A 57,671-nucleotide genomic window follows, 5' to 3' on the forward strand; every position below is an offset into this window, starting at 1 on the left:
GACGGCAGCGAGACCGCGCCTTGCGTGCTCGCCGGCCCGACCTGCGATTCGGCCGACGTGATGTACGAAAAGACGCCGTACCCGCTGCCCTTGTCGCTGACCATCGGCGACGAGGTGCTGATCGAGGGCACCGGCGCTTACACCACGACCTACGCCTCGGTCGCCTTCAACGGCTTCGAGCCTCTCCGATCCTACGTGATCTGACGGTTCGAAAGAACCGATCAGATCATCCCGAGGTGGCGCCTGTCGCCCGCCCGGGCTCGCCTGTGGAACAATCCGCTCGTGAAGGATCGCGGAAATGGACGTTTTGGATTTCATTGTTGAAGGCGCCGCGGGAATCTCCCTCTCGAGGGGGGAGATTGCTGGCGCTTTTGTCATCACTGCCGAAACCGCCGCCGACGCCGGCGCGCGCGAGGCTTTGCTCGATCGCGCCATGGGGCCGAAGCGCCGGAAAAAGTCGTCGGAAAAGCTGCGGCGCGGCCGCCGGCCTTCGGAGGGCCTGGCCTTTGTCGCGCGCGATGCGTCGGGCACTGTTGCCGGCACCGTGCGGTTGTGGGACGTGGCGCTGGGCGAGGGCGGCAAGGCAGCGCTGCTGCTCGGCCCGCTTGCGGTCGACCCGGCGCTGAAAAATGCCGGCATCGGCTCGGCGCTGATGCGCCACGCGGTCACTGAGGCCGAGCGGCTTGGCCATGCGGCGATCCTGCTGGTCGGCGACGCGCCCTATTACGAGCGCTTCGGGTTTTCGGCCGCAAAGACCGGCTCGCTGGCTATGCCGGGGCCTTACGAGCGGCACCGCCTGCTGGCGCGGGAACTGGTTGTCGGCGCGCTCGACGGCGCGCAAGGCACGCTGAAGGCGGCCGGGCGCAAGCTGAAGGCGCAGAGACTGCCGCTCGCTGCCTGATGGTTCGAAACAAGCCGCCGATCGCGGCGGCTTGTTTCACCTTAACTGGATCAGCCGATCAGCTGGCTGAGCGCCATGGCGACTGTCATGTCGCCTTCGACCTTTATCTTGCCGGACATGAAGGCCATGGTCGGGTTGAGATCGCCTGATATCAGCGAATCCAAATCGTCGAGCGACAGCTTTATGGTGCAATCGGCCGGCGCATCGGTAGTCGAGACATCGGCACCGTCGATGACGATGACGCCGTCGCCGCCGGTGTCGAATTTCACCGAGCGATCGAACCCGGCACTCGCCACGCGCGACCTGATCTTGTCGGCAATCTCCTGAACGCTCATGGCGGTTCTCCTCGTCTGGTTGCGTTTGTCGCGCGCCGGCGCTTCGACCTGGCCGAAGCCGCTTGCCCGGTTTCACAGCCACGGCCGCCGGCGCATATAGCTTCGGGTTGACGTTTACGTCAACGCAGTTCCCGAGCTGAAGATGAGCTTTATCGCCGCAGCATCACGCGGGCATGACACCTCGGCGGCCGGCATTGTTGCCATGCGATGTTGCCGGGGGTATCAGGCACCCACGAATATCGGCGAGCCGCTCCGGTGCTTTCCAGAAACGAACCGCAAGTTTACGCCCGCCGGCTGCGCGCGGTGCTGATCCGATCGATCCCGCTGCTCGAGGCGCGCGGTATCGCCGTCGTTATCCTGGCCGCTCTGGTCGGGGTGATGGCGGGCGCGCTGGTCACCGGCATGAGCGAACTGGTGCAGGTCCTGCATGGGCTTATGTTCGGCGTTCAGCCCGGCGGCCGGCTTTCAGCGATGTTTTCGCTGCAAAGGCCGGAGCAGGCGCTGATACCGGCGATCGGCGGCATTCTGCTCGGGCTGACGGTGATCTGGCTGAGAAAGCGGAAGTTCCGCACGCCGGTCGATCCGATCGAAGCCAACGCACTTTATGGCGGCCGCATGTCGCTGACCGATACTTTCATCATCGCCGGGCAGACGATGATCTCGAGCGGCTTCGGCGCTTCGGTCGGGCTCGAGGCCGGCTATACGCAGGTAGGTTCGGGCCTGGCGTCGCGGCTGGCGCGCTTGTTCAGGCTGCGCCGCAACGATGTCCGCATCCTCGTCGGCTGCGGTGCCGCCGGCGCGATCGCCGCCGCCTTCGACGCGCCGCTGACCGGCGCCTTCTACGGTTTCGAGCTGGTCATCGGCATCTATTCGGTCGCCAATGTCGCGCCGGTGATGGCCGCCGCGATCTCGGCCTCGCTGACCGCCGAGGTGTTTGGCGGCGTGCCGTTTCCGCTGGAGCTCGCCGGCCTGCCGCAGCTCACCGTCAGCCAGTATTTGCCGTTCATGCTGCTCGGGCTTCTGGGCGGTGGTGCTTCCATCGCCATCATGCATCTGGTGAGCCTGATCGAGCGCCTCTTTGCCAGGCTGTCGATCGACGCCTCGCTGCGCCCCGCCATCGGCGGCGTGATGGTCGGGCTGCTGGGGCTGGTCACGCCGCAGGTCCTGTCCAGCGGCCATGGCGCGCTGCACCGCGAATTCGCGATGAATTACGGGCTGGCCGTAGTGGCCAGCGTCTTCGTGCTGAAGCTGGCGGCGTCGGCGATCTCGCTCGGCTCCGGCTTCCGTGGCGGCCTGTTCTTTGCCTCGCTGTTCCTCGGCGCGCTGCTCGGCAAGATGTTTGCCGGCGCGATGGCATTCGTCTCGCCGGCGACCGGCATCGATCCCGCCGTCGCCGCCGTCGTCGGCATGACCTCGCTCGCCGTCGGCGTCGTCGGCGGCCCGTTGACGATGACCTTCCTGGCGCTGGAATCGACCCGCGACCTGACGCTGACCGGCGTGGTGCTGGCCGCCTCGCTCATGGCGGCGATCCTGGTGCGCGAAACGTTTGGCTATTCCTTCTCGACATGGCGTTTTCATCTACGCGGCGAAACCATCCGCAGCGCTCATGATGTTGGCTGGATGCGCAGCCTGACTGTCGGCTCGATGATGCGAAAGGATGTCCGCACCATCGACGCCTCGACGACGCTTGCGGAATTCCGCAAACAGGTGCCGCTCGGTGCCTCGCAGCGCGTCATCGCCGTGGATGCCGAACTGCACTATGTCGGCGTGCTGATCGTCGCCGAATTGCACAGCCATTTGTCGGATGACGAGATGCCGGTGCTGTCCTTCGCCAAATTCAGGGATGCGGTGCTGGTGCCGAGCATGAACGTGCAATCGGCGGCCGAGACCTTCCAGCGCGCCGGCGCCGAGGAATTGGCGGTGGTCGAGGATTTCACCGATCGCAAGGTGGTCGGGCTGCTGACCGAAGGCCATCTGATGCGGCGCTATGCCGAAGAACTCGACAAGGCGCGGCGCGATCTGTCGGGCGAAGGGTAGCCGAGAGGGGATGGCGATCCCGTTGCATTTAGCTGGACACCGCCGGCGAATGATCGCTACCATCGCGGTGGCTTTGAACCAGATTTCATCTGGAGCCAGATTCCGCCTGGAGATGGCGTGCTCGAAGAACCGAACAGAAATCCCGGATCCCATCGCTATGGGAAGCCGAGCTTGTGGTGGCCACCACCGTTGGGTTGATGGCCTGCGGGCCTGATCCAAGCTGAAAATCAAATTCTGTGTTCAGAGAGACATCATCATGAATACCCTGCTTTCCGTGGAGGCCCGGGAGACCGCGCTTGCCGTGACTTTCGTGTCGGGCGAAACAGTCTGCTATCCCTGGCTTTGGCTAAAGGACAATGCGCCATCGGCGTTTCACCCGCAGACCGAAGAACGAACTTTCGACCTGACCAGCGTAGACCCTTCGCTCAGACCCATCAGCGTGCGGGACAGGGGCAGCGCTGTGGGCATTGTCTGGCAGAACGACCAGGCTGAGGAGGAATTCCCGAGCCAGTTCTTTGAGTCCTACCGTCCCGGCAGAAAGCGGGACGATCCGGCCGACATCGCTCCGAAACTCTGGGACGCCTCGGTCGATCTTGAAACCATACCGCGTCACTCCGCCGGGGACATCTTGCAAAGCGATGTCGATCTGCTCGCCTGGCTGAAGGCAACGGCTGCATACGGGCTCTCCATCGTCGATGGGCTTGACGATGATCCCGACGCTGGGCGGCGTGCGGCCGAGCGGATTGGTTTCCTGCGCCAGACAAATTTCGGCACGATGTTCGAAGTCGTGTCGATGCCGAACCCGAACAATCTGGCCTATACGCCGGTCGCCCTGCCACTACACACCGATCTCGCCAACCAGGAGGTGCCGCCCGGCTACCAGTTCCTGCATTGTATCGCCAACGACGCTGAGGGTGGTGGATCGATCTTGGCCGACGGGTTTGCGGTCGTCGCCGCGCTACAGGCGGAAGATCCGGAAGCCTACCGCCTGTTGTGCGAGGTCGAGATCCCCTATCGTTTTCACGATGAAAACTACGATTTGCGGGGCAGGTTTCCCATGATTGTAACTCGACGCAACGGGGAAGTGACGGAGTTGCGGTTCAACGCCCATCTTGTCGATGTCATCGACCTTCCCTCCGAGCTATGCGCGCCCTTTTATGGGGCTTATCGCAAGCTGATGATGATGATCCGCGGGCCGCGTTTCCAGATAGCCTACCGCCTGAAGGCCGGCGAAATGGCGGTCTTCGACAATCGCCGGGTGTTGCATGGCCGCCAATCGTTCAACCCGAACACCGGGCGGCGACATCTGCGCGGATGCTATGTCGATCGTGGTGAGTTCCAGAGCCGGATTCGCGTCCTCTCGCGATAGCGGCATGCACCGAAAGAGCATCGACTTGCCGAAGATCGCATTCGGCAGGGTTCGTTAGTAGGTCAGTCAAGACATAGCCCTTATTAGCCGGAGGCACTTTGGCGCAATCGGCGGTGCTGTCGTTCGCCAATTTGAACGAATCGCTGCTGGTGCCGAACGTGCAATCGGCGGCAGAGACCTTCCAGCGCGCCGGCGCCGAGGAATTGGCAGTGGTCGAGGATTTCACCGACCGCAAGGTGGTCGGTCTGCTGACCGAAGGCCATCTGATGCGGCGCTATGCCGAAGAACTCGACAAGGCGCGGCGCGATCTGTCGGGCGAGGGGTAGGGCGGGGGAGAGCCAACGTTTGGATACAAGCCCGACGTTGACCTTCGCACACCGAATCCTGAATGGCTGCTTTGCGCCTCATGCACGAACCCGCTTCGCGGGAGGGGCACGTCGTTCTGAGATGGTGCGACAGGGATTGGTCTTGAGCGGGTAGTAGCTGCGATCCGACCATGGAGTTCCTTCAACGAGAGGAACTTGCCATGGATACTCTGTCGACCGATGCACCGATTACGCCGCTTCGCCAGCGCATGCAGCAAGATATGCTCATGCGGGGCCTGGGGCCCCATACCCAGCAGGACTACGTTCGTCACGTCCGGCGCTTCGCAGCCTTCCTCCGACGCTCTCCCGATACTGCGACGCCCGAGGACATCCGTCGCTTCCAGCTGTATCAGCATGAGAACGGCGTCGGGCCTGCGACCATCAACGGCGCGGTCTCAGCGTTGCGGTTCCTGTTCCTGATGACGCTGAAGCGGCGGGATCTGGCCCGTGTGCTGGTGATCATGCGCTATCCACGAAAGCTGCCAGACGTGCTGAGCGTGGAGGAAGCGGCGCGGCTGCTCGAAGCAGCACCTGGCATCAAGTACAAGGCCGCGCTCGGTGTTGCCTATGGCGCGGGCCTGCGCGTATCGGAGGTCGCGCACCTCAAGGTCGATGATATCGACAGCACACGCATGCTGATCCGGGTCGAACAGGGCAAGGGACGCAGGGACCGCAACGCCATGCTCTCGCCGCAACTCTTGGAACTGCTGCGGCTGTGGTGGCGCGAAGGCAAGCGTCGCGGGGTGATGCTTCCGCATGGCTGGCTGTTCCCGGGGCGCAGTTGCACCGATCCGATCTCGTCACGGCAACTACATCGCGCGGTTCAGGAAGCCGCCGAAGTCGCCGGTATCCGCAAGCGCGTCAGCCCGCATACGCTGCGGCACAGCTTCGCCACCCATCTGCTCGAGCAGGATATCGACATCCGCGTCATCCAAGTGCTGCTCGGGCACAGCAAGCTCGAAACGACAGCGCTCTACACCAAGGTCTCGACCCGGACGATCCACGCGGTCGCAGGGCCGCTCGACCGGCTGATGGCGCTGATGGAAGGCAAGACGCCTCCCGGCTGAACCGGTGCGGGGGGACCTGGAGGTCGCCGATATCTTCCGTGCTGCGGGTCCCGGATACCGGGTCGCCCATGCAGGGCACCTGAGCCAGCAGCATCTCAAGGTGATGTCGGCGATCGAGAACTGCCGCACCGCAGCCCTTGGCGGTCACGTCGAGGCCTGCGAGGACTGCGGCCAGTGGCGCATCGCCTACAACTCCTGCCGCAACCGGCACTGTCCCAGGTGCCAGGGCGCGGCCGCGCGGACATGGCTCGCCGAGCGCGAAGCCGACCTGCTGCCAGTGGGCTACTTCCATGTCGTGTTCACGCTGCCGGCCGAGGTCGCCGTCATAGCCTTCCACAACAAGGCGCTGGTCTATGACCTGCTGTTCCGCGCGGCATCGGAGACGATGCTGACGATAGCAGCGGACCCCCAGCATCTCGGCGCGCGCATCGGCATCACCGCCGTGCTCCACACGTGGGGCTCGGCAATGACGCACCATCCTCATGTCCACATGATCGTGCCGGGCGGCGGCATCGCGCTCGACGGGACCCGCTGGATCTCCTCGCGCCCGGCCTTCCTCCTTCCGGTGCGCGTGCTCGGCAAATTGTTCCGCCGCCTGTTCCTCGCCCGGCTGATCGCACTGCACGATGCTGGACGGCTCGCCTTCTTCGGATCGATGGCGCACCTCGCCGAGCGACGGGCCTTCCTACGCCACCTGGCTCCCCTCAAGAAGAAGCGCTGGGTGGTCTACGCCAAGCCGCCCTTCGCCGGTCCCGAGGCGGTGCTCGCCTATCTGTCGCGCTATACCCACCGGGCCGCGATCTCGAACCGCCGCCTGATCGCCTTCGAAGAGGCTGGCGTCACCTTCCGCTATAAGGATTACCGCCGCGACGGCACCGACCGGCAGCAGGTCATGACGCTCGCCACAGACGAGTTCATTCGCCGCTTCCTGCTCCATGTCCTCCCGCGCGGCTTCCATCGCATCCGCCACTATGGCTTGCTTGCAGGCGGCTCTCGCAAGGACTGCCTCGCGCGCGCCCGCCAACTGCTGGCGGTCGCGCCTGCCGTCACGAACGATCCTCCGGCGGAACCGGACGACTTCCGCCGGCCGTGCCCATGCTGCGGCGGGCGTATGATCGTCATCGAGGTGTTCGAACGGTGCAGCCAGCCGCGCGGACCGCCGGGCGCACGGATGACGAACCGGGAGACCGCCCCATGACCCGGCATGGCCGGTCTGGCCACACACCCGCGCTACGCCGGCGCGGGTCAACGGAAACGCCTGTGCGCTTCGCTGTGGCGCCAGTCTCCCGGGACCCAAACCACACCGTCCTCATCGCGACAGGCTACCCGACCAGGCCGGAAGGCTACTTCCTCGACGCCCTGACAGCACCGCGCGCGGACGTTCGCGACAGGCGCCGGCACACCTCGAAACACAAATCCCCATAGCTCGCCGCCTGCTGCCCGCGGGTTCCTGCATGAGAGGCTTTCGTACGCCTGACGGCACCCGAAACCCTTCGCAATTTCGGTCATAGAGATCACCTTCGCCGCGTCCTGAAAGCAGACATCGCAAGCGAGGACTCCGGAGGCCGGGGTTGTCGCGCAGATCGTGGCCGTTACGCGCCGCCGATTTTCTGGAGTGATAAGCCGCGCCCGACGCGGCGAATTCGTTACCCTACTCGGCGGCCGTCTCCGATGGCGCCTCTGCCGTCTCCGAAGGCTCGGCCTCGGCACGGGGCTTGCGCCGTGAAAACAGCGACCTGAGCGTGACGTAGAACACCGGCGTCAGGAACAGGCCGACGAAGGTGACGCCGAGCATGCCGGAGAACACCGCGGTGCCGAGCGACTGGCGCATTTCTGCGCCCGGGCCAGTTGCGATCACCAGCGGCACGACGCCGAGGATGAACGAGAAAGCGGTCATCAGGATCGGCCGCAGCCTGAGCCGGCAGGCTTCGACGGCAGCCTCGGCGGCCGACAGGCCGCGTTCCTGCGCCTGGCGCGCGAATTCGACGATCAGGATCGCGTTCTTGGCGGCAAGCCCGATCAGCACGATGAGGCCGATCTGCACGAGGATGTTGTTGTCCAGCCCTCGGAAAGACACGCCGAGCAACGCCGCGAGCACGCCGAGCGGCACCACCAGCACAATGGCGAACGGCAGCACCCAGCTTTCATATTGCGCCGCCAGCGCCAGGAACACGAACAGCACCGACAGTCCGAAGATATAGACAGCGGCATTGCCGGTGTTGCGCTCCTGATAGGCGAGCTCGGTCCATTCATAGGAGGTACCGGCCGGCAGCGTCTTTGCCGTGATCCCTTCCATCAATGCCAGCGCGTCGCCCGTGGAAACGCCGGGCGCGGCGTTGCCCTGCAGCGGCACCGAGACGTACATGTTGTAGCGCTGGACCAGCGCCGGGCCGGTGACGTCGCGGATCTCGATCAACGTGCCGAGCGGAACCAGCGCGCCGGTCGCCGAGCGCACCTTCAGTTTCAAGATGTCGGCGCGATCGAGGCGGAACGCCTGGTCGGCCTGCGCACGCACCTGGTAGACGCGCCCGAAAGCGTTGAAGTCGTTGACGTAGGCGGTGCCCAAATTGATCGACAGCGTCTCGAAGATGTTGGGGATCGGCACGTTCAGGATGCGCGCCTTGTCGCGATCGATCGCCAGGAAGAATTGCGGGCTCGACGCGGAGAACGTGGTGAACACGCCCGTCAGCCCCGGCGTCTTGTTGGCCTTGCCGGCGATTTCGTTGGCAAGCGCCAGGATCTGCCGCATGTCGGCGCTGTTGCGCTCCTGGATCTGCAGCTTGAAGCCGCCGGCATTGCCGACGCCGCGGATCGGCGGCGGCGGCAGTGCGATAATGAAGGCTTCCTTGATGCTTTGCAGGCTGCCGAACAGATTGCCGATGACCTGGGCCGCCGACTGGCCGGCTTTCAGTCGCTCGTCAAAGGGCTTGAACCTGGCGAAGATCACGCCCGCGTTGCTGGCGTTGGTGAAGGTCGCGCCGGAGAAGCCGGCGAAGGCGACTGCGTAGTCGACGCCTGGCGTTTTCTGGATGATCTGCGACGCCTGCTGGATGACCGCATCGGTCCTCGACAGCGAGGCGCCGTCCGGCAACTGGACGACGATGATCGCATAGCCCTGGTCGAGCGACGGAATGAAACCGCGCGGCACCGCCTGCACCATGTAGACCGTGGCGTAGATGAGGGCCGCGAAAACGGCCAGCATGGCGGCGATCGTTATCCACGAGCCGACCAGCACGCGGATGATGCTCGAATACCAGTGGGCGACCCTGTCGAAGCCGCGATTGAAGCCGTCGGCGAGCGCCCGTCCGAACCGCGCCAGGAAAAAGCGAGGCGGCGCCGCCGCGGCGTGGTGCGGCTTGAACAGCAGTGCGGCCAGCGCCGGAGAAAGCGTCAGCGAATTGAATGCCGAGATCGCCGTCGACACCGCGATGGTGATCGCAAACTGCAGGTAGAACTGCCCAGAAATGCCGGGGATGAAGGCTGTCGGTACGAACACGGCTATCAGCACCAGCGAGATCGCGATGACCGCCGTTCCGACTTGGTCCATGGTCAGGTGCGACGCCGGATTGGGCGCCAGCCCTCTGGCGATATTGCGCTCGACGTTCTCGACCACGACGATCGCATCGTCGACGACGATGCCGATCGCCAGAACGAGGCCGAACAGCGTCAGCATGTTGAGCGAGAAGCCGGCGGCGTAAAGCACCGCCAGCGTGCCGATCAGCGACACGGGGATCGCGACGATCGGCACGATCGCCATGCGCCACGATTGCAGGAAGACGATGATGACGATGATGACCAGCAGCATCGCCTCGAGGATTGTCTTGTAGACCTCCTGGATCGACTCGGCGACGAACTCGGTCGGATTGTAGACGATGTCGTAGCTCAACCCCTTCGGGAAGTCGCGGGAAAGCTCCTTCATCTTGTCCTGGATCTCCGCGGCTGCGGCGAGCGCATTGGTGCCCGGCCGCTGGAAGATGGCGAGCGCCACCGCCGGTTTGCCGTTGAGATAGGAGTTGGTGACGTAATCCTTGGCGCCGAGCTCGATGCGCGCCACGTCCTGCAGCGAGATCAGGCGGCCGTCGTCGGTCGATTTGACGATCACGTATCGGAAGTCGCGTGCGTCGTTGAAGCGGCCTTGCGTGGTGACCGTGTACTGGAACGCCATGCCAGTGCTGGTCGGCGGCGCGCCGATCGAGCCACCCGACACCTGGACGTTTTGGTCGCGCAGCGCCTGCACCACATCGCCCGAGGTCATCCCCAGGGCGGACAGTTTTTCCGGATCGAGCCAGATGCGCAGCGAATATTCGCGTTCGCCGAAGATGATGAGGTCGCCGACGCCGTCGAGTCTGAGCAGTATGTCGCGCACCCGCGAGCGGGCGTAGTTCGAGACGTAGAGCTGGTCGTAGGTATTGTCGGGCGACAGCATGTGCACGACCATCATCAGGTCGGGCGAGCTCTTGGTGGTGGTGATGCCGAGGCGGCGGACTTCTTCGGGCAGGCGCGGCTCGGCGACCGACACGCGGTTCTGCACCAGCACCTGCGCCTGGTCGAGATCGGTGCCCAGCTTGAAGGTGATGGTCAGCGCCATCGCCCCGTCGCCCGACGAATAGGACGACATGTAGAGCATGCCCTCGACGCCGTTGATCTCCTGCTCGATCGGCGTTGCCACCGTCGCTGCAACCGTCTCGGCGTCGGCGCCCGGATACTGCGCGCGAACGACGATGGTCGGCGGCGCGATCTCGGGATATTGCGCGACCGGCAGCTGGGTATAAGCAATCCCGCCGAGGACCAGCAGGACGATCGAAACGACCGATGCGAAGATCGGACGGTCGACGAAGAAATGTGCGAACCTCATTGCTGCAACTCGGCGGTCTCGGCCTTGGGCGGCAACGTCACCATCTCGACCTTCACCTTGGTGCCGGGCCTGGCGTGCATCAGCCCGTTGACGATGATCGTCTCGTCGCCGGTCAGGCCCCCGCGGATCACCCGGTAGCCGTCGAGAAGCGGGCCGGTGCGCACGGGCTTCGCCGACACCATCCCGGCCTCATCCACCAGGAACACGATGCGGCGATCCTGATCGGCGCCGATCGCCTCGTCGGGCACCAGCACGCCGCTATGCGGCAGCGACCCCGGCACGTTGATGCGCCCGAACATGCCTGGCTGGAGAATGCCGTCGGCGTTGGGAAACCTTGCACGCACCCGCATGGTGCCGGTCGCGTTGTCGATCCGGTTCTCGGCAAAATCGAGCTTGCCTTTGAATACCGCCTCCGCGCGGTCGGCGACGCGAACCACCACCTCGAGCCCGCCGGCGCCTTCCTGCATGCTGCCGCCACGCTCCTTCGCGTCGCGGGCGTAGCTGAAATACAGGCGCTCATCGACGTCGAAATAGAAGTCGATCGGATCGCGCGTAACGATGGTCGTCAGCAAGGTGGTATCCGGCTGCACGAGGTTGCCGACCGACACCAGCCGGCGGTCGATGCGGCCGGACAAGGGCGCCTTGATCTCGGTGAATTCCATGTTCAGGCTGGCCGTCGTCAGCGCAGCCGTCGCGCCCTGCATCTGCGCCTGCGCCGAAAGGTATTCCCGCCGGCGGTCGTCGACCGTCGCGGTTGAGATATTGCCGGTCTTGGCGAGTTCGTCGGCGCGATCCAGCTGCATCTTGGAGAATTCGAGCAGACTCTTGGCGACGTCCACTTGCGATTTGGCGGCATCATAAGCCGCCTGGTACGGACGCTGGTCGATGGTGAAGAGCAGGTCGCCCTTGTTGACCAGTGCGCCGTCCTGGAAGCTGACCTTGTCCAGATAGCCGCTGACGCGCGAACGGATGGCGACCTGGTCGACGGATTCGAAGCGCCCGACGAACTCGTCGTCTTCGACGATTTCACGGACCACCGGCTTGGCCGCCGTCACCTCGGGAAGCTGCTGGTCCTGCGCAAACGCAGTGCTGCTGAAAGCCATGCCGAGCAGGAATGCCGCCGACATGGCGGCGCGGGCAAGCCAGCCGGCCGATCGACGGGGTCGCCCGCCCGCGTCGCGATGCAATTGCCCATTCTCTGGGGTGTCCATTTGCGTCCTCGCTCGCTGGACCGGAGGTCGGTTGATCCGCTTCTACGCTCAGGCTTCTCGTCGAGATCAGAGCATTGCAGTGTTGTGCATGGCAACATGATCATTTTCCATGTGGGCTGAAATGTCCACCCTGTGGCGGCTGCCCCGGCGGACTGAAGCACCGCAGCATTTTCCACTTTGAGGCGAAATAATTCTCAACTATGGTTAGCCAGGCTTTATGCATGGGGGAATATTGCCGATGGTTTTGTCACGCAGGGGTGTCGTGCTTGGCGGCCTGGCGCTGGTCGCGGCGGGTGCACCCAGCAATATTGCTCAAGCCGCGGCGGCAAAATCCTTTTTCGCCGGTACCGCCAGCGACAACAATTTTGTCTATCGCAAGACCAACTTCGCCAAGATCGACAAGAGATGGCATCGCCAGATCGTCAAGTATTTCAGCAGCGAGCCGGTCGGCACCGTCGTGGTCGATACCCGCCACCATTTCCTCTACATCATCATGGAAAACAAGACTGCCATCCGCTACGGCGTCGGCGTCGGCAAGGACGGCTTCAAATGGTACGGCCGCGCGACGATCGACCGCCGCGCGCTGTGGCCGGATTGGGTCCCGCCCCCCGAAATGCGTAAGCGCAGGCCGGACCTACCGCCCATGATCGCAGGCGGCGCGTCCAACAATCCGCTCGGCCCGCGCGCGCTTTATCTGCACCGCGACGGCGCCGACACCGGCTACCGCCTGCATGGCACGCTGGAGCCATGGAGCATCGGCACCGACGCTTCCAGCGGCTGCATCCGCATGTTCCCGGAAGACATCATCGACCTCTACCAGCGCTGCCCGATCGGCACCGCGGTGCAGGTCCTGCCGCACATCGCCGACCAGGCGCCCGCTTCCACCACTGTCGAATGATTGGCGCCTCATGAACCGCATGATTGAAAACACGCGCCGGCTGCTGGCCGCCGGCCTGCTGGTGTTGGTCGCATCCTGCTCGACCAGCAACACGCTGGCCCCTTCCACGCCCGACGTCACCAACACCGAGGTTGCCGGCTTCCAGAACGTGCAGCCGGGCAGCGAGGAGGATTTTATCCTCAATGTCGGCCGCCGCACCTATTTCACGCAAGGTTCGGCCGCGCTCGATTCTGTCGCCAAGGCCACCCTCGACACCCAGATCGCCTGGTTAGCAAAGCATCCGCGCTGGCTGCTCAAGCTGCAGGGTTTCGCCGACGATCCCGGCGCAAGTGAAACGGCGCTGTCGCAGCGGCGCGCGGATGCGGTGATGGACTACCTCGCTGCCGGCGGCATAGACCGCAACCGCATGTGGGCCAAGGGCTACGGCAAGGACAGGCTCGTCCGCGAGTGCCCCGACACCGCCTGCAGGTCGCAGAATCGCCGCGTTGTGTCTAATTTGCGCGATGTGAGGGACGAGCCGTAGGGGGCTGCTGTTTTCCTTGTCACCACATCAGAGTCTCGCACGCGACGGCGGCATGGCTGGTTTGCGCCTCATGCACGAACCCGCTTCGCGGGAGGGGCACGTCGTTCTGAGATGGTGCGACAGGGATTGGTCTTGAGCGGGTAGTAGCTGCGATCCGACCATGGAGTTCCTTCAACGAGAGGAACTTGCCATGGATACTCTGTCGACCGATGCACCGATTACGCCGCTTCGCCAGCGCATGCAGCAAGATATGCTCATGCGGGGCCTGGGGCCCCATACCCAGCAGGACTACGTTCGTCACGTCCGGCGCTTCGCAGCCTTCCTCCGACGCTCTCCCGATACTGCGACGCCCGAGGACATCCGTCGCTTCCAGCTGTATCAGCATGAGAACGGCGTCGGGCCTGCGACCATCAACGGCGCGGTCTCAGCGTTGCGGTTCCTGTTCCTGATGACGCTGAAGCGGCGGGATCTGGCCCGTGTGCTGGTGATCATGCGCTATCCACGAAAGCTGCCAGACGTGCTGAGCGTGGAGGAAGCGGCGCGGCTGCTCGAAGCAGCACCTGGCATCAAGTACAAGGCCGCGCTCGGTGTTGCCTATGGCGCGGGCCTGCGCGTATCGGAGGTCGCGCACCTCAAGGTCGATGATATCGACAGCACACGCATGCTGATCCGGGTCGAACAGGGCAAGGGACGCAGGGACCGCAACGCCATGCTCTCGCCGCAACTCTTGGAACTGCTGCGGCTGTGGTGGCGCGAAGGCAAGCGTCGCGGGGTGATGCTTCCGCATGGCTGGCTGTTCCCGGGGCGCAGTTGCACCGATCCGATCTCGTCACGGCAACTACATCGCGCGGTTCAGGAAGCCGCCGAAGTCGCCGGTATCCGCAAGCGCGTCAGCCCGCATACGCTGCGGCACAGCTTCGCCACCCATCTGCTCGAGCAGGATATCGACATCCGCGTCATCCAAGTGCTGCTCGGGCACAGCAAGCTCGAAACGACAGCGCTCTACACCAAGGTCTCGACCCGGACGATCCACGCGGTCGCAGGGCCGCTCGACCGGCTGATGGCGCTGATGGAAGGCAAGACGCCTCCCGGCTGAACCGGTGCGGGGGGACCTGGAGGTCGCCGATATCTTCCGTGCTGCGGGTCCCGGATACCGGGTCGCCCATGCAGGGCACCTGAGCCAGCAGCATCTCAAGGTGATGTCGGCGATCGAGAACTGCCGCACCGCAGCCCTTGGCGGTCACGTCGAGGCCTGCGAGGACTGCGGCCAGTGGCGCATCGCCTACAACTCCTGCCGCAACCGGCACTGTCCCAGGTGCCAGGGCGCGGCCGCGCGGACATGGCTCGCCGAGCGCGAAGCCGACCTGCTGCCAGTGGGCTACTTCCATGTCGTGTTCACGCTGCCGGCCGAGGTCGCCGTCATAGCCTTCCACAACAAGGCGCTGGTCTATGACCTGCTGTTCCGCGCGGCATCGGAGACGATGCTGACGATAGCAGCGGACCCCCAGCATCTCGGCGCGCGCATCGGCATCACCGCCGTGCTCCACACGTGGGGCTCGGCAATGACGCACCATCCTCATGTCCACATGATCGTGCCGGGCGGCGGCATCGCGCTCGACGGGACCCGCTGGATCTCCTCGCGCCCGGCCTTCCTCCTTCCGGTGCGCGTGCTCGGCAAATTGTTCCGCCGCCTGTTCCTCGCCCGGCTGATCGCACTGCACGATGCTGGACGGCTCGCCTTCTTCGGATCGATGGCGCACCTCGCCGAGCGACGGGCCTTCCTACGCCACCTGGCTCCCCTCAAGAAGAAGCGCTGGGTGGTCTACGCCAAGCCGCCCTTCGCCGGTCCCGAGGCGGTGCTCGCCTATCTGTCGCGCTATACCCACCGGGCCGCGATCTCGAACCGCCGCCTGATCGCCTTCGAAGAGGCTGGCGTCACCTTCCGCTATAAGGATTACCGCCGCGACGGCACCGACCGGCAGCAGGTCATGACGCTCGCCACAGACGAGTTCATTCGCCGCTTCCTGCTCCATGTCCTCCCGCGCGGCTTCCATCGCATCCGCCACTATGGCTTGCTTGCAGGCGGCTCTCGCAAGGACTGCCTCGCGCGCGCCCGCCAACTGCTGGCGGTCGCGCCTGCCGTCACGAACGATCCTCCGGCGGAACCGGACGACTTCCGCCGGCCGTGCCCATGCTGCGGCGGGCGTATGATCGTCATCGAGGTGTTCGAACGGTGCAGCCAGCCGCGCGGACCGCCGGGCGCACGGATGACGAACCGGGAGACCGCCCCATGACCCGGCATGGCCGGTCTGGCCACACACCCGCGCTACGCCGGCGCGGGTCAACGGAAACGCCTGTGCGCTTCGCTGTGGCGCCAGTCTCCCGGGACCCAAACCACACCGTCCTCATCGCGACAGGCTACCCGACCAGGCCGGAAGGCTACTTCCTCGACGCCCTGACAGCACCGCGCGCGGACGTTCGCGACAGGCGCCGGCACACCTCGAAACACAAATCCCCATAGCTCGCCGCCTGCTGCCCGCGGGTTCCTGCATGAGAGGCTTTCGTACGCCTGACGGCACCCGAAACCCTTCGCAATCTCGGACATTGAGACCAGCATCGCTGTGCGCTCAGAACGGACCCTCGCGATCCAGAAGCGGAACTCGATGGACCACCAAGCCGACGAGCAAGCGCGCCGAGCCGCAGACGCGCTCGGCCGAAATGCCTAGCACCTGGTCTGAGATCGGTTGGGTCCAATGGGGCGGCATCGACAAGGCTGAATTGCTGATGAAGCAAAGTCTCTACGAAAATAAGAAGTCCAGCACCGCGCCGACCCATCCGTAAGTCATCCGTAAGTGCGCTCCCTCTACGTCCTGTTCTGAACCAGGCGACATGTCTGCGCCATACAGAGAGGGAAACGACTATGAGCACGCTCCTTGCACCAATTGTGATTGGCCCCGTATCGGTCTTGAGTACCTCGGTACGCATCGATGGGCCGCTTCCCGGGTCGAGCATTTCCCTCCTGGTAAATGGCGTACCTGTCCCTGCGGTAGATGCCGGCGCCACAACCACTACCTTTGTACCGGTCGCCGCAGGCTCCCTCAACGTGGGGGATGCGTTGACCGCACGCTGGACACTCGGCGCCGAAACCAGCGATCCAAGCCCGGTCCCGATAACCGTGCTCGGGCTTCCCTCGACGCTAAGCCCATTGGTGTATTTGAGCCAGGTGCACGAGTGCGTTGACTGGGTGCTGATAGGCGCAGCCTATCCTGGCGCCACGGTCGAGATTTTCAACGGCGCCGCATTGATCGGCAGCGATACTGCACTCGGAAATGTCGTACCGGTGCGCATACGTGGGGCGATCCAGGCCAACGACGTGCTTAGCGCGGTGCAGTCCGTTCAGACGCCTGCCGGACAGGTGAAGAGCAGTCCGACCCCGAGCTTGCCCGCCGAACAGACGCCGTATCGGGAAAATACCATGCCGGCACCGGCAGTCGGCCCAGTTCCAGGGTGCGCGCAAGCAATACCTGTCAGGGGATTGGCTCAAGGCGCCACCACGAAGGTCCACTTCAATGGCGACGTGCTGGAATATCCTTTCGTTGGTGCCAACCTCCTGGCGCTGCTCGGCCGTACCGCGCACAATCCGGATGTCTTCAGCGCCACGCAGCACTTCGAGCGCTGCAATGCATCAAGTCCGTCATCTGCTCCTCCGGTGATCGTCGACGAAACCTTGCCGATTCGAAAGCCCGTAATAGGGACCTCACAGTACTCCTGCCCGGCAGCCCGCGCTTTGCCGATCTCCAATCTCGAGCCCGGCGCGACATTGACGATCCAACTTGTCGATCCGACTTCGGGTGCAGCTACCGTGCTCGGGAGAATCGGAGTCGGCGAGGATGTGAGTTCCGGCCAATACTGGATTCCCGACGTGTCGGCCCTGATCCCGGCATCGCCGCCGTTTCCATCGCTCGTCGTCATCCAGGAGCTATGCGGCAAGACAGCCACATCGGATAAGTTGCTGGTGGTAGGGTCTTACCAGGGCAGCGTATTTCCGCCGACCGTCATGGAGCCTGCATTTGAATGTGTAAGCGGCGCTTTCGTCAACAGCGTCGACAATGCGGTCGTGCGTTTGTACTCGGATGCGCCGGATTCTCCTGTGATCAGCAAGCCCGTGTTCAATTTTGGCGGCGCCGTCTGGGTCGAGACATTTCGGCCGTTGCGCGCCGGCGAGCACATTCACGCCGAGCTGGAGCTTACTTGTCAGCCCCCCGCGCTTCGGGTCGGGACCCCTGTCAAAGTATCCGACCTGACCCCACTCAAGACCCCGGATATTCAACAGCCCGTCCGGGTCTTCCAGCGGTTCATTTACTTATCAGGCACAATTCCCGGCGCGCGCGTGCATGTATTCGTGAACGGGAAGTGGCGCGCCAGCGATACGCCAATTGGTTCGACGACGCTCTTCTTCGGGATTTACGTGGGCGAGCTCAAGGCAGAAGACCAAATTACGGTGATGCAGACATTGTGCACGAAGATGTCTCCGCTCACCAGAGTTCCCGTCAATGTTTTCCCCGGGGAAATGGTGCTCTCTGCGGCTCCCCCGTCCCTGACAGCGGGCCAGCCGGCGACGATAACCATCAAAGCAGTCGATGCCGACGACAAGTTCAAATCGGTTGGAGGGACCGTATCGCAAGGGGGCGTGGTGGTCGGGGCCACCAACACAGCGTTCACCCTGTCACCGCCGACCGGCCAAGTATCGGTCAGCTTGCAAGTTGCAGCCGTTGGTTACAACACCGAGACCATCAGTATTCCCCTTACTGCGCCGCCGGTCGTCAAGCCGGCGATGCTGACCATAGCAACAGGTCTCTGGTTCAACGCCTCCAAGAAAGAAATCACTGAAATCACGTGGCACCTGCAGGGGCCATCCGGCAGCTTTTCAAAGACCGAAAAGCCGAACGCAGAGCCGGCGTTGGTTCAGTTCGCGTTGCCCAAGCCAGCCGGCGGCGGGTTCACGCCGTTCACTCTCAGCTGCGAGGTCACATTCCAGTTCCAGGACTTCAATTTCATCTCAGGCGTATCCGGTACGAGGTCGAGTAACTTTATCGAGGGAGGCCTCATAAAGCCGTCTCCATCGACCGTCGAGATGCATTGGAGCGGTACCGACCTGACAATCAACTTCCTGGTAAAGTGGATACAGCAGGGCGATTATTTCGTTATAGAGCTCATGTAATCGAACCCCCGGCGGAAGGGGCGTTAGGTTGACTGGGGCGGTTCATCGTTTCACGGAAACGGCGAACCGCTCTATCTCTGCGTTTTGACGCAATTCCGGACGGAAAACCGTTTCACACTTTTCTTGATTGCTTCGACCAGTCGTCGAAAGCTAAGATCCATCCTTCGCCTCTACGCCCGTCATGGCGCTGCCGTTTGCGAAAGCTTGCGGCTCGATCCTAGGTCCGTGGGCACAGCAGCAGACTAGAGACAATCAACCGATCACGTCCGCCAACACGGTCGCGGGGTCCACGACGACCAATAAGTCCATATACGCATCAACATCGCTTGGGAATTGAGAACTTTTCCTCCATTTTGCCATAGAGAAACCTACGGATTCTTCTCCCGTCTCTTTATTTTTCCTCAGGGTTGCGAACTTTGGCACATTCTCAAGGGCCCAAGATGTAAAATCTGGCCACAATTCCTTCGCCTCCGCCAATACAATAGGCAAAAAATCGGAGGCACCATCGCGGGATCGCCTCAATCGAAGAGCTCGGACAAAAACTGAGAACGCCAAGTCGCTCACAATCTTGTCAGCTGCCTGACCGCGGTACGAGTTAGACACTTCCTTGTATATTTCATACAGATCAGAAAATACTTCAACGGCTTTGTCATCTTTAATTTCCGGTATAATACCTCCGGTATTTCGCATCATTTTCCTTTCCACCGCCGTTGCGTACTTCCCGCACGCAATATACATTAGTCTTGTAAACAGCGATCTTTCGACTATATAATCTCTATCTATATAATTGTTATGCAAAGCGTCAGAATACTCACCGCGTTTTGGTTCATATAGTAGACCAGTTTTCTTAAAAACCAGTTCGGCAACTTCACGGTTGGAGTCGTTGCTGGCAGATCGATCGATGGTAGAAACGGCCGTTTGCGAATTAGTTGCCGATGATATACTAAGTATTAGGTGCTTCTTAGAAATTTCGTCGACCTGAGGGAGAGTTATAATTCTTAGAACTACTTCCTTGCCAGAAAATATCCGATCTCTAATTGCCACTGAGTTCTCTTCATATATTCTGGAAAGAGTAAACGCCGTCTGACCGCCATTTATAATCTGCGGATTTACGATTTCAACCTGCGCCTTATTTTTGGCGCCAACCCGCTCGTTGACATAAGTTTCGTCGGAAACAATGGTGATCCCATTGTTAAGAATTGCGAATTCTCCCGTTTCTACATCAACAATGCTACTGCGAATTCCCTCGTTAGTCCTTTGCTCTTTGAATTCAAGGTACGATCGCGGATTGTATCGCAATATCGAATTCTTATACCGAAACATAATCTTCGCGATTTCAAGCGTGGGCACAAGCACCACCGTAACTTCACTAGGTCCATGCGCCGTCATAATCTCGGCGCTTAGTTTTGAATTTCCAGACTTGTTGCTTAGATCAATCTGAAGTCGCATGCTTGATACGTAATGCTGCTCGCCTCTAATGGTCGGAAGCACCAGTTCTCCGTAGCAGCGATCGAAATTCACGATGTTCGTCTGGTCTCCCAGGAAAATTCGCTCCACTAGTGGGTACTGCTCCAGCTTTACATTGGCAAGTATGGTCACCATAGTCCGGTAGCGTGCGATATCCTGAATTTTCTGAATCTTTTCGATAAATGCGAGAATATAACCGTTGTAGCTGCGGCCGCTCTTATCGTCACGATGTCCAGCCAGTATCCTGTCGATATCGATCGCCATCACCTCTTCGGGTGAGATGTACTTTGACTCAAAGTTTCCAGAGCTAATTCTGAACTTCGATTGAATAATGTCGATTACCTTGTTTTCAGAATCAAGGAAATATGCGTCCACTCCACCATCGTAGCTTGCATCAGTTATCGTGTGTTCGCGGTCCTGAAAATCTAATACGCCATACGTGGCTGCCAGGTATAGATGTATAAAAGCTCTCGATCTTGCCTGATTTGTTTTTTCTTCGGTGCTGGTATCAAAGAATGACTTGCGCTGAGGTAGTTTGACCCCCTCGCGAACATACTCGTCTAGGATGTTAGTTAAAATCGCGTATTTTCGCGCTTGGCCAGATTGCATACTTCCCCCCTGTTAGACAGCATGTTTAGGTTAGTCGACACACCATGGCAACGGGAGTCGCTTGCTCGACCACTCTGTCGATAGCCCAGCGGAGGAAGGGAACTTTGCAAGACGGCACACATTGGGCTGGAACGACGAGATCCATCACCAAGCTGATGAGTTGGGGAACTAGTCCTCAAGACGGGGGAGTTAGGCGACAAAGCCTAGCCAGAAATCTTCATGGAAACTCGACCTCGCAAACCCGATCTTGCGGTCGATGCTGTAGGCACCTGATAGTCGTCAACGTGCGATCTATCACCCCCCCGCCAACCGTGGCAGCAGAAAAATCTCCGCCCCCTTTGGCAATTCCTTCGACCACGTATCCCGATAGATCGTGCCGTCGATCGCCACCGCAATGCCTTTCTCGATCAAGGGCTCGAGGCCGGGATACTGCTCAGCCAGTTTCCTGAACAGCTCCCTTATGTCCTTGGCCTCGATCTCGACCTTGCTCTTGCCTCCGGCGAGCGCGCCAAGCGATCCCCAGAGCGTTACTTCGACCATCAGCCTTCCCGTTCTGCCTCGAGCGCCGCCAGGATGCGCGGCGGCGACATCGGGATGTGCGTCATGCGCAACCCGACCGCGTTCGACACTGCATTGGCGATCGCCGCCAGCGGCGGCACGATCGAGGTCTCGCCGACGCCGCGCACCCCGTAGGGATGGTTGGGGTTGGGGATCTCGAGGATCTGCGTGTCGATCATCGGCAGGTCCGAGCAGACCGGGATCCGGTAATCCAGGAAGCCAGGGTTCTGCAGCCGCCCGTCCTTGCCGTAGATATACTCCTCGTTGAGCGCCCAACCGATGCCTTGCGCGGCACCTCCCTGGTACTGCCCCTCGACATAGGTCGGATGCACCGCCTTGCCGGCGTCCTGGACGACGGTGTAGCGCAGCACCCTCGTGGAGCCTGTCTCGGGATCCACCTCGATATCGCAGATATGGGTGGCGAAGGAGACGCCGGCGCCGTCGGCGACGAGCTCACTATGGCCGGCGATGGGTCCGCCCGTCTTTCCGGAAGCTGCCGCGATCTCCTTCAGCGACAGCGGCGAAAGGTTGCCGTGCGTCGCGCCTTTGGCAATGGCGCGGCCCTCTTCCCAGACCACATCGTCGACGGGTATGTCCCACATCTGCGCGGCACGCTGCCTGAGGACCTTGATGGCGTTGCGGGCGGCCGAGATCGTCGCCATGGAGGAGGAGAACGTGCCGCGGCTGCCGTCCGTCATGTCGTTGTAGCCGAGGCTGGACGTATCGGCGACCACCGCCTTGACCTGCTCATAGGGGATACCGAGCTCCTCCGCCGCCACCAGCGACAGCGAGGCGCGCGAACCACCCACGTCCACGGTTCCGACGGCAAGCGAGACCGAACCGTCCATGCCGATGTTGAGGTCGGTGCAGGTCTGGCCACCGAAATTGAACCAGAAGCCGCAGGCCATGCCGCGGCCCTGATTCTTGCCGAGCGGCGCCTTCATGTGCGGGTGGGTCTTCACCGCCTCGAGCGTCGGCCCGATGCCGATCGGGCCGTATACCGGGCCGTAGGATGATCTGGTGCCTTCCTGCGCCGCGTTCCTGATCCGGAACTCGACCGGGTTCATGCCGATCTCCTTGGCCAGCTCGTCGACCGCGCTTTCCACCGCAAACGCCGCCATCGGAGCCGACGGCGCGCGATAGGCCGCGGTCTTGGGCCGGTTGACCAGCACTTCGTAGCCGACCGTCCTGACGTTCTCGAGCTTATAGCAGGCAAAGGCCGTCATGGCGCCGATCTCGGCCCACATGCCGGCATAGGGGCCGCAGCTATAGCGCAGCGTCGCCTCGGCCGCCGTGATCGTGCCGTCCTTGCGGGCGCCGATCCTGACGTCGATCGAGGTGGCGCTGGTCGGGCCGGAGGCGCGGAACACCTCGTCGCGCGTCATGACCAGCTTGACCGGCCGGCCGGCCTTGCGCGACAGCGCCAGCGCCACCGGCTCGGCCCAGACATGGGTCTTGCCGCCGAAACCGCCGCCGATCTCCGACGAGGTGACGCGCAGCTTCGAGGCTTCCATGCCAAGCAGCTGAGCGCAGTGCTGGCGGTAGACAAAATGGCCTTGCGTACAGACCCAGAGGTCGGCGGTGCCGTCGGAGCTGACATTGGCCACGCAGGCATGCGGCTCGATGTAACCCTGGTGCGTCTGCTCGGTCTTGAAGGAGCGTTCGACGACGAAATCGGCCTGGCCGAAACCTTCATGGATGTCGCCATGGCCATACTGGGTGCGCTTGGTGACATTGGAAGGCTTGACGGGCTTCTCCTCGAGGCCCTCGGTGAAGATCGCGTCGTTGACCAGGGGTGCGGAGTGCTTCATCGCCTCGTCGACATCGGTGACATGCGGCAGCAACTCGTAGTCGACCTCGATCAGCTTCAGTGCCTGCCTCGCCGTGCGGGCATCGACCGCAGCGACCGCGGCCACGGCGTGGCCGTCATAGAGCGCTTTCTTGCGCGCCATGCAGTTGTCGAGGATGTCGTACATGGCGGCATCGCCGTCGGTGAGGTCGGGCAGGTCGGCCGCGGTGATCACCGCCTTGACGCCGGCGAGCTTCTCCGCCTTCGACGTGTCGATCTTCCTGATCGTGGCATGCGCATGGGGGCTTCTGAGAACGCGCCCGACCAGTTGCCCGGCCATGTTGAAGTCGGCGCCATAGCGTGCGCGGCCCGTCACCTTGTCGACGCCGTCGGGACGGATGGGACGCGTGCCGACAGAGGTGAAATTGCGTCCGGAGTAACGCGGATCGAAATTCATCGTCATGCTCCCTTCATCACGCTGGCGGCGTCCTGAACGGCACGCACGATCTTGTCATAGCCAGTGCAGCGGCAGAGGTTCCCGGCAAGGCCGAAGCGGATCTCCTCCTCGGTCGGATCGGGGTTCTTGGCCAAAAGGTCCTTGGCCGCCATGAGGAAGCCCGGCGTGCAGATGCCGCATTGGAGTGCGGCGTGCTCCAGGAATTTCTGCTGTAGCGGATGCAGCCTGTCGCCATGCGCCATGCCCTCGATGGTCTCGACGTGCCGGCCCTCGGCCTCCGCGCCGAGCACCAGGCACGAGCACACCAGCCGATCGTCGAGGATGATGCTGCAGGCGCCGCAGTCGCCGGTGCCGCAGCCTTCCTTGGCGCCCGTCAGACCCAGGCGATCGCGCAGGACATCAAGCAGCGTCTCGTCCGGCTGGCAAAGGAACTCGACATTGTCGCCGTTGATTGTCGTTGATACTGCCACACCAGCCATCATTTGCCTCCTGCGCGTGCATAGGCGGTCGTGGCGGCCCGCTTGGCCAGCACACCCGCGACTTTCCGTCTGAATTCGATAGTGCCCCGCTTGTCGTCGATCGGACGGCAGGCGCCCGAGCAGACCTTGGCGAGCCTCTCCAGCGTGGCTTCGTCCAGCTTGGAGCCGATGAGAACCTCGGCGGCCTCCTCGACCAGAATCACCGTCGGCGCCACGGCGCCCAGCGCCAGGCGGGCGGATTTGACGCGACCTTGCTCATCGAGCGTCAGGTTCACGCCGGCGCTTACCACGGCGATGTCCATCTCCGTGCGCGGAATGAAACGCAGATAGGCATCGCCCGAACGCGGCAGACGTTTGTCGAGCAGGATTGCCTCGATGATCTCGCCCTTGGCCAGCGACGTCTTGCCCGGCCCAGTCGGTACCGCTTCCACGGCAATCGTGCGCCTGCTTCCCGGGCCGACGACCACCGCCTTGGCGCCAGCGGCCACCAGCGCCGGCACGCTGTCCGCGGCCGGCGAGGCATTGCACAGATTGCCGACGATGGTGCAGCGTCCCTGCACCTGCTTGGAGCCGATCAGGTTCGCTGCTTCGACGACGCCGGGCCATGCGTTCTTCAGGGCCTTGCTCTCGCCCAGCACTGCGCAGGGGACCGCCGCGCCGATGCTGAAACCCTCGGCTGTTTCCCTGATCTCGGCAAGGCCGTCGATCGCCTTGATGTCGACGATCAGGTCTGGTTCGATGAAGCCGCCTTTCATTCTCACCAGAAGGTCGCTGCCCCCGGCGAGAATGGCGGCCGTACCGCCTGATCCGGCCAACTGGCCAACGGCATCTTCGATTGAAAGCGGACGTATGTAACGCATCGTCTCCCCTTAGTGGTCATATCACGGCAACCGATATAGAGCGTCTCTCGACAATGGGCCATCCTGTTCGCGCATTCGCGGATTAGGCCAGGCGCCGCAATTTCAATCCCAAATGACCAGGACTGACGGGCGCCGCTGCGGGCGCACTCTGGTGGTCCTTCCGTTCAATCGTTGTCGTCGCATTGCCACCGGCTCTCGAGACGGCATCGGCGACTTCGGCGCGGGGAGTACTCTCGGCGCGGGGAGTACTCAATGTGCAGGTACTCATCGGGTTCCAGCACGGATAGCTGGCGTTTCTGTTCTGGACTCGAACGGAGAAGGCAGAGTTAGTCTTTCGTATAGTCAGGCCCAAAACGGGTCGGCAGGTTGTCGGCGAGTTTCAACCAAGGGAGCTTCTCCTCAAAAGCGACATGCAGCGTAGGTGCAAATTTTTCTGGCTCCTCCATCGCTGCCGCAAAAAAATGCATGACATCAGACATGTTCTTTGAGCGGAAGGACAGCGGCGTGCCACAGTGATCGCAAAATGTTCTTTCCACACCGGGAGAAGAGTTGAATACCTTCGGCAACTTGCCCAGCCATCGCCATTGGCCGTTCAAGACGCCAATATAGGTGGTCATCGGCGCAGAACATTGCCGCCGACAACTTTCACAATGACAGACCACGCAGGCCTGTGCCGGGCCATCGACTTCAAAAGCAATAGCGCCACATAAGCAATGACCACGCATGCAAATTCTCCTTGAGTCAACAAGGACAGCTTCATGCCTGGGCGTGAGGGAGGCGCCATGAAATGCGCCGAGCTGGCGCCCAATCCCGACATTCGGCGCTAGTGGTTAAGATCTAACGCTTGGTACCCGATCGTAAGCGCGGCCACATCGCGAGCGCCTCCTTCTTCCTATCGGAAGAAATGTCTGACGCCATCTTGCCGCAAATGTTATCTCTAGCGATCCGTCCTCGATCGAAGAAGGATCGCATCAATGGACGATTGGAGAATCGGGAATATCTGGGTAACCAGAATTCTGGAGATGTGCGACCCTCTGGGGACGCCGTCGGAATGGTTCCCCGACTGCACCGACGAAGCACTCGAACCGCATCTTCATTGGCTCACGCCCCGATTGATATCGCCGGCAACCGGCCGGCTTATTCTTCCCATCCAGAGTTTTCTGGTTCGTACCGGCCACCACACCATTCTCGTTGACAGTTGCGTCGGCAACGACAAGACGTGCGCATACTTCCCGCATTGGCATCGCCGCAATGACGTCACCTTTTTGGTGCGCCTGGCGAATGCAGGTGTTGCTCCCGAGCAGATCGATTATGTGCTGTGCACCCATCTTCATATCGACCATTGCGGCTGGAACACACGATTGGTGGACGGGCGTTGGATACCGACATTCCCGAACGCCCGCTACATCATGGCGCGGCGCGAGTTCGAGGCCGCACAGGCCGCCTCCGGCGATGCCGACGAACGGACCTACGAGGACAATGTGCTGCCAATCGTCGAGGCTGGTCGGGCTGTGCTTGTCGATATGGATTATGAACTCGATGGCGAAGTGTGGCTGGAGCCGACTCCGGGCCACACCCCGGGGCACGTAGCCATCGGCCTGAGATCTCGAGGCGTAGGGGCAGTGTTTTCAGGCGATCTCATGCATTGGCCGATACAATGCATATACCCCGACTGGAGCTTTCGGTACGACACGGACCCTGACCAGGCACGTCGGACGCGGTGGGCATTCCTGGAAGCTTGCTCGGACAATGGACGTATCGTCATGACGTCGCATTTTCCCTTGCCGTCGGTGGGAACTATCTCGCGACGCCAGTCATCATTCTGGTTCGAGGATCGTCAGCCGCCGTAATCGCCGAGGACGCCGACCACGCGAACCCGAACGGCGGGGGCGATCGCGCTCGGCATGTCCGGCGCGCGGATCGCCGGGAGGGCCGCGCTGGAGGCTTAGCAAATGCAAGGCTGGCTCGCGCTCGCCACGATGTGCATCGGCGTCGGACAGGGCGTGACATAAGAGTCGGGGTGGGATTCCTTTTCACGAGTGCGCATGCGAGTCTGTTGCATGCGCGCAGGAATATCGTACACCGTTTCGCCAACCGATCGCCAGCGACTGACTGCGCTCATCCGGGATCGCAATGCGCCGCAGAAGCATGTCTGGCGCGCCGAGATCATCCTGCCGAGCGTCAACGGCACCGGCACCGTCGAGATCATGCGGCAAACCGGCAAATCGAAGACCCGCGTGTGGCGCTGGCAGGAGCGTTTCGCCACTGAAGGCTTCGAGGGGCTGTTGCGCGACAAGACGCGGCCCTCGCGCATTCCGCCTCTCGGACCCGAGGTGGCCGAGCGCGTGGTGGCGCTGACGCTTGCCGATCCGCCGGGCGAGACGACGCACTGGACCGCCGACATGATGGCGCAAGCGGCTGGCATCAGCGCAAGCGCTGTGCGTCGCATCTGGAAGGCGCACGGGCTGCAGCCCAACCGCTGGCGCCAGTTCAAACTCTCCAACGATCCCCAGTTCGTCAACAAGCTGCGCGACGTCGTCGGCCTCTATGTCGATCCGCCGACTCACGCCATCGTGCTGTCGGTCGACGAGAAGAGCCATCCCCTCGCACTTCCATTGACGCATGATAGCGATTGTAGAAATTACCGTAGGGAACGAATTTATGATGTGGCAGTCAACCTGGCTGAGATTGTGCCTTCTAGACGTCTCTGGAGTACGATTCACCAATAGCTTGCATATTCACCTTTCCACCCACCCAGAGCCGCAGAACATTAGTGCATGGATCGGAGCGTCATTTGCTCGTCGACCTAGACACACCGCTAGCCCCTAATGCTCGATCGGCCCTATCGGCATGACCAGTGCCGTGCCTGCGGTCGTCGGACGCTCGATCATGCGGCGGACGCGGGGTGGCTCGTTGCCGCTGTGCAGCGCCCTTATACGCTCGCCGATGACCGCGTCTGCGTAGGTGGCGCGCCTGTTATGGCGGATATATTCGACCCAGGTTGGCGTGTGGTAGTGCTCGATCCAGATCGACGGATTTTCGAGATCGCGCGCCAACGTCCAGTTGCGGGCGCCGTCACGCCGGCGAACGCGGCCGCGCTCGGCCATGGTGGCGAGGAATTCCGGCACGTCCTCGTTACGGATGACATATTCGATCATGATGGCGATGGGGCCGCTGCGCGGCTTGAGATCAAGCGCCAGATGCGGCTCCTGAAAACGGTTGAGCGGGTCGAGGTTGAGCACAGCCTGCTGCGGCAGCGGCAGCAGCAGGCCGATGGCGCCTCCCGCCAGCATGGCGACGCTGGCCGCCATCAGGGCGGCCTCGGCGCCATGGGCGTCGGCAACGACACCCCAGACCCAGCTGCCGAGCGCGATGCCGCCGAAGGTCGCGGTCTGGTAGACCGAAAGCACGCGGCCGACCACCCAGCGCGGCGTCGACATCTGCACGGTGACGTTGAAGTGCGACAGCGCAGTCACCCAGCAGGCGCCGCCGACCAGCAGGCCGAGCGACGTCTGCCAGGCATGATTGCTGACGGCGGCGTTGAAGGCGCAGACGGCGAAGCCGGCAAAAGCCATGCGCACCATGGTTTCGCTGGACAGCAGCTGCCGCAGCCTGACGCTGGTCAGCGCGCCGCCGACGGCACCGATGCCGAAGGCGCCGAGCATGATGCCGTAGCTCAAGGCATCGCCCTTGACGACGTCACGCGCCACCAGCGGCAGCAATGCCAGGACCGCGCCGGCGCTGAAGCCGAAGGCCGAGCTTCTGACCAGCACCTTGCCGATATTGGGCGACATGGCGACGTAGCGCAGGCCGGCGCCCATCGCGGCGCCCAGCGTCTCGCGCGGCAAGGTCGATGCCGGCAGTTCCGGCTTCCAGCGGGCCAGCACGACGATGAGGCCGATATAGCTCAGCGTGTTGACGGCAAAGGCCGCGGCGGCGCCTGCGGCGGCAACGATGATGCCGCCGATCGCCGGGCCGATGCTGCGCGTCAGGTTGAAGCCCATCGAGTTGAGCGCGATCGCCGCCGGCACCTTGGTGCGAGGCACCATGTCGCCGACCGAAGCCTGCCAGGACGGGCTGTTGAGCGCGGTGCCGCTGTCGATCAGGAAGGTGAAGGCAAGCAGCGTCCACGGCGTCATCAGGTCGAGATAGGTGAAGACGGTCAGAAGAGCCGAGACGACGAGCATGAAGATCTGCGCAATCAGCATGATTTTGCGCCGGTTGAAGCTGTCGGCGACGGCGCCGGCCAGCAATGCGAAGAGCATGATCGGCAAGGTGGTCGAGGCCTGGACCAATGCGACCTGGTAGGACGAGGTGGCGATCGTCGTCATCATCCAGGCGGCGCCGACGCCCTGGATCAGGCCGCCGAAATTGGAAACAAGGCTGGCGGACCACACCGCCCGGAAGATGCCGTGCCGGAACGGCGCCAGCGCCGAGGCGCTTTCGCTTTCCGGTGTGTCGTCGTTCATAAATGCTTTCCCGGGCTCAAATGCGTTTGTTCTTCCGATGAATCGGCCCCTCAAGCCAAGGATTCAAAAAATAGAACATCATTTCGCAAAGGGCGAACGCATTCTGGAAAAACATCATGGTCCAACAACAAGATAGCGGACCGTCAGCGCGTGCCGCTGCAGGCGAGGCGGTCGGTCAGGCCGGCGGCACCGCTTGCCACGCGCTGCCATGTGATTGCAGGCACCGGCGGTTCTAGCGGTCCTCGAAACCGGTCAGCACGCCGACGGCGTTGATGCCGATCTCCTCGACGGCGTAGCCGCCTTCCATGACGAACAGCGTCGGCAGGCCGAGCCTGGCGATGCGGCGGCCGATCCTGGGATAGTCGGGGGTCTTCAGCTTGAACTGGCTGATCGGGTCCTTCTCGAAAGTGTCGACGCCGAGTGAAACCACGACGACGTCAGGAGCATAAGCGGAAAGCCTCGTGCAAGCGTCCTCGAGTGAGGCGTTCCACACCTCCCAGCCGGTGCCGAAGGGCATTGGATAATTGTCGTTGAAGCCTTCGCCGTCACCCTCGCCGCGTTCGTCGGCATGCCCGAGGAAGAAGGGATATTCGGTCATCGGATCGCCATGCAGGTTCAGCACCTGAACGTCGCCGCGGCGGTAGAAGATCTCTTGGGTGCCGTTGCCGTGGTGATAATCGACGTCGAGGATCGACACGCGCCCGGCGCCATGGTCGCGGAACCATTGCGCGGCGACGGCGGCGTTGTTGATGAAGCAATAGCCGCCCATGAAGGCGGCCCCTGCATGGTGCCCCGGCGGGCGACAGAGCGCGAAGGCGGAAGGCTCACCGGCCTTGACCAGCGCGGCGGCGGTCAGCGCGACGTCGTAGGACGACTTGATGGCGTCCCATGTGCCTTTGACGAACGTCGCGCCGCCGTCGAAGGAGTAGAAGCCGAGCAGCGCATCGATGCCTTTCGGGCGCACGTCGCCGCGCAGGCCGCGCGTCGGCCAGGTGAAGGGAATGGCCGAGCCGCCGCGGCCCGACGCTTCCCAGAGCGGCCACACAGTCGGCAGGAAATCGATGTAGTCGCCGGCATGGACCTTCCTCGCGGCGGCGAGGTCGTGGCTTTCCGGCGACAGGATCGGACCGAGCTTCTCGCTCTCCACTCGCGCCCTGATGAACTCGGCGCGCGAAGGCTTTTCGAAAGCCGGCACGATGGCGCCGGCGATCAGTTCGACATTGCCGGAATGGCCGGCATGGAGAGGCGAAAAAACAGTCTTCATGAAAATGTTCCGTGGTGAGACGCGGCGACCCTAACCGTCCTGCACGGCCTTTCACAAGGCGCTGGGCCAACCAGCCATGGCTTGCTGGCATGGCAGCCGGTCGTCTAGCCTGCCGGCAGCGCAACCAAACCGTGGGAAATCATGAGTTCAAATGCCGACCTGATCGTCACCAATGCCCGTGTGCTGACTATGGACGAAGGCAATCCGGCTGCCGAGGCGGTGGCGATAAAGGACGGCAATATCCTGGCGGTTGGCGATCGCCGGACCATCGAGGCGCTGAAAGGGCCGGCCACGAAGATTATCGATGCGCAAGGCGGGTCGGTGGTGCCGGGCTTCATCGAAGCGCATATGCATCTTTTCGGCGGTGCGGCCGAGCTCGACAATCTGCACCTTCAGGGCGTGCATGGCTTCGATGCGCTGAGCGACGCGATCCGCGCCTACGCGGCGGCACGGCCGAACGCCAAATTGCTGCTTGGGGCCGGCGTCGACTACACTATCCTTTCCAAGGAAGAGCCGGTCACCCGCCATCATCTCGACCGCATTATCGCCGACCGACCCTTCGCCATGTCGGCTTCCGATCACCACACGATGTGGGCCAACACCAAGGCGCTGGAGCTGGCTGGCATCCTGCACGGCAAGCAACTCGGCCCCGGCAATGAGATCGTCATGGGCGCCGACGGGCTCGCGGCGGGCGAATTGCGCGAGGGCGAGGCGTTCGGGCCGATCCTCGAGCTTTCCGGGCAGAACCGCGTGCGGCTCGGCATTGCGACAGGCGGAGAGCCCGAGCCGTACCCTTCCGCCGCCGAAGTCGCGGCCGATCGTGACCTGATGCATCGCGGGCTGGAATGGTGCGCCCGCCACGGCATCACCTCGATCCAGAACATGGACGGCAATCTTTACCAGCTCGAGCTGCTAGCCGGGCTGGAACAGGAAGGGCGGCTGCTCTGCCGCACCAAGATACCTTTTCATTTCAAGAACTTCATGACGCTCGACAGGCTGGAAAAGGCATCGAGCATGGCCAACTCCTACCAATCGGAATGGCTGTCGTCCGGCATGGTCAAGATGTTTTACGACGGCGTGCTGGAAGGCTGGACCGCGGTCATGGTCGACGACTATGCCGACCGGCCGGGCTGGCGCGGTGAGCCGCTGTTTACGCCGGAGCATCTCGCCGAGGTGGCGGTGGAGGCCGACCGGCGCGGGCTGCAGGTCGCCGTGCATTCGATCGGCGACGGCGCGGTGCGCGCGGTCCTCGATGGTTACGAGGCGGCGCAGCGGAAGAACGGCAGGCGCGACAGCCGGCACCGGGTCGAGCACATCGAGGTCACCACCGCCGCCGACGTGCCGCGCTTCGCCGAACTCGGCGTCATCGCCTCGATGCAGCCGCCGCACCCGCCCGGCGCCATGGACTTCCCGCTGGAGCCGACGCTTTCACGCATCGGCCGCGAAAGATGGCCACTGAGCTATGCCTGGCGGACGCTGAAGCAGGCGGGCGCGCATGTCGTCTTCGCTTCCGACTGGCCGGTGTCGCGGATCGAGCCGATCCTGGGCATTCAGGCGGCGATGCTGCGCAAACCTTGGGCAGACGGCGTTCCCGACCAGAGCTTCTCGCTGTTGGAAGCGCTTGCGGGCTATACAGTCGAAGGCGCTTATGCCGAATTCATGGAGCACCGCAAGGGCCGGCTGAAAACCGGCTATCTGGCCGATCTGGTGGTGCTGTCGGCCGATATCGAGGCAGCTGAACCGGGTTTGTTACACAAGGTGCATCCGGTGACTACCATCTGCGGCGGCAAGATCACTCATCAGGTTGATGATGGCGCTGACGATGGCACGGAGCTTGCGTTCTGAACCGAGATTCAGATGCATGGTTGCCAAGCCGACCGGCATATGCTGACAATCGAATGGGAACTGGATCCGCCATCAAGAGCGGATATGAAAATGGGGTAATGCGTGCCGGATCAGCCGGGTAAGAGTGCAATCGAGGTCCGTGGCGTTCGCAAGGTGTTCGGTACCGGGGACGCACAAGTCGCCGCTCTCGACACCGTTTCGGTGTCGATCCGCGAGAACGAGTTCTTCACGCTGCTGGGGCCGTCCGGTTGCGGAAAGACGACGCTGCTTCGGCTGATCGCTGGCTTCGATTTCCCCAGCGAAGGCGAAATCCTGCTGCACGGCCAGGACATCGCGCCGCTGCCGCCGTTCAAGCGGCCGGTCAACACCGTGTTCCAGTCCTATGCGCTGTTCCCGCACATGACGGTGGCCGAGAATATCGGCTTTGGCCTGGAGATGCTGGGCAAGCCGAAGACCGAAATCAAGGCGCGCGTCGCCGAGATGCTGAAGCTGGTCAAGATGGAGGCGCTGAGTGCCCGCCGCACCAGCCAGATCTCCGGCGGCCAGCAGCAGCGTGTCGCACTGGCGCGCGCTCTGGCGCCGCAGCCGAAGGTGCTGTTGCTCGACGAGCCGCTGTCGGCACTCGACTACAAACTACGCAAGGAAATGCAGATCGAACTGAAACGGCTGCAGCACCAGACCGGCATCACCTTCATCTTCGTCACCCATGACCAGGAAGAAGCGCTGACCATGTCCGACCGCATCGCCGTGATGTCGGCCGGCAAGATCCTGCAGGTCGGCACGCCGCGCGATATTTACGACCGGCCGGCCGAGCGCTTCGTTGCCGATTTCATCGGCGAAACCAATTTCCTCAAGGGCACTGTCGTGTCGAAGAAATCCGGCATCGCGATGGTGAAGATCGCGTCCGAAGCGACGGTGGCGGCGGGATTTCCGGAAAACTTCGATCCTTCCGGCGCGGTGACGGTGGTTGTGCGGCCGGAACATGCCGATCTCGTCGCCGATGCCGCCAAGGGCATGGTCTCGGGAACCCTGGCAAATGTCGTCTATTTCGGCACCGACACCCACTATCACGTGAAGCTCGAAGGCGGCGACGATTTCATCGTGCGCCACCAGAACAGCCGCTCGGGTGCCGTCTCATTCGAGCCGGGCGCCAAGGTCGGTGTCGTGTTCGAGGACGATGGCGCGCGCATTTTGAGGGATTGATGGCAATCACCTTTTCCAAGGCGGCGGTATTCGAAGCGGAGGCGGAGAAAGCCACTGCAAAGCGCCACCGCCTGCTTTCGTTGCCGGCTTTGGTAATCATCGGCGTCTTCGGCGTGCTGCCGCTTCTCATCATCCTCATCTATTCATTTCTCGCCGCAGCACCCTATGGCGGCGTGCAGTGGAAGTTCTCGACAGACGCCTATCTGAACTTCCTGTTCCAGCGCGATATTTTCGACGACACGCTGCAGTTCACGCCGGATTTCCTGATCATCTATTTGCGCTCGTTTCTGTTTGCCGTGGTGACGACGATCATCTGCCTGCTGCTCGGCTTTCCGACCGCCTATTTCATGGCGACGCGACCGCCGGCGCAGCGCAACTGGTGGGTGCTGTTGATGACCATCCCATTCTGGTCGAACCTTCTGGTGCGCACGCTCGCCATCATGTTCATCATCCGCGACGAGGGCCTCATCAACAACGCGCTGATGGCACTGGGGGTGATCGAGAAGCCGATCACCATGCTCTACACCAACTTCGCCATCCAGCTCGGCCTGCTCTATTCGTTCCTGCCGTTCATGGTGCTGCCGCTCTATTCCAGCCTGGAGAAGCTGGATTTCCGGCTGGTCGAGGCCGCTTACGACCTCTATGCGACCCGTCGGCAGGTGCTGTGGCGCGTGATCATCCCGCTGTCGCTGCCCGGCGTTATCGCCGGTTGCCTGCTGGTCTTCATTCCAGCCCTCGGCGCCTATGTGACGCCACTGATCCTGGGCGGCGGCATCCATCTGATGATCGGCGATCTCATCGCCCAGCAATTCGGTTCCGGGCGCAACTGGCCGCTCGGTTGCGCACAGGCGCTGATCCTGATGGCCGCGGTGCTGGTGGCGCTTTACTTCTATGTCCGCAACACGTCGGGGAAGATGCGGCATGGCTGACCCCCGCAGTGCCGATATCAAGGACCAGCCGGGGTTCCGCTCGATCGCCATCATTTGCCTCTGCGTGCTTTACGCGCCAATCCTGATCCTGATGATCTTTTCGCTGAACACCGGTTCGCTGGTGACGCGTTGGGAAGGCATCGGATTCGGTTGGTATGGCAGTGCGCTGCTCAACCAGGAATTCCACAACGCCGCCAAGAACACACTGATCATCTCTGTCACCGCCACGATCATTTCGACGATCGCCGCGACGCTGGCGGCAATCGGCATGACCCGGGTGAAGCCGTGGCGCGGGCTGTCGGCCGCCTTCATGATCATCAATCTGCCGCTGATGGTTCCGGAAATTATTACAGCGGTGGCGACGCTCTCGTTCTTTGCGCTGATCGCGGGCACGCTCGGGCTCAATTTCGGCATCGGCAATCTGATCCTCGCCCACACCGTCTTTTGCATTCCATTCGCCTATATGCCGATCCGGGCGCGGCTCGAGGACATGGACCTGACGCTCGAAGCTGCGGCGGCCGACCTCTATGCCACGCCGTGGCATGCTTTCAGGCGCATAACGCTGCCATTGCTGGTTCCCGGCGTTCTGTCGGGTGGGGCGCTCGCCTTCATCGTCTCCTTCGACGATTTCACCATCACGCAGCTGGTCGCCGGCCCCGGGCAGACGACTCTGCCCCTCTACATCTGGAACCAGATCAGGCGGCCGATGACGCCGGAGATCAACGCCATCTCGACCATCCTGCTGCTGGTCTCGATCCTGTTCGTCTCGATATCGTTCCTGATCGCGCGCCGCCGCGCCAAGTGACTCAAGGCCAAGTGAATCAATGGGAAGGCAAAGGAGAGTGTGATGTCTAGGAAACTGATGGCTGCTGTGTCGACGGCGGCGCTTTTATGGGCGGTGCCTGCGCTCGCTGACGGCGAGCTGCACATCTACAATTGGGGTGACTACACCAACCCCAAGCTGATCGAAAAATTCGAAAAACAATACAACGTCAAGGTGACGCTGGACGACTACGATTCCAACGAGACCATGCTGTCGAAGGTGCGCGCCGGCAATTCCGGCTACGACATCGTCGTCCCTTCCGACTACACCGTGAAGATCATGATCGATGAGGGCCTGCTCGAAAAGACCGAGCCCAATGCGATGCCGAACGGCAAGAACCTCGACCCGCGCTTCGTCGACATCTACTGGGACAATGGCCGCCACTACACCGTGCCGTGGCAGTTCGGCACCACGACCTTCGAAGTCAACACCGACAAATACAAGGGGGACATCGACACGCTGGCGATCCTGTTCGACCCGCCGGACGAGTTGAAGGGCCAGATCAACATGCTCGACGATGTCAACACTGTGATGCATGCGGCCGAGCGCTACGCCGTCGTACCGCGTTGCGGCGCCGATAAGGCCAATCTGAAGAAGGTCAACGACATACTGATGGCCGCCAAGCCGTCATGGAAGACCTTCAGCTACGACACCATCACCAAGATCACCTCCGGCGACGTGATCGTTACCGAGGCCTGGAATGGCGCGACCTATCGTGCGCGCCAGAAAATCCCGGCGATCAAATATGCCTATCCCAAGGAAGGCATCGAAGGCTGGATGGACAATGTCGCCGTGTTGAAGGGCGCCAAGAATCTCGAAAATGCCAAGCTGTTCCAGGACTTTGTCATGGCTCCCGAAAACGCGGCGCTGATTTCGGAATTCGCCGGCTACGATAACGGCATCACCGGCAGCCACAAGTTCCTGCCGCCCGATTTCGCCAGCGCGCCGGAAATCAATCCGCCGGCCGGTGCACCGGCGGCGGAATTCGTACCGCCTTGCCCACCGGAAGTGGTCGAGATCTACAACAAGATCTGGACCAATTTGCGCAAGTAGCCTTGCTCTAGGATCAGACTGAAGGGAGGCTTCGGCCTCCCTTCCTTGCGCAAGGGGGTTGGATGAAATCTTACCGCAACAGCGAACCGGCGCCGCCGATCATGCAGGGTTCGCCACCACGGATGGTGCCGCCGAAGCTCGACTGGGACCGGCCGCCATGGAACCGATGGGCGTTCCAGCATATCCGCGAAATTCTGCCGACCGTCGAAGTCTGGCGCGGCAATGGCCATCGCCACCGACTGGAGCGCGCCGAGGTCGATCTCGACGCGCTGCCGGTGAGCGACAGCATGGGGCAGCCGACGATGCTGGCCGGGCTGCTCGACGAGACCTACACCGACGGCTTCCTGGTGCTCAAGGACGGCAAGGTCGCCTATGAGCGCTACTTCAACGGCATGACCGAGCGCACGCTGCATCTTTCGCAGTCGATGGCGAAGTCGGTCACCGCCTCGGTGTTCGGCATACTGGTCGGGCGCGGGCTGATCGATCCGGCTTTGCCGGTGACGACCTATCTGCCGGAGCTGGAAGCGACCGGCTGGGCAGGCGCCAGTGTGCAGCATGCGCTCGACATGACGAGCGGGGTGCGCTTTTCCGAGGAATACACCGATCCCTATTCGGACATCGGCCAGGTCGATGTAGCCACCGGCTGGAAGCCGGTGCCGCCGGGCAGCGATCCGGCCTTCCGCTGGCCGTCGCACATGTTCGAATTGATCCTGGGGCTTGAGGAAAAGAGCCGGCCACACGGCGCTGCCTTCGAATACCGCTCGATCGAGACCGACGTGCTCGCCTTCATCATGGAACGGGTGAGCGGCAAACGGCTGGCGCAGCTGGTTTCGGAAGAGCTCTGGCAAAAACTCGGCGCGGATGAAAGCGCCTGCTTCACCGTCGACAGCGCCGGTTATGCAGTCGCCGATGGCGGCTTCAACGCCACGCTGCGCGACTATGGCCGCTTCGGCCAGCTGATCCTCGACAATGGCGGCGGCGTCGTGCCGGCCGAGTGGATCGAGGCGACGCGCAATGGCAGGCATGGACCGGATTTCAGTCCCAGCCTGCCGGAAGGCAGCTACCGGAACCAGTTCTGGATCGAGGACCCGCGCTCGCGGGCGCTGATGTGCCGGGGCGTGTTCGGGCAGCTGATCCACATCGACTGGAATATGAAAATGGTCGTGGTGAAGCTTTCGAGCTATCCGGATTTTACCAACGTCGCCTATTCGGTGGCCACGCTGAAAGCCGTGCACGCTATCGCCGCGGCGCTCGCCTAGAACGCCAAAGACCGAAGGAAGCGCCAATGGCCGGCAAGACCGCGTTCGAGACCAGGTATGGCTTTGCCCGAAACCAGGTGCTGCTCGGCAACTGGCGGGAAAGCCCGTTCAGCCGGTGGTCGTTCCAGAATGCCGGCGAACTGGTGCCGAGCGCTGCCGTGGCGGCAAAGCCGGGCAGCAGCGAGGCGCCGGCGCAGGATTTCGGCGGGCTACTTGGTGAAAGGGTCGCTCTTGCAGGCGGCGCGGAGACGGTCGCGGCTTTTCTCAGGCGCTCCGAAACCGACGCGCTGACGATCATTAAGGGCGGCAAATTCGTCGGCGACTGGTTCGCGCCGCATATGGAGTCCGGTGCACGCCACATCGTCTTTTCGATCAGCAAGTCGCTGACCGCGATTGTCGCCGGCATATTGGAAGGCGAGGGGATTTTCGATCCGCAGTCTCCGGTGACCCATTATATCCCGGAAACCGCAGGCTCGGCCTATGGCGATGCGAGTGTGCGGCACGTGCTCGACATGAGTGTCAGCCTCGATTTCGAAGAGGCCTATCTCGATCCGGGAAGCGCCTTCGCCCGCTATCGCCGCGCCATGCTGTGGAATCCAGGCGGGGGCACCGAGAGCCTGGCCACTTTCCTCATGACGCTGCAGGGTCTGGCCGAGCCGCATGGCCAAACGTTCCGCTACCGTTCGCCCAATTCCGACCTGCTCAGCATCCTGCTCGAACGAGCGTCGGGCCGGCGCTTCGCCGATCTGATGCGCGAGAAATTATGGGCGCCGCTCGGCGCTGTCAGCGACGCTTCGGTAACCGTGGACATGGAAGGCACGGCGCGTACGGCCGGCGGCATTTCGGTGACGCCGCGCGACCTTGCACGTGTCGGCGAGATGATGCGGCAAGGCGGCATGGCCAATGGCTGCCGTATCGTGCCGGAGAGCTGGGTGCGCGACACGACCGAAACTGGCGGTGACGCCGAGGCTTGGCAACGCGGCACGATGGCGTTCCTGTCTCCGCGTGGCCGTTATCGCAACAAATGGTACCAGACCGGCGCGGCAAGCGGCGCCTTCTGCGGCATCGGCATCCACGGCCAGTGGCTTTACGTCAATCCGAAGGCCGAAATGGTAATCGCAAAGATGTCGTCGCAGCCGCTGCCGGTCGACGATCCGCTCGATCTGGATATGATTTCTTTCTTCGAGGCGCTGGGCCGGATGGTCTGATCCGATCCAGACAGCCGACCTTTCCTGTGGACCTCTCGCCGGATTGAAAACGTCGCGGTTGGCGCATCGGTGCTCTGCGCCTATGGTCGCTGCTCGTTTCGACCAGCGACAGGTACGACATGGCATCCGACATCAAGCGCATCGCAAGCATCATAGCCGCCGAGATCGGCGCGCGGCCCGAACAGGCTGCGGCGGCGATCGGCTTGCTCGACGACGGCGCGACCGTGCCGTTCGTGGCGCGCTACCGCAAGGAGGTCACCGGCGGCCTCGACGACACGCAGCTGCGCGACCTTGCCGAGCGGCTGGCCTATCTGCGCGAGCTCGACGCGCGCCGCGACACCATCCTTGGTTCGATCCGTGAGCAAGGCAAGCTGACCGAAGAGCTCGAGGCAAAGATCGCCGCGGCCGTCACCAAGGCCGAGCTCGAAGACATCTACCTGCCTTACAAGCCGAAGCGCCGGACCAAGGCCGAGATCGCGCGCGAGCGTGGGCTGGGCCCGCTGGCGGAAGCTATTCTCGCCGACCGTGCGGCCATGCCCGCCGAGCTGGCGCTGGCCCACATCAGCGAAGACGTGGCAGACACCAAGGCAGCGCTCGAGGGTGCGCGCGACATCCTGTCCGAACAGTTCGCCGAGAATGCCGATCTGGTCGGCAAATTGCGGACCTACATGAAGGAACGCGCCTTCCTGCGCTCGCGCGTCGTCGATGGCAAGCAGGAGGCCGGCGCGAAATTCTCCGACTATTTCGACCATGTCGAGCGCTGGGCCAACGTGCCCAGCCATCGCGCGCTGGCCATGCTGCGCGGCCGCAACGAGGAGGTTCTGTCGCTCGACATCGAAGTCGATGCCGATGACGCCTCTCCGGTGAAGCCGGTCGAGCGGATGATTGCAGACGCCTACGCTATCGGCCGCCAGTTGCCGGGAGACCGCTGGCTGATGGAGGTCGCCGGCTGGACCTGGCGCATAAAGCTGTCGCTGCACCTGACGCTCGATCTGATGCGAGATCTGCGCGAGCGGGCCGAGGAAGAAGCGATCCATGTCTTCGCCCGCAATCTGAAGGATTTGCTGCTCGCAGCACCCGCCGGCTCGCGCGCCACGATGGGACTCGACCCCGGCATCCGCACCGGGGTCAAGGTGGCGGTGGTGGACGGCACCGGCAAGCTGCTGGCGACGACGACGGTCTATCCGTTTCCGCCGAAGAACGATGTCCGCGGCACGCAAGCCGAACTGGCCAAGCTCATCCGGCTGCACAAGGTCGAGCTGATTTCCATCGGCAATGGCACCGGCAGCCGCGAGACCGAAAGGCTGGTCGCCGACATGCTGGCTGATATGCCTGCCGGGTCCGGGCCGAAGCCGCTCAAGGTGATCGTCAGCGAGGCCGGCGCCTCGGTCTATTCCGCCTCGGCAACGGCGGCGGCGGAATTTCCCGGCCTCGACGTGTCGCTGCGCGGGGCGGTGTCGATCGCGCGGCGCCTGCAGGATCCGCTCGCCGAACTTGTCAAGATCGAGCCGAAGTCGATCGGCGTCGGCCAGTACCAGCATGACGTCGATCAGTACCGCCTTGGCCGCTCGCTGGAAGCGGTGGTCGAGGATGCGGTCAACGCCGTCGGCGTCGACCTCAATACGGCGTCGGCGCCGCTTCTGGCGCGGGTTTCGGGTCTCGGCGCATCGCTGGCCGAGGCGATCGTTGCGCACCGGGACGCGACCGGCCCGTTCGCCAGCCGCCGCGAACTGTTGAAGGTCTCCCGCCTTGGACCCCGCGCGTTCGAGCAGTGCGCCGGTTTTCTGCGCATTGCGAACGGCAGCGAACCGCTCGATGCCTCGGCGGTGCATCCGGAAGCCTATGGCGTGGCCAAGAAGATCATTGCGGCCTGCGGGCGCGACGTCCGCTCACTGATGGGCGACAGCGCCGCACTCAAGGCGCTCGATCCGCGCGTCTTCGTCGACGAGCGCTTCGGCCTGCCGACGGTGCGCGACATCCTGGCGGAGCTGGAAAAGCCCGGCCGCGATCCGCGCCCCGGTTTCAAGACCGCGACCTTCGCCGACGGCATCGACGACCTCAAGGATCTGAAGCCCGGCATGCAGCTTGAAGGCACCGTCACCAATGTCGCGGCCTTCGGCGCCTTCGTCGATATCGGCGTGCACCAGGACGGACTGGTGCACGTCTCGCAACTGGCCGACCGTTTCGTCAAGGACGCGCACGAGGTGGTCAAGGCCGGCGACGTGGTCAAGGTGCGTGTCGTCGACGTCGATATCAAGCGTAAGCGCATCGGCCTGTCGATGCGCAAGGACGGTGACGGTGGCGCACCGAAGCCACGCGACAATGGCAACAGGCCGGTGCCGCGCGCGCCAGCGCCCCAACGCCACCCGGAGCGGCCGGCGCAGCAGGGCGCGTTCGGCGCCGCTTTGGCCGATGCGTTGAAGCGGAAGTAATTTCGCGAGCCGGGCTGTGGCAGGTCATACGGCAGCGCTAGACATTGATGATCCATCACCAATGCTCATGGGTCGGCGAAGCTATTTCGTTTGATTTTTTCAGGACGGGAGCCGATAAGCCGCGCGTTTCAAGATTTCAGTTTCGATGCATGTCGTTATCTCCAAGCTGCCGGACACCCTCGGGTCAGGCCCGCGGGCAAGCTTTGGACGACATGCATGAGTTTGGGAGACCGAGAGCCATGGCCGCCGACAAGAACGCATTCGTCTGGGATGATCCTTTCCTGATCGAGGACCAGCTTTCGGAAGACGAGCGCATGGTGCGCGATGGCGCCGCGGCGTTTGCCGCCGACAAGCTCGCTCCGAAGATCGAGGAAGCCTATCTCGAGGAGAAGACCGACGCCGGCATCTTTCGCGAAATGGGCGAGGCCGGCCTGCTCGGCATCACCATCCCCGAGGAATATGGTGGGCTCGGCGCCAACTACGTCACTTACGGGCTGGTCGCGCGCGAAGTCGAACGCGTCGATTCCGGCTATCGCTCGATGATGAGCGTGCAGTCGTCGCTGGTGATGTATCCAATCCACGCCTATGGCTCGGAAGAGCAGCGCAAGAAATACCTGCCGAAGCTGGCGTCGGGCGAATGGATCGGCTGCTTTGGCCTGACCGAACCTGATGCCGGTTCCGACCCGGGCGGCATGAAGACGCGGGCCGAAAAGACCGCGAGCGGCTACAGGATCTCCGGTTCGAAGATGTGGATTTCCAACGCGCCGATCGCCGACGTGTTCGTCGTCTGGGCAAAATCGGCCGCGCATGACAACGAGATTCGCGGCTTTGTCCTGGAAAAGGGCATGAACGGGCTGTCGGCGCCGAAGATCGGCGGCAAGCTGTCGCTGCGCGCCTCGATCACCGGCGAAGTGGTGATGGAGGGCGTCGAGGTCGGCGAGGACGCGCTGCTGCCCAATGTCTCGGGCCTGAAAGGGCCGTTCGGCTGCCTCAACCGGGCGCGCTACGGCATTTCGTGGGGGGCGATGGGCGCGGCTGAGGATTGCTGGCACCGCGCCCGCCAGTATGGCCTCGACCGCAAGCAGTTCGGCAAGCCGCTGGCCGGCACGCAGCTTTTCCAGAAGAAGCTCGCCGACATGCAGACCGAGATCGCGCTCGGCCTGCAAGGCAGCCTGCGCGTCGGGCGGCTGATGGATGAAGGCAAGATGGCGCCGGAGATGATCTCGTTGGTCAAGCGCAACAATTGCGGCAAGGCGCTCGACATCGCCCGCCAGGCCCGCGACATGCATGGCGGCAATGGCATCCAGATCGGCTACCATGTCATGCGCCACGCCCAGAACCTGGAAACCGTCAACACCTATGAGGGCACGCATGACGTGCATGCGCTGATCCTGGGACGCGCGCAGACCGGGTTGCAGGCGTTCTTTTAGGGTTCAGGTGTTCTCCGCTTCCGGGGCGCCACTGCCTGGCATCTCCCCCTCGCAAAGCGGGAGATCGACAACTTTCGTCGATGATGCCACATTTTGTTCTTGCTTTGTGCCGGCAGCTATGCTACTAATTTGGGTATGGTGCTAATTGGCTCCAACGACCCGCCCGCCGAGGCGGGTTTTTCTTTTCAGCTCTTTTGGACCAAGCATCGCGGGTGCTGCCGGTCATCGATATCGGCGGGAAGCGCTCGGTGCTGACCCGCCGGCCTTCGGCTCTGCAGCGTTGCAACATCTTGCCGCCACGCTGCGGAATCCCAGGGTCGGCGCTCCGTTTGTGAGGCTGTGAAGCCTGCTTAATTTAGGTGCAGCGCAACATCTCTGCTTGGAGAATGGTCAGCATTCGTGTCAGGGTTCAGCGAACTCCTTTTGAAACGCCGACTTCAGGGGCACCATGGCAATTCTGGCAGCCGTCTATCACCTGACCCACTACAAATACGACCGGCCGGTCGTATTAGGCCCGCAAGTCATAAGGTTGCAGCCTGCGCCGCATTCCCGCACCAAAGTGCTCAGTCATTCGCTGAAGGTCGGGCCGGCAAACCACTTCGTCAATTTGCAGCAGGACCCCTACGGCAATTTCCTTGCCCGCTTCGTCTTCCCCGAGCCGGTGACGGAACTGAAGATCGAGGTCGACCTCGTTGCCGACATGACGGTCTACAATCCGTTCGATTTCTTCGTCGAGCCCTCGGCCGAGACGTTTCCGTTCGAATACCCCGAAGAGATCAGGGACGATCTGACCATCTACCGTACGCCGGAACCGGCAGGGCCACTGTTGCAGGCGTTCCTCAAAACCGTCGACCGCAGTGCGACCAATACCGTCAATTTTGTCGTCGATCTCAATGCGCGGCTGCAACGTGAGATCGCTTATATCGTGCGCATGGAAACCGGCGTCTTCTCGCCCGAGGAAACGCTGGCCGCCGGCAAGGGATCGTGTCGGGATTCGAGCTGGCTCCTGGTGCAGATACTGAGGAACCTCGGCATCGCCGCGCGCTTCGTCTCCGGCTATCTGATCCAGCTCAAGCCCGACCTCGTCGCGCTTGACGGGCCGCCTGGCACGGCGACCGATTTCACTGACCTCCATGCCTGGTGCGAGGTGTATCTGCCGGGCGCCGGCTGGATCGGCTTCGACCCGACCTCCGGCCTGCTCACCGGCGAAAGCCATGTGCCGCTCGCGGCAACGCCGCATTTCCGCAATGCCGCGCCGATCTCCGGCATGGCGAGCTTCGCCAATGTCGAGTTCGGCTTCGACATGCGGGTCGACCGCATCGCCGAACATCCGCGTATCACCAAGCCGTTCTCCGACGAGAGCTGGCAGGCGCTCGATGCGCTCGGCAACCAAGTCGATGCCGCGCTCCAGGCCGGCGACGTGCGGCTGACCATGGGCGGCGAGCCGACATTCGTCTCGATCGACGATTTCGAGGCTGCCGAGTGGAACACCGCGGCCGTCGGGCCGACCAAGCGGGAAAAGGCCGATGCGCTGATCCGCCGGCTGCGCGAACGCTTCGCGCCGGGCGGCTTCCTGCATTACGGGCAGGGCAAATGGTACCCGGCGAAAGCCTGCCGCGCTGGACGTTCTCGCTCTACTGGCGCACCGATGGCGAGCCGGTGTGGAGCGACCCGTCGCTGATCGCGCATGAAAAGAGCGAGGCGGATGTCGGACCAAAGCAGGCCGAGAGCCTGCTGACGGCGATTGCCGACGAACTCGGCATCGACAAGACGATGGTCAGCGAAGCCTATGAGGATCCGGCCGAATGGCTGCTGAAGGAAGGCAAGCTGCCTGACAACGTCGATCCTTCCAATTCGAAGCTGGAGGACCCGGAGGAGCGCAGCCGCATGGCGCGGGTGTTCGAACGCGGGCTGACCAAGCCGTCGGGCTATGTGCTGCCCGTCCAGCGCTGGAACAGCCAGGCGTCCGGACCGCGCTGGCGCTCGGAGAAGTGGAAGACGCGGCGCGGCAGGCTGTTCCTGGTGCCCGGCGATTCGCCGGTCGGCTACCGCCTGCCGCTCGGCACGCTGCCTTATGTGCCGCCGGCGCAGTTCCCCTATATCGTCCCGGTCGACCCATCGCTGCCGCGCGGACCATTGCCGGCGCGTGAGGCGATCTTGCCCGGTGCTGCTTCTTCGCCCGCTCCGGCCGAACTGGAAGGCGCCGACGAAATGGCGCGCCGCCAGCAGGCCATCTCCTTCACGGCCGTTACCGGCCAGCAAGACCGCGTCGAACAGGAGATCACCGAGATCGGCGGCGCCGTGCGCACAGCCCTTTCGGTCGAGCCGCGCGACGGACGGCTTTGTGTGTTCATGCCGCCCGTCGAAGCGCTGGAGGACTATCTCGAGCTGGTCGCTGCGGCGGAGAACGCGGCAAGGGCGATCGGACTGCCGGTGCATATCGAGGGCTACGGCCCGCCGCACGATCCGCGCCTCAATGTCATCCGTGTCGCACCCGATCCCGGCGTCATCGAGGTCAATATCCACCCCGCCGCGAATTGGCAGGATTGCGTGGCGACGACCACGGCGATCTACGAAGAGGCGCGGCAGACGCGGCTTGGCGCCGACAAGTTCATGATCGACGGCCGCCATACCGGCACCGGCGGCGGCAACCACGTCGTCGTTGGCGGCGCCACGCCCAATGACAGTCCGTTCCTGCGCCGCCCCGACCTGTTGAAGAGCCTGGTGCTGCAATGGCAGCGGCATCCGTCGCTGTCCTATCTGTTCTCCGGCCTGTTCATCGGCCCGACCAGCCAGGCGCCGCGCTTCGACGAGGCACGCCACGATTCGCTCTACGAACTCGAAATCGCGATGGCGCAGGTGCCGCATCCGGACAAGGGCGCGGCACCCCTGCCGTGGCTGGTCGACCGGCTGTTCCGCAACCTTCTGACCGACGTGACGGGCAATACCCATCGCTCGGAAATCTGCATCGACAAGCTGTTTTCGCCGGACGGGCCGACCGGCCGGCTCGGGCTGGTCGAATTCCGCGGCTTCGAGATGCCGCCCAACGCGCGTATGAGCCTGGCGCAGCAATTGCTGGTGCGCGCCATCATTGCCCGGGCCTGGAAGAACCCGCTCGACGGCCGCTTCGTACGCTGGGGCACCTCGCTGCACGACCGTTTCATGCTGCCGCATTATGTCTGGGCGGATTTTCTCGATGTGCTGGACGACCTCAAGCTGAACGGCTTCGTATTCCGTCCGGAATGGTTCGATGCCCAGCTCGAATTCCGCTTCCCGTTCTGCGGCGAGGTCCAGCATGCCGGCATCAAGCTGGAGCTCAGGCAGGCGCTCGAGCCGTGGCATGTCATGGGCGAGCAAGGCGCGATCGGCGGCACCGTACGCTTTGTCGATTCCTCCGTCGAAAGGCTGCAGGTGAAGACCGAGGGGCTCAACCCGGAGCGTCACGCCGTCGTCTGCAACGGCCGCGTCGTGCCGATGAAGGTGACCGACACCAGAGAGATCGCGGTGGCCGGCGTTCGTTTCAAAGCCTGGCAGCCGGCGTCGGGGCTGCATCCGGCGCTACCGGTCAACACCCCGCTGGTCTTCGACATCTATGACCGCTGGTCGGGCCGCGCGGTCGGTGGTTGCGTCTACCATGTGGCACACCCCGGCGGGCGCAGCTACGACACGTTCCCGGTCAACGGCAATGAAGCGGAGGCGCGGCGGCTCGCCCGCTTCGAGCCGCGTGGCCATACGCCGTCCAGCTATGTGCTGCGCAACGAAGAAGCCTCTGAAGATTTCCCGATGACCCTTGACCTTCGGCGGCCGCAAAGACTCTGATCAGCCATGGCGAAGGGGAATCACAAAAGGCTGCGCAGCAAGCCGCGGACCCACAGTCTGCTGGAGCACTACCAGCCGATCGACGGCGTCGTCGACGAGATGGTCGATGCGTCGGGCAATCCGCGGCCGGCCTGGCGGCACTTCATCGAGGCACTGGAGGACCTGGGGCCGGAAAAACTTGCCCAGCGCTTTGCCCGCGCCGACCAGTACCTGCGCGATGCCGGCGTCTATTACCGCGTCTACGACAAGGCCGGCGCCAACGAGCGGGAATGGCCGCTGGCGCATGTGCCGCTGCTGATCGAGGAGCAGGAATGGACTGCGATCAGCGCCGGCCTGATCCAGCGCGCCGATCTGTTCGAGGAGACGATCGCCGACATTTACGGGCCGAACCGGCTGGTCGAGAAAGGCATCCTGCCGGCCGGATTGATCGCGGCCAGCCCCGAATATTTGCGGCCGGTCGTCGGCACCAGGCCGGCCGGCGGCCATTTCCTGCACTTTTGCGCGTTCGAACTCGGGCGTGGCCCGGACGGCCGCTGGTGGGTGCTTGGCGACCGCACACAGGCCCCATCTGGCGCCGGCTTCGCACTGGAAAACCGCGTCGCCACCACAAGGGCGCTGTCCGACATTTACGGCGAGATGCATGTGCACCGCCTGGCCGGCTTCTTCCGTCGCTTCCGCGACGCGCTGATCGGCATGGCCAAGCAAGCCGGCGGCCGTGTCGCCATCCTGACGCCGGGACCGCTGAACGAAACTTATTACGAACATGCCTATATCGCCCGCTATCTCGGCATCATGCTGCTCGAGGGCGAGGACCTGACCGTCTCCGGCGGCAGGCTGATGGTGCGCACGGTTTCGGGGCTGATGCCGGTCAGCGTCTTGTGGCGGCGGCTCGACGCCGCCTTCGCCGATCCGCTCGAATTGCGGCCGGACTCGCAGATCGGCACACCGGGGCTGGTGGAAGCGGTCCGGCAAGGGGCGGTTTCGGCCGTCAATGCACTGGGCTCCGGCCTGATGGAGACGCGCGCGCTGCTCGCCTTCCTGCCGAAGATTTCGCGCGCCCTGCGCAATGAGGAGCTGCTGCTGCCGACGGTCGCGACATGGTGGTGCGGGCAGGACACAGAGCGCGAGCATGTGCTCGCCAATATCGACCGCATGGTGATCGGCCCGGCACTGTCGACGCGGCTTGCCTTCGAGGACGACGGCTCGACCAAGCTCGGGTCAGCGCTGTCGGTCGAGGAACGGGCCGAGCTCGTCGCCCGGATCGAACAGGACGGCGGCGACTTTGTGGGCCAGGAAGCGGTGACGCTTTCGACCACGCCTGTCTATGTCGGCGGCTGGCTGGAGCCACGGCCGGCAAGCCTGCGCGTCTATCTGGCGCGGACGCCGGAAGGCTGGACGGTGATGCCGGGCGGTTTTGCCCGTGTCGGCTTCTCGCTCGACCCGACGGCCATCGCCATGCAGCGCGGCGGCCAGGCGGCGGATGTGTGGGTGGTCAGCGACAGGCCGGTGGAGCGCGAGACGCTGCTGCCGCAGGAGCACGACAGCTTCACCCGAACCTTGCCGGGCAGCCTGCCCAGCCGCTCAGCGGAAAACCTGACATGGCTTGGCCGCTATATCGAGCGGTCGGAAGACACGGTGCGCATCCTGCGCGCCTACCATGTGCGGCTGGCCGAGACATCCGATCCCGAGATGCCGCTGCTCGCCGATATCAGGGACTATCTCGCGCCGTTCGGCGTCGACGTCGAGACGGCAATCCCATTGGGGCTCATCGGCACCCTGGACAGCGCCGTCTACAGTGCCGGACAGATCCGCGACCGCTTCTCGCCGGATGGCTGGCTGGCATTGAAAGATCTGTCGAAGACCATCCATCAATTCGCCGCGACAGTGGCGCCGGGCGACGACGCGACAAGGGCAATGACGGTCATCCTGCGCAAGCTGGCCGGGTTTTCCGGCCTGCTGCACGAGAACATGTACCGCTTTGCTGGCTGGCGTTTCCTGGAAATCGGCCGCAGGCTCGAACGCGGCATCCAGATCGCCCGCACGCTCGCCCGGCTGACCAGAGCCCAGGCGCCGGAAGGCGCGCTCGACATGATGCTGGAGATCGGCGACAGCGTCATGACCCACCGTCGGCAATATCCGGTGCAGGCGGGACGGCGCACGGTGGTCGACCTTCTGGCGCTCGATCCGCTCAACCCGCGCTCAATCCTTTTCCAGCTCGAACGGCTGAAGGCAGAAATCGCGCTGCTGCCCGCTGTCGGCGCCGAAGGCCATATGTCGCCGGCGGCCAAGGAAATCCTGCAGCTCAACACGTCGATCGCCATCAAGGAGCCTTCGGACATGACGGCCAAGGCCCTCGGCGATCTCGCCAATGAAATCGGCGGGCTCTACAACAGCCTCGCCAAAGCCTATTTCGGGTAGAGACGGCATGCTCTACGACATCAGGCTTCACCTGCGTTACGACTATGATGCGGCGGCCGGCGGCGGCCGCCATCAGGTCCGCGTGTTGCCGCCGACCATCCCTGGCGTGCAGCGCGTCATCGCCGCTTCACTGTCTTTTGTGCCGGCGCCCAGCGAACGTTCCGACTTTTCCGACTTTTTCGGCAACAGTGTCACTTCGATCGCCTTTCGTGACGCACATGATGCGCTCGACATCAGGATGAGCGCGCGTGTTTCCGTGTCGCGGCCGGAGCCCGGGCTCGACGTATCGCCGGACATACGCCGGCTGAAAGAAGAACTCGGCGCGGTGCACTCGCTGGCGCCGGCTTCGCCGCATCACTTTCTGGCCGCCAGCGATCACGCCGGCATCGACGCGGCAATCACTGCCTATGCGAAAGACAGTGCCGGCAGTTCGACGGTCGGCACGGCCATGGCTCTGTGCAACCGCATTCACCGCGATTTCACCTATGACGGCGAGGCGACCACCGTGCAGACGCGGGCCAGCGACGCCTTCGGCCTGAAGCGCGGCGTCTGCCAGGATTTTTCCCACATCATGATCGCCGGCCTGCGCGGCCTCGGCATCCCTGCAGGCTATGTCAGCGGGTTCCTGCGCACCATTCCGCCGCGCGGGAAGCCGCGGCTCGAAGGCGCCGACGCCATGCACGCCTGGGTCAAGGTGTGGTGCGGGCGCGATGCCGGCTGGCAGGAGTTCGATCCGACCAATGGAATGCGGGCAAGCAACGACCATATCACGGTCGGCTACGGCCGCGACTACTCCGATGTGGCGCCGATCGTCGGCGTGCTGAAAACCACCGGCGGGCAGGTCGGCGAGCAGGCGGTCGACGTCATTCCGGTCGTGCTCGAAAAGGCGTGACGACGCACATCTTCGTTGCACGCGACGTCGATAGGCTGTCCTGGGACCAAGAGATCAAGAGGCGGTGGAACCCGCAGCCGGCAAGCGGCTTATCTACGGAAATTCCGTGGAGAGGACATGCTGGACAAATCCGGGTCGTCGTCTGGCCAATCGGCTGTGAGGAAAGCTGCACCAAGGAACGGGGTGCCGCAGAACGGAGCGCTGGAGAACGGCGCGCAAGCCTCGGCCGTTCGGGCCTCGCTCAACTATGTCACCGACACTGAACCCGGTATTCGCCGGCTGCGTTCGGGCAAGGGGTTCTCGTACAAAGGACCCGACGGGCGGATTGTCGACGGGGAGGCCTTGGCACGCATCAAGGCGCTTGCCATTCCACCGGCCTGGACGGATGTGTGGATCTCGCCGGATGCCGACGGTCACATCCAGGCGACCGGTCGGGACCAGCGCGGCCGCAAACAATACCGCTATCATCCGCACTGGGCAGAGGAGCGCGACGGGGTCAAATATTCGAGCCTGATCGCCTTTGCCGAAAGCCTGCCCGAACTGCGGCGGCAGATCGACGCCGATCTGCGCCGTCACGGCCTGCCGCTGGAACGCGTCGTTGCGGCCATCGTCTGGCTGCTCGACAACACGATGATCCGTGTCGGCAATGCCGCCTATGCCCGCGAGAACAAGAGTTTTGGACTGACCACGCTGCGTGACCGCCATGTCGACATCAAGGGCTCGAGCCTGCGTTTTGCCTTCACCGGCAAATCCGGCAAGGAATGGAGATTGAAGCTTGTCGATCGCCGGATTGCCAAGATCGTGCGTGGAGCGCAGGACCTGCCGGGCCAAAAACTGTTCCAGTATCTCGACGAGGATGGAAACAGGCATCCGGTGCGCTCAGACGACGTCAACCGCCATATCAGGGATAACGCCGGAGCGGAGTTCAGCTCCAAGCACTTCAGAACCTGGGGCGGCACCATTCATGCCGCGTCGCTGTTTGCCCAAACCGAACGTCCCGAAAGCCAGGCGCAACAAAAGCGGGCGATGAACAGCGTCATCGACAAGGTTGCCGAGCGGCTTGGCAACACACGCGCGGTTTGTCGCCAATGCTACATCCATCCGGAAGTCTTCCGCGCCTGGTCCGAAGGACGGCTGCTCGACGAAATGGCGGATGCCAACAAAGGCAAGCGCTCGATCGCCGGGCTCGACGACGAGGAAGCCTTGGTCTTGAGATGGCTGAAGGCGAGGGAATGACGCCGGACCGGAGCGTATTTTTTTGTCGACGCCATGTCGGCATCGGTCCTAGTGTTTCGTCCTTTGATAAAGAAAAGGACGACCCATGCTCTACGCGATCCTCTGCTATGCCTCTGAAGACGTCGTTTGCTCCTGGAGCAAGGAGCAGGACGATGCCGTCATGGAAAAGCTTATCGGCGTGCAGGAGAAATATGCCAACGCCGGCCGGCTTGGCCCGGTGGCGCGGCTCTTGCCGACGACCGCGGCGACGACGCTGAGGAAGGTCAAGGGCGAATCGATCGTCATCGACGGCCCGTTTGCCGAAACCAAGGAGCAGTTCCTCGGTTTCTACACGCTCGAATGCGCCGACCTCGATGAGGCCGTCGACTTCGCGCGCGAGCTTTCCGAGGTCAACCCGAGCGGCGGCTCCTACGAAATCCGGCCGGTCTCGCTCTTCAATCCCGCCAAGGTTTCCGCATGACCGAACTCGCCTGGATCAGCACGGCAATCAGCACCGCTCGCCCGCAGGCGATGGGGGCATTGCTGCGCTACTTCCGCGACCTCGACGCGGCGGAGGAAGCATTCCAGGACGCCTGCCTGAGGGCACTGAACAACTGGCCGAAAAACGGTCCTCCACGCGATCCGGCGGCCTGGCTGATCTTCGTCGGCCGCAACAGCGGCATCGATGCGGTGCGCAAGCGCGCCAAGCAGGCGCCGCTGCCGGAGGAGGATCAGATCTCCGATCTGGAGGATGCCGAGAGCGACGTCGCCGAGCGGCTGGACGGGGCGCATTACCGCGACGATATTTTGCGGCTGCTGTTTATCTGCTGCCATCCCGACCTGCCGGCCACGCAGCAGATCGCGGTGGCGTTACGCATCGTCTCCGGCCTGACGGTCAAGCAGATCGCCCGCGCCTTCCTCGTCGGTGAAAGCGCCATGGAGCAGCGTATCACGCGCGCCAAGGCGCGCATCGCCGACGCTGGGGTGCCGTTCGAGACGCCGGGAGCGGTCGAGCGCTCCGAACGGCTCGCCGCCGTCGCCGCCATGGTCTACCTGATCTTCAACGAAGGCTATTCCAGCAACAGCGGCGAGGCTTCGGCGCGTGCGCCGCTTTGCGAAGAGGCGATCCGGCTGGCCCGGCTGCTGCTCAGGCTATTCCAGACCGAGCCGGAGATCATGGGGCTGACGGCGCTGTTGCTGCTGCAGCATGCACGCTCGCCTGCCCGCTTCGACGAGAACGGCGAGATCGTGCTGCTCGAAGACCAGGACCGCAGCCTGTGGAGCCGCAAGATGATCGATGAAGGCCTGGCGCTGGTCGATAAGGCGTTGCGCCATCGCAAGCCCGGTCCCTACCAGGTGCAAGCGGCGATCGCCGCACTGCATGCGCGGGCGGAAAAACCCGAGGATACGGACTGGAACGAGATCGACCTGCTCTACGGCCTGCTCGAGCAGATGCAGCCGTCGCCGGTGGTGACGCTCAACCGCGCCGTCGCGGTCTCCAAGGTGCGTGGACCGGAAGCCGCACTCGCCATGATCGAGCCGCTGGAGGGAAGGCTTTCCGGCTATTTCCATTTCTTCGGCCTCAAGGGCGGACTGCTGATGCAGCTTGGCCGCGGCGAGGAGGCGCGCGTCGCTTTCGACCGCGCCATCGCGCTTGCCAATACGGCCGCCGAGGCAGCGCATATCCGCATGCATATCGACCGGCTGATGAAAGAAAGCGCCGTGCGGGAAACCGCCAAGACGGCACACTGATTCGCTCTATCTGGCTGGTTCAACAGTCGGACGCCGGCTTGGACCATGCCGGGGTGGCGATTTCTCCCTGAAACGCGTAATGCCACGCCATAACAGCGCCTGGTGTGCCGACCGGCAGGGAGCGGGTATGGCGCAAGGCTTGGACCGACGCCATATGAGCGACGGGATATGAAAGGGACGAAACGAAAATGACAATTGCGAAGGAAACGGCCGGGCTTCTGGCGAAACTGGGCGTTGCCGAGGCCGCGCTTACGGGCGGCGACCTCATCGTGCGCAGCCCGGTGACCGGCGAGCAGATCGCCGCGCTGAAGACCATCTCGCCGGCCGATGCGGCAACGACCATCGACGATGCCCACAAGGCTTTCCTGACGTGGCGGCAGGTGCCGGCTCCCAAGCGTGGCGAACTGGTACGGCTGCTCGGCGAGGAATTGCGCACACACAAGGCCGAGCTTGGTCGGTTGGTGTCGATCGAAGTCGGCAAGATCCCGTCCGAGGGTCTAGGCGAAGTGCAGGAGATGATCGACATCTGCGATTTCGCCGTCGGTCTTTCGCGGCAACTGTACGGCCTGACCATCGCCACTGAGCGTCCCGGCCATCGCATGATGGAAACCTGGCATCCGCTCGGCGTCGTCGGCGTGATCTCGGCCTTCAACTTTCCGGTGGCGGTGTGGTCGTGGAACGCAGCGCTTGCGCTGGTCTGCGGCGACGCGGTGGTGTGGAAGCCGTCGGAGAAGACGCCGCTGACGGCGCTCGCCTGCGAAGCGATCTTCAAGCGCGCGGCAAAGCGTTTCGGCGATGCGCCGGAAGGGCTGGCGCCGGTGCTGATCGGCGATCGCGCCGTCGGCGAGATCCTGGTCGACCATCCGAAGGTGCCGTTGGTCTCCGCGACCGGCTCGACGCGCATGGGCAGGGACGTCGGCCCACGGCTGGCGAAGCGCTTTGCCCGTGCCGTGCTGGAGCTCGGCGGCAACAATGCCGGCATCGTCTGTCCGAGCGCCGATCTCGACATGGCGCTCCGCGCCATCGCGTTCGGCGCCATGGGCACGGCCGGCCAGCGCTGCACAACGCTCAGGCGCCTGTTCGTGCATGAGAGCGTCTATGACCAACTCGTTCCGCGCCTGAAGAAAGCTTATGAAAGCGTCTCGGTCGGCAATCCGCTGGAGACAAGCGCTCTGGTCGGCCCGCTGATCGACAAGGCTGCCTACGGGAATATGCAGAAGGCGCTCGAGGAGGCGGCTTCGCATGGCGGTAAAATAACCGGCGGAATACGGGTCGAGAACGGCCATCCCGAGGCCTACTATGTGCGTCCGGCGCTGGTCGAAATGCCGCGGCAGGTTTCGCCGGTGACGGAGGAGACCTTCGCGCCTATCCTCTATGTGATGAAATATTCGGACTTCGACGCCGTGCTAGAAGAACACAATGCGGTGGGAGCGGGGCTGTCATCGTCGATCTTCACCCGCGACCTGCAGGAATCCGAGCGCTTCCTCGGCGTCGACGGATCGGATTGCGGCATCGCCAACGTCAACATTGGCACATCCGGGGCCGAGATCGGCGGCGCCTTCGGGGGCGAGAAGGAAACCGGCGGCGGCCGCGAGAGCGGCTCCGATGCCTGGAAGGCCTATATGCGGCGTGCCACCAACACGGTGAACTATTCCAAGGCGCTGCCGCTTGCCCAGGGCGTGTCGTTCGATATCGATTGAAATGCCAGACCTCCGTCGCGGCGGCGCCAAAGCCGCCACGACGGCTTTCGGCTCATCGTTCAGCTTGCTTCGGAAGATACAACACAGTTGTCGAAAGCTGCATCGATGATGGCGAGCTTGACGGCCTGGGCGGTCATGTATTCGTGATAGAACGCGCTCGACACCCACATGACCGAATGACCGCGCTGGCCCAGCCAGCCGATGCTGCCGAGTTCCTCGGCATCGCGCAATTTGCGTGACAGGTGGGTCCGGGAAAGCTTGAGCCAGTTCGCGAAATCTCCGACTGAGACGACACCGGTCGGAATTCGGTCCAGGTCGGCATGATCGGGATCGACGCCGGACATCAGCCAATCCATGACGATGCCGCCATTGTCGAGCCAGGTGAACAAGGAAAAAGTCTGACTTGGCTCGCGCACGGCATGCGACGAAAGCAGGCCGTCGGCCACCAACGGCTGCAGTTCGGCGAGCACGTCCGGATATGCGACGAATGCAGCCAGTCGAGATCCATTGTCCAGGCTGTCCAGCGTTTTCAGATGCGCCATGACCCAGCCGGCAACCGTCTCCAGAGTGCCCGCGGTCGGCTCAAAGGGGCGGATGCGCCCATATTTAATCGGCAGAGGCCGGATGAAACCGTAATGCAGCATCTCCTTCAGGAAGGCATCGGCGGTGTTGCGGCTGGCCACCGAATGCCGGCAGATGCCGTCCATGAACCGTGTAGACGTAAGTCCCTTGCGATGATCGTCCGGCTCTCGATCGAAATACAAGGCAAGCCCGATATGGGCCATCAGCCAGCGTTGTTGCGTGGCGAATACGGAAGCCAGCCGCGGGTTCGCTTCATAGGTCTGGAGCAGCGTCCGCGACTGAGCCTGGACATGGCGACGCAATGCCGGATGGCCGGCAATGTCTTCAGAAACCAGCGCCATCCCCGCCGAGCCCAACCAAATTTGCAACTGGAAATGCCGGTAACAATTTCAGCCTTCGCGGGCCGTGTCCAGAGCCGGCGCATCAGGATACGAGCTGAATCGCGCCGGCTAGCAGCTGAATTCCGCGACTTGGTCGCCGAGGACCCTGATCTCGCGAGCGCTGATCTTGCCGCACGAGGCTAGCCTGCTCGAACCCATAAATGGTAGCTTCGCCTGGCCAGCCCGTGCTCCCGCCGATGGCGATGCGGAACCAACACAAGTTTTGCTCGTTGAAGAACGCTGATTGGACTGAGACAGTAAGGAACTACAAATGGAGAATGGCCTTCTCGCCACGCCGCCTGCAGCTTTCCGGAAAACAGAGTCGGTCTGGCCACGTGCGCTCAAGTGGCTGCTGCGCCGGGTGCGCAGCGCCTCCGACAGCTCGGGAACCATGTTGAAGCCAATCCTTTCCGAACTCGAGGATGATAGCGGGCCTACTCCGCCTCGACGCGCTTGAGGCTGACCGCGCTGCTATCTTGACGTCAAAAATGACCGCTCACATATCTCTTTATGGCTGCCGCCGCAGCCGACAGCCATGACCGCTTCGAAGGCCTACCACGGCGGAGTGTCCGCCTGATGCGGAAGGCAAGAGCGGCAGTGGCGCGCAGCGGTGGGAACCATCGGGCGTGCTTGGCTATTAGATACAGGCGGCTGCTGGTCTGCCGGGCCAGGAACCATTGCTTATGATCATCAATCCCCCACCGGAAAGCGCTATCCCGGCATCCGTTCCGTCGGTCGATCCAAAAGCCGCCCCGACGCCTCGCAATGCCGAAGCGGAGGTCTTTTATATCGAAGCGATCCGCGAGCTTGTCGCGACCGGCATCCCCTTTCTCGTCGCCGGCACCTATGCCGTAAGCGCCTATACCGGGATCATCCGCCCGACCAAGGATCTCGACATTTTCTGCAAGGCCGGCGACTGCCCGCGCATCCTCGCCCATTTCAAGCGGATCGGCTACGCCGTCGTGGTCGAGGACGACCGGTGGCTCGGCAAAGTGTTCAAGGGGACGCATTTTTTCGACGTCATTTTCGCCTCAATGAACGGCACAATGCCGGTCGACGACCAGTGGCTGGAGCACGCCCGTCAGGGCGAATTGCTGGGCAGCCAGGTGCGGATCATCGGTCCCACCGAGCTTGTCTGGTCCAAATGTTTCATCCAGGACCGCGGCCGCCACGATGGCGCCGACGTTTCGCACACCATCCTCAAGACGCACGATCAGATCGACTGGCAACGGCTCCTTTCCTACATGGAAGTTCATTGGGAAGTTCTGCTGATGCATCTCTTGAACTTCCGATGGATCTATCCGTCGGAGCGGGGCCGCGTACCCGCCTGGCTGCTCGATGAGCTGCTTGACCGGCTGGCCAAGCAGCGCGAATTGCCACCTTCCCGGATGAAAATCTGCCGCGGGCGCATGCTTTCACGAACCGACTATGAGATCGACGTCAAGGACTGGGGCTTTGCCGACGTCGGCGGTGAAGGAGAACATAGCAATGGCTGACGAGCTCGAAACTGCTTCGGCAAAGGCGGAAAACGGCAGCGCACTCAAAGTCGCCGCCATTGGCGATCTGCATGTCGGCAAGGAAGACCAGGCCTCGTACCGCGATCTTTTCGGCGAGATGTCGCGTGAAGCCCAGGTTCTCGTGCTGACGGGCGACCTTACCAATCTCGGCAAGCCTCGGGAGGCCGAAATCCTTGCCGAGGAACTGCGTGCCTGCACGATCCCGGTCGTCGCCGTACTTGGCAACCACGACTATGAGTCAGGCGCCGTCGAGCAGGTCACCGACATTCTGCGCCAGGCGGGCGTTCACCTGCTCGACGGCGAGGCGACAGAGATTCACGAGGTCGGGTTCGTTGGGGTCAAGGGTTTCGTTGGCGGTTTTGGATCGCGCATGCTCGGCTCCTTCGGCGAACCAGCGATCAAGTCAATGGTGGCGGAAAGCGTGAACGAAGCGATGCGGCTTGAAAACGCGATGCGGCAGGTCCGCGCCAAACGCACGCT

The 57,671-nt window shown here is 63.0% G+C and carries 41 protein-coding genes and 3 pseudogenes (2 of these 44 only partly in view); 32 read left to right on the forward strand and 12 right to left on the reverse strand.

Annotated elements, in window-relative coordinates; all coding sequences use genetic code 11:
- Positions 1–204: the final stretch of an ornithine/lysine decarboxylase gene (gene odc2 / locus RQ479_RS29105; RefSeq protein WP_352897037.1), read on the forward strand. It extends 930 nt beyond the left edge of the window; the window shows 204 of its 1,134 coding nt (coding positions 931–1,134); its start codon lies beyond the left edge, outside the window; it ends in the stop codon at positions 202–204.
- Positions 205–298: 94 nt separating this feature from the next.
- The gene (locus RQ479_RS29110) at positions 299–901 is read left to right on the forward strand and encodes a GNAT family N-acetyltransferase (RefSeq protein WP_376703294.1); all 603 of its coding nucleotides are present in this window, start codon (positions 299–301) and stop codon (positions 899–901) included.
- Positions 902–951: 50 nt separating this feature from the next.
- Here the strand turns inward: RQ479_RS29110 and RQ479_RS29115 are convergent, their stop codons facing one another.
- Complete coding sequence (locus tag RQ479_RS29115; protein WP_352465823.1) at positions 952–1,236, reverse strand: SCP2 sterol-binding domain-containing protein; 285 nt, start codon at positions 1,234–1,236, stop codon at positions 952–954.
- Positions 1,237–1,491: 255 nt separating this feature from the next.
- Here RQ479_RS29115 and RQ479_RS29120 point away from each other — a divergent pair, with 255 nt between their 5' ends.
- The 5 genes and pseudogenes from RQ479_RS29120 to RQ479_RS29140 all read left to right on the forward strand — a co-directional run bounded on the left by RQ479_RS29120 (position 1,492) and on the right by RQ479_RS29140 (position 7,272).
- Positions 1,492–3,273, forward strand: coding sequence for a chloride channel protein (locus RQ479_RS29120; RefSeq protein ID WP_376703295.1), 1,782 nt, complete (start codon positions 1,492–1,494; stop codon positions 3,271–3,273).
- Positions 3,274–3,529: 256 nt separating this feature from the next.
- Positions 3,530–4,642: a TauD/TfdA family dioxygenase gene (locus tag RQ479_RS29125; protein WP_376703296.1), complete on the forward strand. Its 1,113-nt coding sequence runs from the start codon at positions 3,530–3,532 to the stop codon at positions 4,640–4,642.
- A gap of 143 nt (positions 4,643–4,785) precedes the next feature.
- Positions 4,786–4,968: pseudogene (locus RQ479_RS29130) on the forward strand (chloride channel protein); the annotation flags it as partial.
- Between the two features lie 200 nt (positions 4,969–5,168).
- On the forward strand, positions 5,169–6,074 hold the full coding sequence (locus tag RQ479_RS29135; protein WP_376703297.1) for a tyrosine-type recombinase/integrase: 906 nt from the start codon (positions 5,169–5,171) through the stop codon (positions 6,072–6,074).
- A gap of 4 nt (positions 6,075–6,078) precedes the next feature.
- The gene (locus RQ479_RS29140; protein ID WP_376703298.1) at positions 6,079–7,272 is read left to right on the forward strand and encodes an IS91 family transposase; all 1,194 of its coding nucleotides are present in this window, start codon (positions 6,079–6,081) and stop codon (positions 7,270–7,272) included.
- Positions 7,273–7,725: 453 nt separating this feature from the next.
- Here RQ479_RS29140 and RQ479_RS29145 read toward each other — a convergent pair whose 3' ends face one another.
- Both RQ479_RS29145 and RQ479_RS29150 read right to left on the reverse strand, forming a co-directional pair.
- On the reverse strand, positions 7,726–10,929 hold the full coding sequence (locus RQ479_RS29145) for an efflux RND transporter permease subunit (RefSeq protein WP_376703299.1): 3,204 nt from the start codon (positions 10,927–10,929) through the stop codon (positions 7,726–7,728).
- A complete protein-coding gene (locus RQ479_RS29150) occupies positions 10,926–12,056 on the reverse strand; it encodes an efflux RND transporter periplasmic adaptor subunit (protein WP_352714567.1) in 1,131 nt (376 codons plus the stop codon). Before RQ479_RS29150 ends, RQ479_RS29145 begins: the two co-directional genes overlap by 4 nt.
- Before the next feature lie 322 nt (positions 12,057–12,378).
- On the opposite strand from RQ479_RS29150, the gene RQ479_RS29155 reads away from it, so the two are divergent.
- The 5 genes from RQ479_RS29155 (at position 12,379) to RQ479_RS29175 (ending at position 18,782) form a co-directional block, all read left to right on the forward strand.
- Positions 12,379–13,038, forward strand: a complete 660-nt coding sequence (locus tag RQ479_RS29155) for a L,D-transpeptidase (RefSeq protein ID WP_376703300.1) — start codon at positions 12,379–12,381, stop codon at positions 13,036–13,038.
- Positions 13,039–13,048: 10 nt separating this feature from the next.
- A complete protein-coding gene (locus RQ479_RS29160; protein WP_376703301.1) occupies positions 13,049–13,561 on the forward strand; it encodes an OmpA family protein in 513 nt (170 codons plus the stop codon).
- A gap of 190 nt (positions 13,562–13,751) precedes the next feature.
- Positions 13,752–14,657, forward strand: coding sequence for a tyrosine-type recombinase/integrase (locus RQ479_RS29165; RefSeq protein WP_376703297.1), 906 nt, complete (start codon positions 13,752–13,754; stop codon positions 14,655–14,657).
- A gap of 4 nt (positions 14,658–14,661) precedes the next feature.
- Positions 14,662–15,855: an IS91 family transposase gene (locus RQ479_RS29170; protein WP_376703298.1), complete on the forward strand. Its 1,194-nt coding sequence runs from the start codon at positions 14,662–14,664 to the stop codon at positions 15,853–15,855.
- 626 nt (positions 15,856–16,481) lie between these two features.
- A complete protein-coding gene (locus RQ479_RS29175; protein WP_376703302.1) occupies positions 16,482–18,782 on the forward strand; it encodes a hypothetical protein in 2,301 nt (766 codons plus the stop codon).
- Between the two features lie 252 nt (positions 18,783–19,034).
- On the opposite strand, the gene RQ479_RS29180 is transcribed toward RQ479_RS29175, so the two are convergent.
- From RQ479_RS29180 to RQ479_RS29205, 6 genes are all read right to left on the reverse strand, one after another.
- Complete coding sequence (locus RQ479_RS29180) at positions 19,035–20,858, reverse strand: AIPR family protein (protein WP_376703303.1); 1,824 nt, start codon at positions 20,856–20,858, stop codon at positions 19,035–19,037.
- Positions 20,859–21,152: 294 nt separating this feature from the next.
- Positions 21,153–21,398: a MoaD/ThiS family protein gene (locus RQ479_RS29185; protein ID WP_376703304.1), complete on the reverse strand. Its 246-nt coding sequence runs from the start codon at positions 21,396–21,398 to the stop codon at positions 21,153–21,155.
- Entirely contained in the window at positions 21,398–23,662 is a 2,265-nt protein-coding gene (locus tag RQ479_RS29190; protein WP_376706035.1) for a xanthine dehydrogenase family protein molybdopterin-binding subunit, read from the reverse strand. Before RQ479_RS29190 ends, RQ479_RS29185 begins: the two co-directional genes overlap by 1 nt.
- Before the next feature lie 2 nt (positions 23,663–23,664).
- Positions 23,665–24,141: a (2Fe-2S)-binding protein gene (locus RQ479_RS29195; RefSeq protein ID WP_376703305.1), complete on the reverse strand. Its 477-nt coding sequence runs from the start codon at positions 24,139–24,141 to the stop codon at positions 23,665–23,667.
- Complete coding sequence (locus RQ479_RS29200) at positions 24,141–25,001, reverse strand: FAD binding domain-containing protein (protein ID WP_376703306.1); 861 nt, start codon at positions 24,999–25,001, stop codon at positions 24,141–24,143. Before RQ479_RS29200 ends, RQ479_RS29195 begins: the two co-directional genes overlap by 1 nt.
- Positions 25,002–25,327: 326 nt before the next feature.
- Positions 25,328–25,726, reverse strand: coding sequence for a GFA family protein (locus RQ479_RS29205; RefSeq protein ID WP_352508546.1), 399 nt, complete (start codon positions 25,724–25,726; stop codon positions 25,328–25,330).
- Between the two features lie 249 nt (positions 25,727–25,975).
- Between RQ479_RS29205 and RQ479_RS29210 the strand changes: the two genes are divergently transcribed.
- Both RQ479_RS29210 and RQ479_RS29215 read left to right on the forward strand, forming a co-directional pair.
- The gene (locus RQ479_RS29210; RefSeq protein ID WP_376703307.1) at positions 25,976–26,851 is read left to right on the forward strand and encodes an MBL fold metallo-hydrolase; all 876 of its coding nucleotides are present in this window, start codon (positions 25,976–25,978) and stop codon (positions 26,849–26,851) included.
- A gap of 210 nt (positions 26,852–27,061) precedes the next feature.
- Positions 27,062–27,622 (forward strand): annotated as a pseudogene (locus RQ479_RS29215) (helix-turn-helix domain-containing protein); the annotation flags it as partial.
- Between the two features lie 204 nt (positions 27,623–27,826).
- Here RQ479_RS29215 and RQ479_RS29220 read toward each other — a convergent pair.
- Together RQ479_RS29220 and RQ479_RS29225 are read right to left on the reverse strand one after the other, a co-directional pair.
- Entirely contained in the window at positions 27,827–29,470 is a 1,644-nt protein-coding gene (locus RQ479_RS29220) for an MFS transporter (RefSeq protein WP_376703308.1), read from the reverse strand.
- 232 nt (positions 29,471–29,702) lie between these two features.
- Entirely contained in the window at positions 29,703–30,734 is a 1,032-nt protein-coding gene (locus tag RQ479_RS29225; RefSeq protein WP_376703309.1) for a histone deacetylase family protein, read from the reverse strand.
- A 141-nt stretch (positions 30,735–30,875) separates the two neighbouring features.
- Between RQ479_RS29225 and RQ479_RS29230 the strand changes: the two genes are divergently transcribed.
- The 16 genes and pseudogenes from RQ479_RS29230 to RQ479_RS29305 all read left to right on the forward strand — a co-directional run bounded on the left by RQ479_RS29230 (position 30,876) and on the right by RQ479_RS29305 (position 54,712).
- Positions 30,876–32,579, forward strand: coding sequence for an amidohydrolase (locus tag RQ479_RS29230; protein WP_376703310.1), 1,704 nt, complete (start codon positions 30,876–30,878; stop codon positions 32,577–32,579).
- Positions 32,580–32,681: 102 nt separating this feature from the next.
- Positions 32,682–33,782 carry an ABC transporter ATP-binding protein gene (locus RQ479_RS29235; protein WP_376703311.1) on the forward strand — a complete coding sequence of 367 codons (1,101 nt, stop codon included), beginning with the start codon at positions 32,682–32,684 and terminating at the stop codon, positions 33,780–33,782.
- Entirely contained in the window at positions 33,782–34,711 is a 930-nt protein-coding gene (locus RQ479_RS29240; protein WP_376703312.1) for an ABC transporter permease, read from the forward strand. Before RQ479_RS29235 ends, RQ479_RS29240 begins: the two co-directional genes overlap by 1 nt.
- Complete coding sequence (locus RQ479_RS29245) at positions 34,704–35,516, forward strand: ABC transporter permease (RefSeq protein WP_352713421.1); 813 nt, start codon at positions 34,704–34,706, stop codon at positions 35,514–35,516. Before RQ479_RS29240 ends, RQ479_RS29245 begins: the two co-directional genes overlap by 8 nt.
- A 42-nt stretch (positions 35,517–35,558) precedes the next feature.
- Positions 35,559–36,587: an extracellular solute-binding protein gene (locus tag RQ479_RS29250; RefSeq protein ID WP_376703313.1), complete on the forward strand. Its 1,029-nt coding sequence runs from the start codon at positions 35,559–35,561 to the stop codon at positions 36,585–36,587.
- Between the two features lie 62 nt (positions 36,588–36,649).
- The gene (locus RQ479_RS29255; protein WP_376703314.1) at positions 36,650–37,846 is read left to right on the forward strand and encodes a serine hydrolase domain-containing protein; all 1,197 of its coding nucleotides are present in this window, start codon (positions 36,650–36,652) and stop codon (positions 37,844–37,846) included.
- Between the two features lie 26 nt (positions 37,847–37,872).
- The gene (locus RQ479_RS29260) at positions 37,873–39,054 is read left to right on the forward strand and encodes a serine hydrolase domain-containing protein (RefSeq protein WP_376703315.1); all 1,182 of its coding nucleotides are present in this window, start codon (positions 37,873–37,875) and stop codon (positions 39,052–39,054) included.
- Between the two features lie 119 nt (positions 39,055–39,173).
- Entirely contained in the window at positions 39,174–41,486 is a 2,313-nt protein-coding gene (locus RQ479_RS29265; RefSeq protein WP_376703316.1) for a Tex family protein, read from the forward strand.
- Between the two features lie 239 nt (positions 41,487–41,725).
- Entirely contained in the window at positions 41,726–42,916 is a 1,191-nt protein-coding gene (locus RQ479_RS29270; protein WP_023720243.1) for an acyl-CoA dehydrogenase, read from the forward strand.
- Positions 42,917–43,364: 448 nt separating this feature from the next.
- Positions 43,365–46,735 (forward strand): annotated as a pseudogene (locus RQ479_RS29275) (DUF2126 domain-containing protein).
- Positions 46,736–46,741: 6 nt separating this feature from the next.
- Positions 46,742–49,153: a circularly permuted type 2 ATP-grasp protein gene (locus RQ479_RS29280; RefSeq protein WP_376703317.1), complete on the forward strand. Its 2,412-nt coding sequence runs from the start codon at positions 46,742–46,744 to the stop codon at positions 49,151–49,153.
- A gap of 7 nt (positions 49,154–49,160) precedes the next feature.
- Positions 49,161–50,045: a transglutaminase family protein gene (locus RQ479_RS29285; protein ID WP_292663528.1), complete on the forward strand. Its 885-nt coding sequence runs from the start codon at positions 49,161–49,163 to the stop codon at positions 50,043–50,045.
- 117 nt (positions 50,046–50,162) lie between these two features.
- Positions 50,163–51,281 (forward strand): DNA topoisomerase IB, encoded by a 1,119-nt coding sequence (locus RQ479_RS29290; RefSeq protein ID WP_376703318.1) that lies wholly within the window; start codon positions 50,163–50,165, stop codon positions 51,279–51,281.
- A gap of 85 nt (positions 51,282–51,366) precedes the next feature.
- Positions 51,367–51,741 carry a YciI family protein gene (locus RQ479_RS29295; protein ID WP_023720249.1) on the forward strand — a complete coding sequence of 125 codons (375 nt, stop codon included), beginning with the start codon at positions 51,367–51,369 and terminating at the stop codon, positions 51,739–51,741.
- A complete protein-coding gene (locus tag RQ479_RS29300) occupies positions 51,738–53,012 on the forward strand; it encodes an RNA polymerase sigma factor (RefSeq protein ID WP_352448164.1) in 1,275 nt (424 codons plus the stop codon). Before RQ479_RS29295 ends, RQ479_RS29300 begins: the two co-directional genes overlap by 4 nt.
- A gap of 188 nt (positions 53,013–53,200) precedes the next feature.
- On the forward strand, positions 53,201–54,712 hold the full coding sequence (locus RQ479_RS29305) for an aldehyde dehydrogenase family protein (RefSeq protein WP_376703319.1): 1,512 nt from the start codon (positions 53,201–53,203) through the stop codon (positions 54,710–54,712).
- A 59-nt stretch (positions 54,713–54,771) separates the two neighbouring features.
- Here the strand turns inward: RQ479_RS29305 and RQ479_RS29310 are convergent, their stop codons facing one another.
- Entirely contained in the window at positions 54,772–55,635 is an 864-nt protein-coding gene (locus RQ479_RS29310; protein WP_376703320.1) for a hypothetical protein, read from the reverse strand.
- A 722-nt stretch (positions 55,636–56,357) separates the two neighbouring features.
- Here RQ479_RS29310 and RQ479_RS29315 point away from each other — a divergent pair.
- On the forward strand, positions 56,358–57,170 hold the full coding sequence (locus RQ479_RS29315; protein ID WP_376703321.1) for a hypothetical protein: 813 nt from the start codon (positions 56,358–56,360) through the stop codon (positions 57,168–57,170).
- On the forward strand, positions 57,163–57,671 hold the 5' portion of the coding sequence (locus tag RQ479_RS29320) for a metallophosphoesterase (RefSeq protein WP_352465796.1). It continues 244 nt past the right edge of the window; the window shows 509 of its 753 coding nt (coding positions 1–509); its start codon is at positions 57,163–57,165; the stop codon falls past the right edge of the window. The genes RQ479_RS29315 and RQ479_RS29320 overlap by 8 nt, the downstream gene beginning before the upstream one ends.

It is taken from the genome of Mesorhizobium sp. ISC25 (assembly GCF_042295465.1).
Lineage (GTDB): Bacteria > Pseudomonadota > Alphaproteobacteria > Rhizobiales > Rhizobiaceae > Mesorhizobium.

Excerpts from the sequence above, each read along its gene's own strand:
- RQ479_RS29110 (WP_376703294.1), top strand. The coding sequence starts at position 299 with ATGGACGTTTTGGATTTCATTGTTGAAGGCGCCGCGGGAATCTCCCTC.
- RQ479_RS29115 (WP_352465823.1), bottom strand. The coding sequence starts at position 1,236 with ATGAGCGTTCAGGAGATTGCCGACAAGATCAGGTCGCGCGTGGCGAGT.
- RQ479_RS29125 (WP_376703296.1), top strand. The coding sequence starts at position 3,530 with ATGAATACCCTGCTTTCCGTGGAGGCCCGGGAGACCGCGCTTGCCGTG.
- RQ479_RS29135 (WP_376703297.1), top strand. The coding sequence starts at position 5,169 with ATGGATACTCTGTCGACCGATGCACCGATTACGCCGCTTCGCCAGCGC.
- RQ479_RS29145 (WP_376703299.1), bottom strand. The coding sequence starts at position 10,929 with ATGAGGTTCGCACATTTCTTCGTCGACCGTCCGATCTTCGCATCGGTC.
- RQ479_RS29150 (WP_352714567.1), bottom strand. The coding sequence starts at position 12,056 with ATGTCGGCGGCATTCCTGCTCGGCATGGCTTTCAGCAGCACTGCGTTT.
- RQ479_RS29155 (WP_376703300.1), top strand. The coding sequence starts at position 12,379 with ATGGTTTTGTCACGCAGGGGTGTCGTGCTTGGCGGCCTGGCGCTGGTC.
- RQ479_RS29160 (WP_376703301.1), top strand. The coding sequence starts at position 13,049 with ATGAACCGCATGATTGAAAACACGCGCCGGCTGCTGGCCGCCGGCCTG.
- RQ479_RS29165 (WP_376703297.1), top strand. The coding sequence starts at position 13,752 with ATGGATACTCTGTCGACCGATGCACCGATTACGCCGCTTCGCCAGCGC.
- RQ479_RS29175 (WP_376703302.1), top strand. The coding sequence starts at position 16,482 with ATGAGCACGCTCCTTGCACCAATTGTGATTGGCCCCGTATCGGTCTTG.
- RQ479_RS29180 (WP_376703303.1), bottom strand. The coding sequence starts at position 20,858 with ATGCAATCTGGCCAAGCGCGAAAATACGCGATTTTAACTAACATCCTA.
- RQ479_RS29185 (WP_376703304.1), bottom strand. The coding sequence starts at position 21,398 with ATGGTCGAAGTAACGCTCTGGGGATCGCTTGGCGCGCTCGCCGGAGGC.
- RQ479_RS29190 (WP_376706035.1), bottom strand. The coding sequence starts at position 23,662 with ATGAATTTCGATCCGCGTTACTCCGGACGCAATTTCACCTCTGTCGGC.
- RQ479_RS29195 (WP_376703305.1), bottom strand. The coding sequence starts at position 24,141 with ATGGCTGGTGTGGCAGTATCAACGACAATCAACGGCGACAATGTCGAG.
- RQ479_RS29200 (WP_376703306.1), bottom strand. The coding sequence starts at position 25,001 with ATGCGTTACATACGTCCGCTTTCAATCGAAGATGCCGTTGGCCAGTTG.
- RQ479_RS29205 (WP_352508546.1), bottom strand. The coding sequence starts at position 25,726 with ATGCGTGGTCATTGCTTATGTGGCGCTATTGCTTTTGAAGTCGATGGC.
- RQ479_RS29210 (WP_376703307.1), top strand. The coding sequence starts at position 25,976 with ATGGACGATTGGAGAATCGGGAATATCTGGGTAACCAGAATTCTGGAG.
- RQ479_RS29220 (WP_376703308.1), bottom strand. The coding sequence starts at position 29,470 with ATGAACGACGACACACCGGAAAGCGAAAGCGCCTCGGCGCTGGCGCCG.
- RQ479_RS29225 (WP_376703309.1), bottom strand. The coding sequence starts at position 30,734 with ATGAAGACTGTTTTTTCGCCTCTCCATGCCGGCCATTCCGGCAATGTC.
- RQ479_RS29230 (WP_376703310.1), top strand. The coding sequence starts at position 30,876 with ATGAGTTCAAATGCCGACCTGATCGTCACCAATGCCCGTGTGCTGACT.
- RQ479_RS29240 (WP_376703312.1), top strand. The coding sequence starts at position 33,782 with ATGGCAATCACCTTTTCCAAGGCGGCGGTATTCGAAGCGGAGGCGGAG.
- RQ479_RS29245 (WP_352713421.1), top strand. The coding sequence starts at position 34,704 with ATGGCTGACCCCCGCAGTGCCGATATCAAGGACCAGCCGGGGTTCCGC.
- RQ479_RS29250 (WP_376703313.1), top strand. The coding sequence starts at position 35,559 with ATGTCTAGGAAACTGATGGCTGCTGTGTCGACGGCGGCGCTTTTATGG.
- RQ479_RS29255 (WP_376703314.1), top strand. The coding sequence starts at position 36,650 with ATGAAATCTTACCGCAACAGCGAACCGGCGCCGCCGATCATGCAGGGT.
- RQ479_RS29260 (WP_376703315.1), top strand. The coding sequence starts at position 37,873 with ATGGCCGGCAAGACCGCGTTCGAGACCAGGTATGGCTTTGCCCGAAAC.
- RQ479_RS29265 (WP_376703316.1), top strand. The coding sequence starts at position 39,174 with ATGGCATCCGACATCAAGCGCATCGCAAGCATCATAGCCGCCGAGATC.
- RQ479_RS29270 (WP_023720243.1), top strand. The coding sequence starts at position 41,726 with ATGGCCGCCGACAAGAACGCATTCGTCTGGGATGATCCTTTCCTGATC.
- RQ479_RS29280 (WP_376703317.1), top strand. The coding sequence starts at position 46,742 with ATGGCGAAGGGGAATCACAAAAGGCTGCGCAGCAAGCCGCGGACCCAC.
- RQ479_RS29285 (WP_292663528.1), top strand. The coding sequence starts at position 49,161 with ATGCTCTACGACATCAGGCTTCACCTGCGTTACGACTATGATGCGGCG.
- RQ479_RS29290 (WP_376703318.1), top strand. The coding sequence starts at position 50,163 with ATGCTGGACAAATCCGGGTCGTCGTCTGGCCAATCGGCTGTGAGGAAA.
- RQ479_RS29295 (WP_023720249.1), top strand. The coding sequence starts at position 51,367 with ATGCTCTACGCGATCCTCTGCTATGCCTCTGAAGACGTCGTTTGCTCC.
- RQ479_RS29300 (WP_352448164.1), top strand. The coding sequence starts at position 51,738 with ATGACCGAACTCGCCTGGATCAGCACGGCAATCAGCACCGCTCGCCCG.
- RQ479_RS29305 (WP_376703319.1), top strand. The coding sequence starts at position 53,201 with ATGACAATTGCGAAGGAAACGGCCGGGCTTCTGGCGAAACTGGGCGTT.
- RQ479_RS29310 (WP_376703320.1), bottom strand. The coding sequence starts at position 55,635 with ATGGCGCTGGTTTCTGAAGACATTGCCGGCCATCCGGCATTGCGTCGC.
- RQ479_RS29315 (WP_376703321.1), top strand. The coding sequence starts at position 56,358 with ATGATCATCAATCCCCCACCGGAAAGCGCTATCCCGGCATCCGTTCCG.